55 protein-coding genes, 2 tRNA genes and 1 pseudogene (1 of these 58 cut by a window edge) are annotated in these 55,441 nt (G+C 66.1%); 39 read left to right on the forward strand and 19 right to left on the reverse strand.

Features of this window, described 5'->3' with window-relative positions:
• The first annotated feature begins 197 nt into the window (after nt 1-197).
• Nucleotides 198-947 carry a 23S rRNA (guanosine(2251)-2'-O)-methyltransferase RlmB gene (gene rlmB / locus K6V06_RS17560; protein ID WP_222245418.1) on the forward strand — a complete coding sequence of 250 codons (750 nt, stop codon included), beginning with the start codon at nt 198-200 and terminating at the stop codon, nt 945-947.
• A 45-nt stretch (nt 948-992) separates the two neighbouring features.
• Complete coding sequence (locus K6V06_RS17565; protein WP_222245484.1) at nt 993-1,742, forward strand: NAD-dependent deacylase; 750 nt, start codon at nt 993-995, stop codon at nt 1,740-1,742.
• Here K6V06_RS17565 and tal read toward each other — a convergent pair.
• A complete protein-coding gene (tal, locus tag K6V06_RS17570) occupies nt 1,739-2,692 on the reverse strand; it encodes a transaldolase (RefSeq protein WP_222245419.1) in 954 nt (317 codons plus the stop codon). The genes K6V06_RS17565 and tal overlap by 4 nt on opposite strands.
• Before the next feature lie 240 nt (nt 2,693-2,932).
• On the opposite strand from tal, the gene rpiA reads away from it, so the two are divergent.
• Nucleotides 2,933-3,625 carry a ribose-5-phosphate isomerase RpiA gene (rpiA, locus tag K6V06_RS17575; RefSeq protein ID WP_222245420.1) on the forward strand — a complete coding sequence of 231 codons (693 nt, stop codon included), beginning with the start codon at nt 2,933-2,935 and terminating at the stop codon, nt 3,623-3,625.
• 202 nt (nt 3,626-3,827) lie between these two features.
• Here the strand turns inward: rpiA and K6V06_RS17580 are convergent, their stop codons facing one another.
• Together K6V06_RS17580 and argA are read right to left on the reverse strand one after the other, a co-directional pair.
• On the reverse strand, nt 3,828-4,100 hold the full coding sequence (locus K6V06_RS17580; protein WP_222245421.1) for an oxidative damage protection protein: 273 nt from the start codon (nt 4,098-4,100) through the stop codon (nt 3,828-3,830).
• A 146-nt stretch (nt 4,101-4,246) separates the two neighbouring features.
• Nucleotides 4,247-5,776, reverse strand: a complete 1,530-nt coding sequence (gene argA, locus K6V06_RS17585; RefSeq protein ID WP_255581924.1) for an amino-acid N-acetyltransferase — start codon at nt 5,774-5,776, stop codon at nt 4,247-4,249.
• Between the two features lie 23 nt (nt 5,777-5,799).
• On the opposite strand from argA, the gene hrpA reads away from it, so the two are divergent.
• The 6 genes from hrpA to K6V06_RS17615 all read left to right on the forward strand — a co-directional run bounded on the left by hrpA (nt 5,800) and on the right by K6V06_RS17615 (nt 14,942).
• Nucleotides 5,800-9,906, forward strand: coding sequence for an ATP-dependent RNA helicase HrpA (gene hrpA / locus K6V06_RS17590; protein WP_222245422.1), 4,107 nt, complete (start codon nt 5,800-5,802; stop codon nt 9,904-9,906).
• A 138-nt stretch (nt 9,907-10,044) separates the two neighbouring features.
• Nucleotides 10,045-11,103 (forward strand): beta-propeller fold lactonase family protein, encoded by a 1,059-nt coding sequence (locus tag K6V06_RS17595; protein WP_255581925.1) that lies wholly within the window; start codon nt 10,045-10,047, stop codon nt 11,101-11,103.
• Nucleotides 11,104-11,124: 21 nt separating this feature from the next.
• Entirely contained in the window at nt 11,125-12,072 is a 948-nt protein-coding gene (locus K6V06_RS17600; protein WP_222245423.1) for a polysaccharide deacetylase family protein, read from the forward strand.
• Complete coding sequence (locus K6V06_RS17605) at nt 12,069-13,046, forward strand: sterol desaturase family protein (RefSeq protein WP_222245424.1); 978 nt, start codon at nt 12,069-12,071, stop codon at nt 13,044-13,046. The genes K6V06_RS17600 and K6V06_RS17605 overlap by 4 nt, the downstream gene beginning before the upstream one ends.
• A 116-nt stretch (nt 13,047-13,162) precedes the next feature.
• Nucleotides 13,163-14,047 carry an EI24 domain-containing protein gene (locus tag K6V06_RS17610; RefSeq protein WP_222245425.1) on the forward strand — a complete coding sequence of 295 codons (885 nt, stop codon included), beginning with the start codon at nt 13,163-13,165 and terminating at the stop codon, nt 14,045-14,047.
• A 73-nt stretch (nt 14,048-14,120) separates the two neighbouring features.
• On the forward strand, nt 14,121-14,942 hold the full coding sequence (locus tag K6V06_RS17615) for a molybdopterin-binding protein (RefSeq protein ID WP_222245426.1): 822 nt from the start codon (nt 14,121-14,123) through the stop codon (nt 14,940-14,942).
• A 241-nt stretch (nt 14,943-15,183) separates the two neighbouring features.
• Here the strand turns inward: K6V06_RS17615 and K6V06_RS17620 are convergent, their stop codons facing one another.
• On the reverse strand, nt 15,184-15,729 hold the full coding sequence (locus K6V06_RS17620; protein WP_222245427.1) for a PAS and helix-turn-helix domain-containing protein: 546 nt from the start codon (nt 15,727-15,729) through the stop codon (nt 15,184-15,186).
• A gap of 228 nt (nt 15,730-15,957) precedes the next feature.
• On the opposite strand from K6V06_RS17620, the gene K6V06_RS17625 reads away from it, so the two are divergent.
• The 8 genes from K6V06_RS17625 to K6V06_RS17655 all read left to right on the forward strand — a co-directional run bounded on the left by K6V06_RS17625 (nt 15,958) and on the right by K6V06_RS17655 (nt 24,833).
• Nucleotides 15,958-16,662 carry a CoA transferase subunit A gene (locus tag K6V06_RS17625; RefSeq protein WP_222245428.1) on the forward strand — a complete coding sequence of 235 codons (705 nt, stop codon included), beginning with the start codon at nt 15,958-15,960 and terminating at the stop codon, nt 16,660-16,662.
• A gap of 13 nt (nt 16,663-16,675) precedes the next feature.
• Nucleotides 16,676-17,314, forward strand: coding sequence for a CoA transferase subunit B (locus tag K6V06_RS17630; protein WP_222245429.1), 639 nt, complete (start codon nt 16,676-16,678; stop codon nt 17,312-17,314).
• A 597-nt stretch (nt 17,315-17,911) separates the two neighbouring features.
• Nucleotides 17,912-18,928, forward strand: a complete 1,017-nt coding sequence (locus K6V06_RS17635) for a tripartite tricarboxylate transporter substrate-binding protein (protein ID WP_222245430.1) — start codon at nt 17,912-17,914, stop codon at nt 18,926-18,928.
• Between the two features lie 35 nt (nt 18,929-18,963).
• A complete protein-coding gene (locus K6V06_RS17640) occupies nt 18,964-20,079 on the forward strand; it encodes a TauD/TfdA family dioxygenase (protein ID WP_222245431.1) in 1,116 nt (371 codons plus the stop codon).
• Nucleotides 20,076-20,963, forward strand: coding sequence for an isocitrate lyase/PEP mutase family protein (locus K6V06_RS17645; RefSeq protein WP_222245432.1), 888 nt, complete (start codon nt 20,076-20,078; stop codon nt 20,961-20,963). Before K6V06_RS17640 ends, K6V06_RS17645 begins: the two co-directional genes overlap by 4 nt.
• A complete protein-coding gene (locus K6V06_RS20790) occupies nt 20,933-22,270 on the forward strand; it encodes an MFS transporter (protein WP_370637497.1) in 1,338 nt (445 codons plus the stop codon). Before K6V06_RS17645 ends, K6V06_RS20790 begins: the two co-directional genes overlap by 31 nt.
• Complete coding sequence (locus K6V06_RS17650; protein ID WP_255581926.1) at nt 22,267-23,946, forward strand: acyl-CoA synthetase; 1,680 nt, start codon at nt 22,267-22,269, stop codon at nt 23,944-23,946. The genes K6V06_RS20790 and K6V06_RS17650 overlap by 4 nt, the downstream gene beginning before the upstream one ends.
• Before the next feature lie 83 nt (nt 23,947-24,029).
• Nucleotides 24,030-24,833: a GntR family transcriptional regulator gene (locus K6V06_RS17655; RefSeq protein ID WP_222245434.1), complete on the forward strand. Its 804-nt coding sequence runs from the start codon at nt 24,030-24,032 to the stop codon at nt 24,831-24,833.
• 44 nt (nt 24,834-24,877) lie between these two features.
• Here the strand turns inward: K6V06_RS17655 and K6V06_RS17660 are convergent, their stop codons facing one another.
• Both K6V06_RS17660 and K6V06_RS17665 read right to left on the reverse strand, forming a co-directional pair.
• Nucleotides 24,878-25,336 carry a DUF411 domain-containing protein gene (locus K6V06_RS17660; protein WP_222245487.1) on the reverse strand — a complete coding sequence of 153 codons (459 nt, stop codon included), beginning with the start codon at nt 25,334-25,336 and terminating at the stop codon, nt 24,878-24,880.
• A gap of 89 nt (nt 25,337-25,425) precedes the next feature.
• Nucleotides 25,426-26,202, reverse strand: coding sequence for a 3-hydroxybutyrate dehydrogenase (locus K6V06_RS17665; RefSeq protein WP_222245435.1), 777 nt, complete (start codon nt 26,200-26,202; stop codon nt 25,426-25,428).
• Between the two features lie 250 nt (nt 26,203-26,452).
• On the opposite strand from K6V06_RS17665, the gene K6V06_RS17670 reads away from it, so the two are divergent.
• From K6V06_RS17670 to K6V06_RS17745, 16 genes are all read left to right on the forward strand, one after another.
• Entirely contained in the window at nt 26,453-27,337 is an 885-nt protein-coding gene (locus tag K6V06_RS17670; RefSeq protein ID WP_222245436.1) for an alpha/beta fold hydrolase, read from the forward strand.
• Nucleotides 27,338-27,407: 70 nt separating this feature from the next.
• Nucleotides 27,408-27,770, forward strand: coding sequence for a RidA family protein (locus K6V06_RS17675; RefSeq protein WP_222245437.1), 363 nt, complete (start codon nt 27,408-27,410; stop codon nt 27,768-27,770).
• Nucleotides 27,771-27,898: 128 nt separating this feature from the next.
• Nucleotides 27,899-30,121 (forward strand): bifunctional (p)ppGpp synthetase/guanosine-3',5'-bis(diphosphate) 3'-pyrophosphohydrolase, encoded by a 2,223-nt coding sequence (locus K6V06_RS17680; RefSeq protein WP_222245438.1) that lies wholly within the window; start codon nt 27,899-27,901, stop codon nt 30,119-30,121.
• A 21-nt stretch (nt 30,122-30,142) separates the two neighbouring features.
• Nucleotides 30,143-30,219, forward strand: a tRNA-Val gene (locus tag K6V06_RS17685).
• Nucleotides 30,220-30,614: 395 nt separating this feature from the next.
• On the forward strand, nt 30,615-32,522 hold the full coding sequence (thrS, locus tag K6V06_RS17690) for a threonine--tRNA ligase (protein WP_222245439.1): 1,908 nt from the start codon (nt 30,615-30,617) through the stop codon (nt 32,520-32,522).
• A gap of 45 nt (nt 32,523-32,567) precedes the next feature.
• On the forward strand, nt 32,568-33,089 hold the full coding sequence (gene infC / locus K6V06_RS17695; RefSeq protein WP_222245488.1) for a translation initiation factor IF-3: 522 nt from the start codon (nt 32,568-32,570) through the stop codon (nt 33,087-33,089).
• 156 nt (nt 33,090-33,245) lie between these two features.
• Complete coding sequence (gene rpmI, locus K6V06_RS17700; RefSeq protein ID WP_006575466.1) at nt 33,246-33,443, forward strand: 50S ribosomal protein L35; 198 nt, start codon at nt 33,246-33,248, stop codon at nt 33,441-33,443.
• Nucleotides 33,444-33,471: 28 nt separating this feature from the next.
• A complete protein-coding gene (rplT, locus tag K6V06_RS17705; protein ID WP_006575465.1) occupies nt 33,472-33,828 on the forward strand; it encodes a 50S ribosomal protein L20 in 357 nt (118 codons plus the stop codon).
• A 164-nt stretch (nt 33,829-33,992) separates the two neighbouring features.
• Entirely contained in the window at nt 33,993-35,027 is a 1,035-nt protein-coding gene (gene pheS, locus K6V06_RS17710) for a phenylalanine--tRNA ligase subunit alpha (protein ID WP_222245440.1), read from the forward strand.
• A 66-nt stretch (nt 35,028-35,093) separates the two neighbouring features.
• Nucleotides 35,094-37,538, forward strand: a complete 2,445-nt coding sequence (pheT, locus tag K6V06_RS17715) for a phenylalanine--tRNA ligase subunit beta (protein ID WP_222245441.1) — start codon at nt 35,094-35,096, stop codon at nt 37,536-37,538.
• Nucleotides 37,539-37,602: 64 nt separating this feature from the next.
• Nucleotides 37,603-38,019 (forward strand): integration host factor subunit alpha, encoded by a 417-nt coding sequence (locus K6V06_RS17720; protein WP_222245442.1) that lies wholly within the window; start codon nt 37,603-37,605, stop codon nt 38,017-38,019.
• Between the two features lie 150 nt (nt 38,020-38,169).
• Nucleotides 38,170-38,601 (forward strand): MerR family transcriptional regulator, encoded by a 432-nt coding sequence (locus tag K6V06_RS17725; protein WP_222245443.1) that lies wholly within the window; start codon nt 38,170-38,172, stop codon nt 38,599-38,601.
• 59 nt (nt 38,602-38,660) lie between these two features.
• Nucleotides 38,661-38,737: transfer RNA gene (locus tag K6V06_RS17730), tRNA-Pro, on the forward strand.
• Between the two features lie 147 nt (nt 38,738-38,884).
• Nucleotides 38,885-39,640 carry a TIGR04255 family protein gene (locus K6V06_RS17735; RefSeq protein WP_222245444.1) on the forward strand — a complete coding sequence of 252 codons (756 nt, stop codon included), beginning with the start codon at nt 38,885-38,887 and terminating at the stop codon, nt 39,638-39,640.
• On the forward strand, nt 39,633-40,181 hold the full coding sequence (locus K6V06_RS17740) for a hypothetical protein (protein ID WP_222245445.1): 549 nt from the start codon (nt 39,633-39,635) through the stop codon (nt 40,179-40,181). Before K6V06_RS17735 ends, K6V06_RS17740 begins: the two co-directional genes overlap by 8 nt.
• A 2-nt stretch (nt 40,182-40,183) precedes the next feature.
• Entirely contained in the window at nt 40,184-40,603 is a 420-nt protein-coding gene (locus K6V06_RS17745) for a hypothetical protein (protein ID WP_222245446.1), read from the forward strand.
• Between the two features lie 91 nt (nt 40,604-40,694).
• On the opposite strand, the gene K6V06_RS17750 is transcribed toward K6V06_RS17745, so the two are convergent.
• The 4 genes from K6V06_RS17750 to K6V06_RS17765 form a co-directional block, all read right to left on the reverse strand.
• Nucleotides 40,695-41,612: a tyrosine-type recombinase/integrase gene (locus K6V06_RS17750; protein WP_255581927.1), complete on the reverse strand. Its 918-nt coding sequence runs from the start codon at nt 41,610-41,612 to the stop codon at nt 40,695-40,697.
• Nucleotides 41,613-42,079: 467 nt separating this feature from the next.
• Nucleotides 42,080-43,081, reverse strand: a complete 1,002-nt coding sequence (locus tag K6V06_RS17755) for an acyltransferase (protein WP_222245447.1) — start codon at nt 43,079-43,081, stop codon at nt 42,080-42,082.
• 68 nt (nt 43,082-43,149) lie between these two features.
• Complete coding sequence (locus K6V06_RS17760; protein WP_222245448.1) at nt 43,150-44,259, reverse strand: acyltransferase; 1,110 nt, start codon at nt 44,257-44,259, stop codon at nt 43,150-43,152.
• A 270-nt stretch (nt 44,260-44,529) separates the two neighbouring features.
• On the reverse strand, nt 44,530-44,973 hold the full coding sequence (locus K6V06_RS17765; protein ID WP_222245449.1) for a helix-turn-helix domain-containing protein: 444 nt from the start codon (nt 44,971-44,973) through the stop codon (nt 44,530-44,532).
• An 82-nt stretch (nt 44,974-45,055) separates the two neighbouring features.
• Here K6V06_RS17765 and K6V06_RS17770 point away from each other — a divergent pair, with 82 nt between their 5' ends.
• From K6V06_RS17770 to K6V06_RS20795, 4 genes and pseudogenes are all read left to right on the forward strand, one after another.
• Nucleotides 45,056-45,925 (forward strand): class I SAM-dependent methyltransferase, encoded by an 870-nt coding sequence (locus tag K6V06_RS17770; protein WP_222245450.1) that lies wholly within the window; start codon nt 45,056-45,058, stop codon nt 45,923-45,925.
• A gap of 138 nt (nt 45,926-46,063) precedes the next feature.
• Nucleotides 46,064-46,348: a hypothetical protein gene (locus tag K6V06_RS17775; RefSeq protein WP_222245451.1), complete on the forward strand. Its 285-nt coding sequence runs from the start codon at nt 46,064-46,066 to the stop codon at nt 46,346-46,348.
• 428 nt (nt 46,349-46,776) lie between these two features.
• Entirely contained in the window at nt 46,777-47,313 is a 537-nt protein-coding gene (locus tag K6V06_RS17780) for a hypothetical protein (RefSeq protein WP_222245452.1), read from the forward strand.
• Between the two features lie 39 nt (nt 47,314-47,352).
• A pseudogene (locus K6V06_RS20795) lies at nt 47,353-47,503 on the forward strand (HD domain-containing protein); the annotation flags it as partial.
• 55 nt (nt 47,504-47,558) lie between these two features.
• Here K6V06_RS20795 and K6V06_RS20800 read toward each other — a convergent pair.
• From K6V06_RS20800 to K6V06_RS17815, 7 genes are all read right to left on the reverse strand, one after another.
• The gene (locus K6V06_RS20800) at nt 47,559-47,945 is read right to left on the reverse strand and encodes an STAS-like domain-containing protein (RefSeq protein WP_255581928.1); all 387 of its coding nucleotides are present in this window, start codon (nt 47,943-47,945) and stop codon (nt 47,559-47,561) included.
• Nucleotides 47,946-48,543: 598 nt separating this feature from the next.
• Entirely contained in the window at nt 48,544-49,122 is a 579-nt protein-coding gene (locus K6V06_RS17790; protein WP_255581929.1) for a sugar O-acetyltransferase, read from the reverse strand.
• Between the two features lie 164 nt (nt 49,123-49,286).
• Nucleotides 49,287-49,967 (reverse strand): SOS response-associated peptidase, encoded by a 681-nt coding sequence (locus K6V06_RS17795; protein WP_222245454.1) that lies wholly within the window; start codon nt 49,965-49,967, stop codon nt 49,287-49,289.
• A 51-nt stretch (nt 49,968-50,018) separates the two neighbouring features.
• Complete coding sequence (locus K6V06_RS17800) at nt 50,019-50,423, reverse strand: hypothetical protein (protein ID WP_222245455.1); 405 nt, start codon at nt 50,421-50,423, stop codon at nt 50,019-50,021.
• A 586-nt stretch (nt 50,424-51,009) separates the two neighbouring features.
• Complete coding sequence (locus K6V06_RS17805) at nt 51,010-51,219, reverse strand: DUF2188 domain-containing protein (protein WP_222245456.1); 210 nt, start codon at nt 51,217-51,219, stop codon at nt 51,010-51,012.
• A 64-nt stretch (nt 51,220-51,283) separates the two neighbouring features.
• On the reverse strand, nt 51,284-51,493 hold the full coding sequence (locus K6V06_RS17810; RefSeq protein WP_222245457.1) for a DUF2188 domain-containing protein: 210 nt from the start codon (nt 51,491-51,493) through the stop codon (nt 51,284-51,286).
• A gap of 106 nt (nt 51,494-51,599) precedes the next feature.
• A complete protein-coding gene (locus K6V06_RS17815) occupies nt 51,600-51,824 on the reverse strand; it encodes a DUF2188 domain-containing protein (protein ID WP_222245458.1) in 225 nt (74 codons plus the stop codon).
• A 136-nt stretch (nt 51,825-51,960) separates the two neighbouring features.
• Between K6V06_RS17815 and K6V06_RS17820 the strand changes: the two genes are divergently transcribed.
• Complete coding sequence (locus K6V06_RS17820; RefSeq protein WP_222245459.1) at nt 51,961-52,275, forward strand: hypothetical protein; 315 nt, start codon at nt 51,961-51,963, stop codon at nt 52,273-52,275.
• 33 nt (nt 52,276-52,308) lie between these two features.
• On the opposite strand, the gene K6V06_RS17825 is transcribed toward K6V06_RS17820, so the two are convergent.
• Complete coding sequence (locus K6V06_RS17825; protein ID WP_222245460.1) at nt 52,309-53,283, reverse strand: aldo/keto reductase; 975 nt, start codon at nt 53,281-53,283, stop codon at nt 52,309-52,311.
• A 23-nt stretch (nt 53,284-53,306) separates the two neighbouring features.
• Nucleotides 53,307-55,028, reverse strand: a complete 1,722-nt coding sequence (locus tag K6V06_RS17830) for an FAD-dependent oxidoreductase (protein ID WP_222245461.1) — start codon at nt 55,026-55,028, stop codon at nt 53,307-53,309.
• 253 nt (nt 55,029-55,281) lie between these two features.
• Between K6V06_RS17830 and K6V06_RS17835 the strand changes: the two genes are divergently transcribed.
• Nucleotides 55,282-55,441: the 5' portion of a DUF445 domain-containing protein gene (locus tag K6V06_RS17835; protein ID WP_222245462.1), read on the forward strand. Its footprint extends 1,145 nt past the window's final position; only the first 160 of its 1,305 coding nucleotides appear in the window; its start codon is at nt 55,282-55,284; its stop codon lies off the right edge, out of view.

A 55,441-nucleotide genomic window follows, 5' to 3' on the forward strand; every position in this document is an offset into this window, starting at 1 on the left:
TTAGGCTGAACGCTACCAAGAATGGACGCCCCGATCCTCGCTCTCCCTCGAACTTGAGCTCGCGCTCAGAGCATGGGGCCATCGATCTGGGGCGTCCAGGACGAATTGTGCGACATACAAGGGGCCGCGGGAGAGGGCAATGCCGGCGCGATGCTTCGGCCGCCAGAGCACGCCCCGCACGCGGGTACAATCCCGCCATGGCAAAACAAAAACTTCTGATCGGCTTTCACGCCGTCACGGCGCGACTGCGCCAGAATGCGGCCGGCGTCAGCGATGTCTACGTCGAGGCCTCGCGCCGCGACCGCCGCATGCAGGACTTCATCCGGATGGCCGAAGGTCTGGGCGTGCGCCTGCACCCCGTCGATGCCGACCGCCTGCGCGGGATGGCCGGCACCGATCGGCACCAGGGCGTGGTCGCCCGCGCCGAGGATGTGTCCCTTGCATTGAACCTGGACGAACTGCTGGACGGCATCGAAGGCAAGCCATTGCTGCTGGTGCTGGACGGCGTGACCGATCCGCATAACCTCGGCGCCTGCCTGCGCGTGGCCGACGGTGCCGGCGCGCATGCCGTGATCGCCCCCAAGGACCGCAGCGTCGGCCTGAACGCGACGGTGGCCAAGGTGGCCAGCGGCGCGGCCGAGACCGTTCCCTATCTGACCGTGACCAATCTGGCCCGCGCGCTGCGCACGCTGCAGGAGCGCGGCATCTGGGTGATCGGCACCGACGATGCCGCGGAACGCACCATCTACGATGTGGACCTGACCGGGCCGGTGGCGCTGGTGATGGGCGCGGAAGGCGAAGGCATGCGCCGGCTGACGCGCGACACCTGCGACGAACTGGTCAGCCTGCCGATGGCCGGCGGCGTCGAGAGCCTGAACGTGTCGGTCGCCAGCGGCGTGTCGCTGTATGAAGCGGTGCGCCAGCGCCGGGTGCCGGCGCGTGGCTGAGGCGCATGGGCAAGGGGCATGGATGAAGCGCATGCAGGTCCGCCGATGCTGATCGACGCCGCCCTGCTCGCCGACGCGCGGCAGCGCATCGAGGCCGCCCGTCATATCCTCGTGCTGACCGGCGCCGGCATCTCCGCCGAGTCCGGCGTGCCGACCTTTCGCGATGCGTTGACGGGCCTGTGGGCCCGCTTCGACCCCGAGGAGCTGGCTACCGAGGAGGCGTTCCGGCGGCAGCCGCAGCTGGTCTGGGACTGGTACGAGCATCGCCGTGAACTGGTTGCCGCCGTGCAACCCAACCCGGGGCACGTCGCGGTGGCCCGGCTGGCGGCGCTGCGGCAAGTCACGCTGGTCACGCAGAATGTCGACGGCTTGCACCAGCGCGCCGGCAGTTCCGACGTGATCGAGTTGCATGGCAATCTGTTCGCCAACAAATGGCTGGACGGATGCGGGCGCTGCGAGGCGGCGCCGGACGATGGCGGCCGTCCGCCCCGCTGCGTCCATTGCGGCGCGCTGATGCGCCCTGGGGTAGTGTGGTTCGGCGAAGAGCTGCCGCGCGTGGCGCGCTATCGCGCCGAGCATGCCGCCGAGCAGTGCGACTTGTGCCTGGTGGTCGGCACCTCGGGCATGGTCTATCCGGCAGCGGCGCTGCCGGGCGTCGCGCGCGACAACGGCGCCGGCGTGATCGTCATCAATCCTCAGCCGTCCGCGCTGGACGCCACCGCCGACCTGGTGCTGCAGGCGCCGGCAGGGCAGTGCCTGCCGATGCTGCTGCCGGTCGGGGCCGCTTCCGCCTAGCGATCCACCCGGGCGATCAGCGCTTCCAGCTTGATTGCGTCGGCGGCGAAGGCACGGATGCCTTCGGCGAGCTTCTCCGTCGCCATCGCGTCCTCGTTCAATTGCCAGCGGAACGACGCCTCGTCCACCGCCACGCGCGGCTGCGGATCGCGCCCGGCATTGTCCGGCGACAGCTGCCGCGCCACGTCGCCATTGCCGGCGGCCAGCTGCTCCAGCAATTCCGGACTGATGGTCAGCAGATCGCAGCCAGCCAGCGACAGGATCTGGTCCACATTGCGGAAGCTCGCACCCATCACCTCGGTGGCATAGCCGTACTGCTTGTAGTAGGCATAGATCTGCGACACCGAGCGCACGCCCGGGTCGGCCGCGCCGCGGTGCGCCTCGGCATCCCACTGGTCACCGGCCTGCTTGCGGTGCCAGTCCAGGATGCGGCCCACGAAAGGCGAGATCAGCTGCGCGCCCGCTTCCGCGCAGGCGGCAGCCTGCACCAGCGCGAACAGCAGCGTCATGTTGCAGCGGATGCCGTCGCGCTGCAGCACTTCGGCGGCGCGAATCCCTTCCCACGTCGATGCGATCTTGATCAGCACCCGCTCGCGGGCGATGCCGCGCTGCTCGTACAGCGCGATCAGATGGCGCGCCTTGGCCACCGTCGCGTCGGTATCGAACGAGAGCCGGGCGTCGACCTCGGTGGAGACGCGCCCCGGCACGATCTTCAGGATCTCGGCGCCGAAGGCGATCAGCAGCGCATCCATCACGGCGTCGGTGCCGTTGCCGTGCTGCTCGCGCACGGCCTGTTCCAGCAGCGGCCGGTACTCGGCCTTCTGCACCGCCTTCAGGATCAGCGAGGGGTTGGTGGTGGCGTCCTGCGGCGTGTACTGCTTCATCAGCTGGAAATCGCCGGTATCGGCCACCACGGTAGTGAACTGCTTCAGTTGCTCTAGCTGGTTCATGATGGATTGCACGTTGCCTTGTGACCTGTCCCTGCCTGGCGAGGACGGGCTCTGGATGTGCCGCCAACGGCGGTCGTTCGAGGAGCGCGCCCTGCCGTGTGCCACGGGCGCAAGGCCATTGTACCCGCCGCTTCGGGGCAGTCCCGTGCGGCGGCATACCATCTAGAAGCGGGTGCGCGGCCGGCAGAGGCGATCCGGTACACTCGCGGTTTGCTGAACGATCTTGATACAGGCATTGAAATGACCCAGGACGAACTGAAGGCGCTGGTGGCCCAGGCTGCCGCTGACTATGTCGAGAAGGAAGTGCCAGCCGGCGCGGTGCTCGGCGTGGGGACCGGCTCGACCGCCAACCTGTTCATCGACGCGGTGGCGGCCTTCAAGGACCGCTTCGCCGGCGCCGTGTCCAGCTCGGAGGCATCGACCCGGCGGCTGCAGCAGCACGGCTTCAAGGTGCTGGACCTGAACGAAGTCGACGACATTCCGGTGTATGTGGACGGCGCCGACGAGATCGACGCCAGCGGCGCGATGATCAAGGGCGGCGGCGGGGCGCTCACGCGCGAGAAGATCGTCGCCTCCGTGGCCAGCCGCTTTGTCTGCATCGCGGACGGCAGCAAGCTGGTCCAGACGATGGGCCAGTTTCCGCTGCCTGTGGAAGTCGTGCCGATGGCGCGCGCGGCAGTGGCGCGCCAGCTGGCGGCGCTGGGCGGGCAACCGCGGCTGCGCATGAACAAGGAAGGCGGGATCTACACCACCGACAACGGCAATGTGATTCTCGATGTGGCTGGCCTGCAGATCCGCGACCCCAAGGGACTGGAGCAGCAGGTCAATCAGATTCCGGGCGTAGTGACGGTGGGGCTGTTCGCGCTGCGGGGCGCGGATGTGCTGCTGCTGGGCAAGGCGGATGGGGTAGAGCGCAGGGACTTTACGCGGTAAGTCGGGCTGACAGCTGCACGGGGGGGACGGCAGTGGCACGTTGCGTGCCGTTGCCCTCTCCCCCGGCCCCTCTCCCGCAGGGCGGGAGAGGGGAGCAATCCGGCAGCGTATGAGGGCCACTGTTTTTCTCCCCTCGCCCGCTTGCGGGAGAGGGGCCGGGGAGAGGGCAACGCGCGCTTGCCACGCCCCCGGACAAGGCCTGTCAGGCCTGCGGCGGTACGTACCCTGCCGCCTGATCGGCGCCTTCGCCGAAGAAATACTTCTCGGTCTGCTTGAGCAGATACTGGCGCGCACGCGGGTCGGCCATGTTCAGCCGGTTCTCGTTGATCAGCATGGTCTGGTGCTTGAGCCAGCCAGCCCAGGCTTCCTTCGACACGTTCTGCCAGATCTTCTTGCCCAGTTCGCCGGGCAGCGGGGGAAAGTCGAGCCCTTCGGCTTCCTTGTTGAGCTTGACGCATTGGACCATGCGGGCCATGGGGGAACTCCTTGTAATCGTGGGCGAGCGGCAGCGCGGTGCAAGGGCGCTGCGCGCATCGGCCGCGGCGCCGTGCTGCGCGGGCCGCGGGACTGGCCGCTATTGTAGCGAAGCGCCCCGGCGCGAGGGCGGCACCCCCACAACCCTTACAGCTTCTTCATCAGTACCATCGACTTGCGCTGCCAGTTGTACAGCTTGCGCTTGTCCTCGGGCAGATCGTCCACGCCCGCGCGCACGAAGCCGCGCTTGAGGAACCAGTGCTCGGTGCGGGTCGTCAGCACGAACAGCCGGTCCAGCCCCAGCGCGCGGGCGCGGCGCTCGATCCGCTTGAGCAGCCGCTCGCCGTCGCCGGTGCCCTGCGCTTCGGGCGATACCGTAAGACACGCCATTTCCGCCATGCCTTCGCGCGGGTAGGGGTAGAGCGCGGCGCAGCCGAACAGCACGCCGTCGTGCTCGATTACCGAGAAGTTGCCGATGTCGCGCTCGATCAGATGGCGACCGCGCGGCACCAGCGTGCCGTCCTGCTCCAGCGGCGCGATCAGCTGCACGATGGCGCCGACGTCGTCCAGCGTGGCTTCGCGCAGGCTCTCCAGGTCGATGTCCGCCACCATGGTGCCGACGCCGTCGTGCAGGAACAGCTCCAGCAGCACCGAGCCGTCCAGCGCGAAGGGAATCAGGTGCGCGCGCGGCACGCCGCCCTTGAGCGCCTTGACCAGATGCTGCAGGTAGACCGCCACGTCCGGCGGCAGATGGTTGTTCTGCAGGCGCTCGACCGCCACGCGCATCGACATTTCCGGCAGCAGCTTGCCCACCGCGTCCATCACGCCTGGCACCTCGGTGATGAAGATCAGCTTGTCGGCCTTCAGCGCGATGGCGGTGGCGCTGGCGACGTCTTCCATCGACAGGTTGAACGCCTGTCCGGTGGGCGAGAAGCCCAGCGGCGACAGCAGCACGATCTTGCCGTGCTGCAGCGACATGCGTACCGATTCCGCATCGATCTTGCGCACCAGCCCGGTGTGCTGGTAGTCCGTGCCCTCGACGATGCCCACCGGCCGCGCGGTGACGAAGTTGCCCGACACCACCGACAGTTGCGCGCCGGCCATCGGCGTGTTCGGCAGCCCCTGGCTGAAGGCCGCTTCGATATCCAGCCGCAATTCGCCGGCGGCTTCCTTGGCGCATTCCAGCGCCGCGTTGTCGGTGATGCGCACGCCTTCGACGAAGCGCGATTCGACCTGCCGCAGCGCCAGTTGCTCCTCGACCTGCGGGCGCGAGCCGTGCACCAGCACGATCTGCATGCCCATCGCGTGCAGCAGCGCGACGTCGTTGACCAGTGCGTTCAGCATGCCGGCCTTGACGAGCTCGCCGGCGAAGGCGATGACGAAGGTCTTGCCGCGGAAGGCATGGATGTAGGGGGCGACCGCGCGCAGCCAGTCGACGAACTGTTGCTGGTCCGGGCCATTGGCCGCGCGCTCCGGCACCGCCACGTCCGCGACCTGCCGCGCGGCAACGGTGGCCGGCGGCAGCGCCGAGGTGTCCTCGGCCGGCAGGGCGGAATGGATCGGGCCGGCGGCAGTGGCGCCGCTGGCGGGGCCGCTTTCGGGGACGCCCTCGGGGCCGCTTCTGGGAATGGCGGCGGCGTCGGACGAGGGCAGGGATGAGGCGGTTCGGTCTTTCATGGCGCGGATTATAATCCCCGCCAATGTCAGAACACCGCTCCAACCGGCCCGCGCCGCGTGATGGCGCGCCGGGTCAACGGCGCCGGCCGCGCAGGCCGGGCCCGTCTTCCGCAAGCTCGTCCGCCGGCGCATCCGCGTCCGGCGATTCGCCGGCATCCGTACCACCCTCGGTGCGGCCGTCCACGACGTCCTCCCAGGCCGCTTCCAACGACCCCGGCAATGCCGGTACCGCGTCGGCATCGCGGCCGGCAGCCCCCGTGCGTCCGCCGGCCGGCGAAGGCCGCCGCCGCAATGCGCCGGCGCGGCCGCGCGTGGTCAATCCGCTGCCGCCGATTACCTTCCCCGAGGCGCTGCCGGTCTCCGCGCGCCGTGACGAGATCGCCCGAGCGCTGCTTGCCAACCAGGTGGTCATCGTGTCCGGCGAGACCGGCTCCGGCAAGACCACGCAACTGCCCAAGATCTGCCTGTCGATCGGGCGCGGGCCGGGCAGCGGCGAGCGAGCCGGGCAGGGCGGGCTGATCGGCCATACCCAGCCGCGGCGGATCGCCGCCACCTCGACGGCCAAGCGGATCGCCCAGGAACTGGGCTCGCCGGTTGGCGAGCATGTCGGCTACCAGGTGCGCTTCAATGACACCATGTCGCCGGGAGCCTCGGTCAAGCTGATGACCGACGGCATTCTGCTCGCCGAGACGCAGAACGATCCGCTGCTGCGCGCCTACGACACCATCATCATCGACGAGGCCCACGAGCGCAGCCTGAACATCGATTTCCTGCTGGGATACCTGAAGGAAATCCTGCCGCGCCGGCCGGACCTGAAGCTGATCGTGACCTCGGCCACCATCGATGCGCAGCGCTTCGCCGAGCATTTCGCCTCCGCCAGGGGGCCGGCGCCGGTGATCGAGGTCAGCGGGCGGCTGTACCCGGTGGAGATCCGCTACCGTCCGATCCAGGACGACCGCGCGCCACGGCAGGGCGCCGCGTCGGAAGGGCGCGGCGAGGGTCGCAAAGACGCGCGCAAGGACGAGCGCGACCTGTACGACGGCATTGTCGATGCGGTCGAGGAACAGTGCCGGCTCGGTCCCGGCGACGTGCTGGTGTTCCTGCCCGGCGAGCGCGAGATTCGCGAGGCTGCCGAGGCGCTGCGCAAGCACCATCCGCCGCACACCGAGATCCTGCCGCTGTTTGCGCGGCTGTCGGTGCAGGAGCAGGAGCGCGTGTTCCGCCCGGCCGGCGCGCGTCGCATCGTGCTGGCCACCAACGTCGCGGAAACCTCGCTGACGGTGCCGGGTATCCGCTATGTGGTCGATACCGGACTGGCGCGGGTCAAGCGCTATTCGTATCGGAACAAGGTCGAGCAGCTGCAGATCGAGCCGATCTCGCAGGCAGCGGCCAACCAGCGTGCGGGCCGCTGCGGCCGCGTGGCCGACGGTGTCTGCATCCGGCTCTACGACGAAGCGGACTTCGCCAGCCGGCCGCGCTTCACCGACCCGGAAATCCTGCGCTCGTCGCTGGCCGCGGTGATCCTGCGCATGAAGGCGCTGCGGCTGACCGCGATCGAGGCGTTCCCGTTCATCGAGCCGCCGCCGGGCCGGGCGATTGCGGACGGCTACCAGCTGCTGCAGGAGCTGGGGGGCGTGGATGATGCCAACGAGCTGACCGCGACCGGCCGGCAACTGGCGCGCCTGCCGCTCGATCCGCGCGTGGCGCGCATGATCCTGGCCGCGCGCGACCAGCATTGCCTGCGCGAAGTGCTGATCATCGCCAGCGCGCTGTCGGTGCAGGACCCGCGCGACCGGCCGCAGGAAGCGCAGGAAGCCGCCGACCAGGCGCATCGCAAGTTCATGGACGAACGTTCCGAGTTCCTCGGCTGGGTGAAGCTGTGGAAGTGGTTCGAGGAGGCGGTCGCGCACAAGAAGAGCAACCGCCAGCTGCAGGACCAGTGCCGCGCCAACTTCCTGTCGCACGTGCGGCTGCGCGAATGGCGCGACGTCCATTCGCAGCTGCTGACCACGGTTGCCGAGCAGGGCTGGAAGCTGAACGAGAGCGAACCGACCTACGAGCAGGTGCACAAGGCGCTGTTGACCGGGTTGCTGGGCAACATCGGCCAGAAGATCGACGACGGCGACAGTCGCGGCCGCGAGTACCTGGGCGCGCGCGGCATCAAGTTCCACCTGTGGCCGGGCTCGCTGGTGGCGCGCAAGATGGGCCGCTGGCTGATGGCGGCCGAGCTGGTGGAAACCAGCCGGCTGTTCGCCCGCACGCTTGCGCGGATCGAGCCCGAATGGATCGAGCAGATCGGCGGGCATCTGCTGCGCAAGAACTGGAGCGAGCCGCACTGGGAAAAGAAGGCCGGACAGGTCATCGCGCTGGAGCGCGGCACGGTGTACGGGCTGACGGTGTACCAGCACCGGCGCGTGCATTTCGGTCCGATGAATCCGCGGGAGGCGCGCGAGATCTTCATTCGCCGGGCACTGGTCGAGGGCGAGTTCGACACGAAGCTGCCGTTCTTCGCCCACAACCAGCGGCTGGTGCGCGAGATCGAGAACCTTGAACACAAGTCGCGCCGGCAGGACGTGCTGGTCGACGACGAGCTGATCTACGCCTTCTACGAACGGCAGATTCCGGCCGACATCCATCAGCAGGTCCATTTCGAGCAGTGGTACCAGCGCGAGAGCGCGCGCGAGCGCAAGCTGCTGTACCTGAGCCGCGAAGAGCTGATGCGGCACGAGGCGGCGGGCATCACCACCGACCTGTTCCCCAGGACGATGCAGGTGGCGGGGGTCGACATGGCGCTGGCCTACCACTTCGAGCCGGGCAGCCCGCGCGATGGCGTGACGCTCACCGTGCCGCTGTTCGCGCTGAACCAGGTGCGGCCCGAGCGCAGCGACTGGCTGGTGCCGGGCATGATCCGCGAGAAGGTGCACCTGCTGCTCAAGTCGCTGCCGCAGAAGCTGCGCCGCCATTGCGTGCCGCTGCCCGACTATGCGGCCGGGTTTGTCGAGCGGCACCCGTTCGGCGAAGGCGAGCTGATCGACGTGCTGATCGGCGACATCCGCGAGCAGACCGGCACCATGGTGCGGCGGGCGGACTTCAAGCTGGAGACGCTGCCGGCCCACCATGCGATGAACTTCAAGGTCGTCGACGAGCATGGCCGCCAGCTGGAAATGGGCCGCAACCTGGCGCAGCTTCGCGCCGAGCTGGGCGGGCAGGCGCAACAGTCGTTCCAGACGCTGGTCGCGCGCGAGGCGCCGGTCGCCGAGGCCGGCCAGTACGAGAACCTGACCGGCTGGAGCTTCGGCGAACTGCCCGAGCTGCTGGAAATCCGCAAGGGCAACCGGACGCTGTTCGGCTACCCCGCGCTGGTCGACCGCGACACGCATTGCGAGGTCGAGGTGTTCGACGACCCGCAGGAAGCCGAGCGGATCCACCATGCCGGCCTGCGGCGCCTGTTCGCGCTGCAGTTGCGCGAGCAGGTCAAGTTCGTGCAGAAGAACATCCCCGGCCTGTCGCAGATGGCGATGCAGTACATGACGCTGGGCACCCAGGAGATGCTGCGCGACCAGATCGTGACGCTGGCGCTGGAGCGCGCCTGCATGCAGGCGCCGCTGCCGCGCAACGACGCCGAGTTCGCCACGCGCAAGGAGGAGGGCCGGGCGCGGTTGAGCCTGCTGGCGCAGGAGATCGCCCGGCTGGCGGGTACCATCCTCGCCGAATACGCCGGGCTACCGCGCAAGCTGCTGCAGGCCAAGCCGTTCGCCGCCGCCCACGCCGACATGCAGGGGCAGCTGGGCGAGCTGATGGGCAAGCATTTCCTTGCCGAGACCCCCTATGACCGGCTGGTGCATTTCCCGCGCTATCTGAAGGGCATCGCGATGCGGATCGACAAGCTCAAGGGCGATCCGGGGCGCGACAGCCAGCGCATGCAGGAAATGGCGCCGCTGCTGCAGCAGTGGCAGCGCGCCGAGAAGCAGCGGCGCTCGCAGGGGCGCGGGGTCGAGGACGCCCGGCTGGAGGAATTCCGCTGGATGCTCGAGGAGCTGCGCATCGCCCTGTTTGCGCAGGAATTGCGAACGCCGGTTCCGATGTCTGTCAAGCGTCTGCAGAAGGTGTGGGAGTCAATGCAACGGTAGGCCCCCGGTTTCACCGTTTTGGCGCAGCCGGTCATCGGAAAGGGCAGGTGCGACGTTAGAATGCCTGACCCCGCGGCCGCCGTGCGGCAGGGGTGCCAGTTTCGGTTCCCGATCCCACTTTCTCGCCGGTTTTCCGCCATGCTTGCCCTGCGTCGCGCTATTGCGGCCGCTGTTGCCACCGCCTCTGCCACCGCCGCCGCCGCCGCCGTCGCCAGGCCCGCTGTCCTTGCCCGTCTGGCAACCGTCCTGCTCCTGGCGTTGCCCGGGCTGACGGGCGTATCCGCGGCGCACGCGGAAGTCGTCGTGGTGCTCAATTCAGGTGATGCATCGGTCACTCTAATTGACAAGGACAGCCACAAGGTGCTGGAGACCTTTCCGGTCGGCAAGGAGCCGCATCACCTGATCAATACGCCGGACGATCGTGCGCTGATCGTGGCCAACGCCGTCGGCAACGACCTGGTGTTCCTTGACCCGGTCACCGGCCAGGTCCAGCAGCGCGTGCCGGACATCGACGACCCGTATCACATCGGCTTCTCGCCCGACCAGAAGTGGTTCGTGGTCACCGGCAACCGGCTGGACCGGGTCGACCTGTACCGCTGGGACGGCAAGGCGCTGAAGATCGCGCGCCAGCTGCCGCTGGGCCGCACGCCGTCGCATATCGCCTTTACCGCCGACAGCCGCATCGCGTTCGTCACGCTGCAGGACTCCAACGAGATCGCCGCGATCGACCTGACCACGCAGTCGCTGCTGTGGCGCATGGAAGCGGGCGCCGCGCCCGCCGGCATCTGGGTGACCCCCGACCAGAAGCACCTGCTGGTTGGCATGACCGGGGCCGACTATGTCGCGGTGATCGACTGGCGCACCCGTGCCGTGGTCAAGCAGATCCCGACCGGCAAGGGCGCGCACAACTTCCGCGCGCTGGGGGACCGGCGCCATCTGCTGCTGACCAACCGGGTCGCCGGCACCATCAGCATCCTCGATCAGCAGAGCCTGTCCAAGGTCGGCGACATCACCGGGCTGCCGCCGGGTCCGGACGACATGGAACTGAGCGCCGACGGCAAGACGCTGTGGGTGACGTTTCGCTGGGCCCGCGCCGTCGGCGTGATCGACGTGCCGAGCCGGCGACTGATCAAGACCATCCGCGTGGGGCGTTCTCCCCACGGTATCTATTTCCGGACGCGGGCGCCGCTGTACTGATCCGCTCCGACGCAAGCATCGATGGCCGATCCTGCCCATTCCCGACCTGACTCGCCCCCTCGCCGTGGCCGGCACGCCGGTTCGGCGGCGCGGACGCTGTGCCGGCTTGCCATCGCCGCCGTCTGCCTGCTGCCCTTGCACCTTTCCTCCGCGCTGGCGCAGCCCGGTCCGCCGGCCTGCTCGGCGGGCACGCTGTTCCTGACCTTCGACACCGGCAGCATGAGCCAGGCCGAGCTGATCGCCGACGTGCTGCGACGCCAGCAGGTGCGCGCCACCTTCTTCCTGGCCAACGAGCGCACGGTGCGTGGCGATCATGCGCTGGATCCGTCGTGGGCGCCTTACTGGCGAGCGCTGGCGGCCGATGGTCACGACTTCGGCACGCACACCTTCCACCATTCCTATCTGCGCACCACGCGCGGCGGCAAGGTGGTGGTGCGGCCGCAATTCGGTCCGCGGGCCGGGCAGGACGTGACGATGGACCAGGCGGCCTTCTGCGAGGAGCTCGATCGCAGCGGCCAGGCACTGCGCCAGATGACGGGCGCGACCACGCTGCCGCTGTGGCGCGCGCCGGGCGGCCGTACCGCGGCGCAGACGCTGGCCTGGGCGAGGCATTGCGGCTACCGGCACGTGGGCTGGGCGCAGGCCGGTTTCCTCGGCGACGAGCTGGACTCGGAGCGCTATCCCAATTCGGCCCTGCTCGCGCGCGCGCTGCGCGACCTGCGCGATGGCGATATCGCGATGGCCCATCTGGGCATCTGGTCGCGCCAGGACCCGTGGGCGCCGGCCGTGCTGGAACCGCTGATCCAGGGCTTGCGGCGCAAGGGATTCTGCTTTGCCACCTTGCGCGAGCATCCGGCCTACCAGGCGTTCATCGCCGAATCGATGCAGCAGTCTGCAGCGCCGGCGGCCGGGCAGGGCGCTGCGGCGTCCGCCCCCGCCGCGCCGGCCATGCAGCGGAGGCAGCGATGATCTGGGAAACCGTCGACGGCTGGATCGCCGGTCTCGAGGGCTGGCTGTTCCAGCATGCCGTGCTGCCCGTGGTCTACGCCGCCGGCCTGGGCGGCTATGCCGAGGATGCCTTCACCGGCACCGAATGGCTGGTGGTCGGCCTCGTGCAGATGGCCGTGATGGCGCTGGTGCTGGCGCCGCTGGAGCGCTGGCGTCCGGTCGAACCCATCAGCGACCGCGCCGCGATCCGCACCGACATGCTCTATACCGCGATCCACCGGCTGGGGGTGTTTCGCCTGGCGATGTTCTTCACGCTGACGCCGCTCATCGATTCGATCGAGGGCGCCCTCCATCTGGCCGGCTGGCAGCGCGTCAATGTGGAGGACTGGTGGCCGGGCGTCACCAGCGTGCCGCTGGTCAGCTTCCTGATCTACCTGCTGCTGTTCGATCTGCTCGACTACTGGTATCACCGGCTCTCGCATACGGTGCGCTGGTGGTGGTGCCTGCATGCGCTGCATCACAGCCAGCGCCAGATGACGATCTGGAGCGACAGCCGCAACCATCTGCTGGACGGTATGCTGCGCAGTACCGTGTTTGCGCTGGTCGCGCTGGCAATCGGCGTCGAGCCGTCGCAATACCTGCTGCTGGTGGCGCTGTCGCAATTGATGGAAAGCCTGCAGCACGGCAATCTGCGGCTGCATTTCGGCTGGCTCGGCGAGCGTCTGCTGGTGTCGCCGCGCTTTCACCGTACCCATCATGCGATCGGGATCGGGCATGAGGCGGCGGGGCAGGTCGGGCGGCTGGGCGGCTGCAACTACGGGGTGCTGTTCCCGTGGTGGGACATGCTGTTCGGCACCGCCCGGTTCAGCAGCGGGTTTGCCGCCACTGGCATCCGCGACCAGCTGGCGCCGCCGCACGGCCGGGGCAGGGACTACGGGCGGGGGCTGCTGCGCCAGCAGTGGTACGGCATCAAGCGGCTGCTGCACCGGGCCTGAGAGGACTCGCTCCGATCGCCGCGTGGCGGCACCGGCACGGCCTGTGCTAGTCTGTCCGTCCCCGGACGGTGTTGCCCCTCCGGGTCCCCTTGCCAGGACCACTCCTTCGAATCCGCATGAACGACATCCTGCGCGCGTTGATCCGGGCACTGGTCAGCCAGCTGCATCCCCGCATGCTGGCACTGACAGTGCTTCCCTTCGTGCTTGCCACCCTGTTCTGGGGCGGCCTTCTGTATTTCACCTGGGACCCGGTGATGACCGCCGCCCGCCAGATGCTGCAGACCTCGGTCTTCACCGGCTGGATCTATGGCGCGCTGGACTGGCTCGGCCTGTCGTCGCTGCGGGCCGTGGTGGCGCCGCTGTTCGTGGTCGCGGTGACGATTCCGCTGGCGGTTGCCTCGCTGCTGCTGTTCATCGGCGTGTGGTCCGCGCCGGCCGCGGTGCGCTTTCTCGAGCGCGCCTATCCCGACCTGGCGAAGGCGAAGGGCGGCAGCCTGATGGGAAGCGTCTGGCACAGCGTGTCGAGCACGGTGGTGTTCCTGCTGCTGGTGTTGATCTCCCTGCCGCTATGGCTCGTGCCGCCGTTCTTCGCGCTGATTCCGCCGCTGCTGTGGGGCTGGCTGACCTACCGGGTCATGACCTATGACACCCTCGCCGAGCATGCCAGCCCGGACGAGCGCCGCATCATCATGCGCCGCCATCGCACCTCGCTGCTGACCATCGGGGTGGTGGTGGGGCTGCTCGGCTCCGCGCCGACGCTGCTGTGGGTCTCCTCGGCGGCGATCATCTTCCTGTTTCCGTTCGTGCTGGCCGGCGCGCTGTGGCTCTACGTGCTGATTTTCATCTTCTCGGCACTGTGGTTCGGGCACTATTGCCTGCTGGCGCTGGCGCGGCTGCGTGCCGAGCGAGGCGCGCCGTCGCCCGCCGCCGGTCCCGAAATCATCGAGCTGGCGCCGTCGGACGTGCGCCGCATCGAGGATGGCGGTGCCGGGCCGCGCTGATCCGGCCTTGCCTAGTTCGGCCCCTGCGCGATCGCACCCTGCGGATACGACCCTACACTGAAGCGAGGACACCATGGGATTTGGGCTGATCGTCATCGGCGACGAGATTCTGTCGGGACGACGCGAGGACAAGCACCTGCGCCGCTGCATCGCCCTGCTGGCCGAACGGGGCCTGGCGCTGGACTGGGCCGAGTATGTCGGCGACGACCGCGAGCGCATCACCGCCACCCTGCGCCGCACCTTCGCCAGCCAGGACGTGGTGTTCTGCACGGGCGGCATTGGCGCGACGCCCGACGACCATACCCGCCAGTGCGCCGCTGCCGCGCTTGGCGTCCCGCTGGCGCTGCATCCGGAAGCCGAGGCATTGATCGCCCAGCGTATCCGCGACACGGCCGGCGACGATCCGGCCAAGGCCGACCTGATGCTGCCGGAGAACCAGCACCGCTTCAAGATGGGCGAGTTTCCACGCGGCGCGCGCATCATCCCCAACAGCTACAACCGGATCCCCGGGTTCTCGGTGGCGGACCACCACTTCATGCCCGGCTTTCCGGTGATGGCCTGGCCGATGATGGAATGGGTGCTCGATACGCTGTACCCGCACCTGTTCCATCGCGATACCCAGGCCGAGCGCTCCTTCCTGGTGTTCGAGGCGCCGGAGTCGACGCTGACGCCGCTGATGGAGGCGGTCGAGGCCGCGTTCCCCGGCATCCGCGTCTTTAGCCTGCCTTCGGTGGGCGATGCCCAGCGCGGCGAGCTGTATGCGCGCCGGCATATCGACCTGGGCGTCAAGGGCCCGGCGGCGTCGGTCGACGCGGCGTATGCGATGCTGCGCGATGGGGTGGTGGGGATGCGGTTCGAGGTGGTGGAAGGAGCCGTGCAGGGCGGCGCTGCCTGAGGTTTCCAGTCGCTCTCCCGCCTGTGGAAGAGGGGAGCAAACCGGCGGCCTTTCCATTGCCTTCGGGTTTCCCCCTCTTTCCTTCAAGGGAAGAGGGTCGGGGAGAGGGGTTGGTCTTCAGGCAGCGTCGGGGGGGGGGCCAGCGCTCGCTTGCCCTCTCCCCCGACCCCTCTCCCGCAAACGGGCGAGGGGAGCAAGCCGTCAGCGCGTTTTTCCGCAAGCGCGCGAGGGCCGCAACACTTCAATGATTGATCAGCCGCTGCACCAGATCCACCGCGGTGTGCGCGCCATACTTGCGCATCAGCCGGGCCCGGTAGATGTCCACCGTTCGCGGGCTGATCGACAGCGACTTGCCGATCTGCTTGCTGGTCTTGCCCTCGACCAGCTGTGCCGCGATGTCCCGCTCGCGCGCCGTCAGCTCGGCGGTGACCTGCCGCTTCTGCGACAGATCCTCGAAAGTCCAGATCCCCGGCCCCAGCGGCTTGCTGCGGTCCAGCGCGCGGCCGGTGACATGGCACCAGAACAGCTCCCCATTGGCCCGCTTCATGATCCGCTCGTCCGAGTACAGCCCGCGCGCGTTCATGATGGGAATGATCCGCTCGCCGGTCCGCTCGAATTCGTCCGGGCTCGGATATAACACTTCGAAGGACTGGCCCAGCAGCCGCTGACGGGTGGTGCCGAAGATCCGGCACACCTCGTCGTTGCAGTCCTCGATGCGCCGCTCCCGGGACAGCACCAGTCCCACCGGGGCCAGCTGGAAAGCGGTCTGGTAATCGATGGCAGGCATTGTCCTTATGTATTTATACGTACTGGCATCCATTGCGGCGCTTGCGTATCCTTTGGAGCGCTGCGGTCCACTGGACCGGCCCGCCAACAAGAACTGGGCCGGCAGGGGCGCCACCACCGGATCGGTGTCCTTGCCAGCCCGATTGTAACGTTACCCCGACGGCACGCCGGTCTATGCGGCGGGCCTGCAGGGCAAGCGCACGATCCCTACCGAGGAAGGAGATAAACCATGAACAAGGTCTACGCCAGCGCCGCCGCGGCGCTCGATGGCGTTGTCCGCGACGGGCAAATCATCGCCGTCGGCGGCTTCGGCCTGTGCGGCATTCCCGAGGCGCTGATCGCGGCGCTGCGCGACACCGGCGTCAAGGGTCTGACCTGCATCTCGAACAATGCCGGTGTGGATGGCTTCGGCCTGGGCCAGCTGCTCGCCACGCGCCAGATCAGCAAGATGATCTCGTCGTACGTGGGCGAGAACAAGGAGTTCGAGCGCCAGTACCTGGCCGGCGAACTGGAGCTGGAATTCACCCCGCAAGGCACGCTGGCCGAGAAGCTGCGCGCCGGCGGCGCCGGCATTCCGGCCTTCTTTACCCGCACTGGCGTGGGCACCATCGTCGCCGAGGGCAAGGAGACCCGTGAGTTCGATGGCGAAACCTACGTGATGGAGCGCTCGCTGCGCGCCGACGTCGCGCTGGTCAAGGCCTTCAAGGCCGACAAATCGGGCAACCTGGTCTTCCGCCGCACCGCGCGCAACTTCAATCCGATGTGCGCGATGGCGGGAAAGGTAACCATCGCCGAAGTCGAGCAGATCGTCGAGACTGGCGAGCTGGACCCGGACGAGGTCCATACGCCGGGCATCTTCGTGCAGCGCATCGTGCTGAACGCCAATCCCGAAAAACGCATCGAACAGCGCACCGTGCGTGCCGCCACCGCCTGAGGAGACCGACATCATGGCCTGGACACGAGACGAAATGGCGGCACGCGCGGCGCGCGAGCTGCAGGACGGCTTCTACGTCAACCTGGGGATCGGCCTGCCGACCCTGGTCGCCAATCATGTGCCGCCCGGCGTGGAGGTGTGGCTGCAGTCCGAGAACGGGCTGCTGGGCATCGGTCCCTTCCCGACCGAGGAGGAAGTCGACGCCGACATGATCAATGCCGGCAAGCAGACCGTGACGACGCTGCCGGGTTCGTCGATCTTTTCGTCGGCGGACTCGTTCGCGATGATCCGCGGCGGGCATATCAACCTTGCCATCCTTGGCGCAATGCAGGTCAGCGAGAAGGGCGACCTGGCCAACTGGATGATCCCCGGCAAGATGGTCAAGGGCATGGGCGGCGCGATGGACCTGGTCGCCGGCGTGGGCCGCGTGGTGGTGCTGATGGAACATACCGCCAAGAAGAAGGACGGCACCGAGGACCTGAAGATCCTGCAGTCGTGCTCGCTGCCGCTGACCGGTGTCGGCGTGGTCGACCGCATCATCACCGACCTGGGCGTGATCGACGTTACCGAGGAAGGGCTGAAGCTGGTGGAAACCGCACCGGGCGTCAGCCGAGAGGAGATCCAGGCAAAGACCGGGGCGCCGCTGCGCTGATCCCGTCCGTCCTGGACAAACCAACGCGTCGTGCCCGCGAAAGCGGGAATCCAGCGTCGTCAAGAGCCACTGGGTCCCCGCGTGCGCGGGGACGACGGAATGCTGACCTGGCTCGAACGACCAACGCGTCGTTCCCGCGAAAGCGGGAACCCAGCGTCGTCAAGCGCCACTGGTTCCCTGCGTTTGCGAAGGACGACGGAATGCTGACCTGGCTCGAACGACCAACCCGTCGTTCCCGCGAAAGCGGGAACCCAGCGTCTTCAAGAGCCACTGGGTCCCCGCGTGCCCGGGGACGACGGAATGCTGACCTGGCTCGAACGACCAACGCGTCGTTCCCGCGAAAGCGGGAGTCCAGCGTCTTCAAGCGCCACTGGTTCCCCGCGTTCGCGGGACGTCAGCAGCCCCGCCGGTAGCACGGCGGGGTTTTTTCTTTCCGCCCGGCCGCAAGGGTAAACCACACGACGATGCGCCTTGCCTGCTTCCGCAGCCGCGCCTATGCTTGTTTCCATGATTTGTCCGTACAAATAAACGAATAGGACAAACAGTGGTTTCGTTCCGGTCCACCGGACTTCCCACCTCACCACAGAGGAGACAAGCATGCCCTTCCGTTCGCAGGGGAGCCGCGGCTCCCGCGCCCTCGCTTCGCCGATGTCCCCGCCACTGGCGCTTGCCGCTGCTGCCGTTGCCGCTGTCACTGCCGCAATGCCGCTGGCCGCCCATGCCGAGTTTCCCGACAAGACGGTCAAGATCGTCGTGCCGTATTCGGCCGGCGGCGGCACCGACATCGTGGCGCGCAAGCTCGCGGAGAAACTGACGCCGCGGTTGAAGCAGACGGTGCTGGTGGAGAACCGGCCCGGTGCCAACGGCATCATCGGCACCGACCATGTCGCCAAGTCGGCGCCGGACGGGCACACCTATGTGCTGGTGGTGAACACCCATCTGCTCAATCCGATCCTGTACAAGAAGATGCCGTATGACACCTTCAACGATCTGATCGGCGTCACGATGGTTGCCAAGTCGCCACTGGTCTTCGTCGCCAAGTCGGAGCTGCCGGTGACCAACGCGGTCGAGTTCGCCCGCCACGTGAAGGCCAGCCCCGGCAAGTACTCGTACGGCAGCTCGGAGAACATGACCCGGCTGGTCGGCGCGATGTACAACAAGTACCAGAACCTGGACATGGTCAACGTCGCCTACAAGGGCGGCGCGCCGCTGATGACCGACGTCGTCGGCGGCGTTACCACCGTGGGCGTGACCAGCGTGCTGACGGCGATGCCGTTCATCAGTTCCGGCAGGCTCCGGCCGCTCGCCGTCACTGGCGCCGAGCGCACGCCGGCGCTGCCCGATGTGCCGACCATGATCGAATCGGGCATGAAGGACTTCGAGGTCTACACCTCGTACAGCCTGTACGCCCCCGCGAAGACGCCCAAGGCCGCGCTCGATCGCATGCAGAAGGAAGTGCATGCGGTAGTGATGGCGCCCGAGATGAAGGCCATTCTCGCCGAGCAGGCCGCCACCCCGGTGGCGCAGCCGGTCGACCAGTTCAACGCAGAAGTGAAGAAGGACTTCCAGCTGTGGCAGCGCCTGGCCCAGGAAGTGAATCTGCAAGCGGAATGAAGCGCCAGATGAACCACCAGACCATGGAGAGCACCATGACGACCACCGATTCGATCCGTCCCGTTGCCGGCGGCTGGACCCGCCGCGATGTCGAACAGGACGACAGCTGGATTCATCCGCTCACCGAAGCGCAGATCGGCGCGCTCGAAGATGCGCTGCGGCACGCGCTGGGCACCGGCAAGGGCATGTTCGAGATGTCGGTCGAGGACTTTCCGCTCGATGCGGCGGTGCGCGACACGCTGGTCGGCATCGTCGACGAGACGCAGGGCGGGTTCGGTTTCAAGCTGCTGCGCGGCTTTCCGGTCGATCGCTGGAGCCGCGACGAGTTGCGCACGCTGTTCTGGGGCATCGGTCTCGTGCTTGGCGTACCCCGTCCTCAAGGCAAGGCCAGCCAGTTCATGTCGGACGTGCGCGATGCCGGTGGCACCTATCGCTCGGCCACCGGGCGCGGCTACAACACGCGCTCGGGCCTGGATTTCCACGCCGATGGCAGTGACATGGTCGGCCTCTTTTGCGTGCGCACGGCCAGGAGCGGCGGCTCCAGCCTGATCTCCAGTTCGATCGCCGCGCACAACGAGATGGTGCGGCTGCAGCCCGATCTCGCCGCGCAGCTGTATGCGCCGATGATCTTCAGCCGCCAGGGCGAGCAGGCGCCGGAGGAAGCGCCGTACTACAGCGCGCCGATCTTCGGTGTGCGCGACGGCCACTTTGCCTGCCGCCATATCCGCAACCATATCAAGGGCGCGCAGCAGACCTTCGCCGACATTCCGCGCCTGACGCCACAGCAGATCGAGGCACTCGACCTGTTCGACGAATTGCTGGCGCGCGACGACTTGTGCTACCACATGTGGCTGCAACCCGGTGACATTCAGCTGGTCAACAACCATATCGTGCTGCATTCGCGCACCGAATACGAGGACTATGACGAGCCGGACCGCAAGCGTCATCTGTTCCGGCTCTGGCTGTCGCTGCCGCAGGGCCAGCCGCTGCCGCACGGCTGGCAGGACGCGTACAAGGACGTGGAGACGCGTTGTGTGCGCGGGGGCTTTCGCGGCATGGGCATTACCCCGGAGATCCGTGCGTTCGAGGCGCGCATCGCGCGCGCGCACGGCATGCAGTTGCGCATCTATCCCGAGAAGGAGGCAGCATGAGCGCAGTCGAGAAGCCGCAGCAATCCACCCGTCCCGGCATGCGCGAGCTGCTGGCGCGCAAGCGCCTGATCGCCGCGCCGGGCGTGTTCGACATGATCTCGGTGCGCATCGCCGCGCGGATGGGGTTCGACTGCCTCTATATGACCGGCTACGGCACGGTGGCGTCCTATCTCGGGCTGCCTGACGCGGGTCTGGCCACCTACACCGACATGGTCAACCGGGTCGGCGCCTTCTGCTCGGCCGCGCCGATGCCGGTAATCTGCGACGGCGATACCGGCTACGGCGGGCTGCTCAACGTCGCGCATACCGTGCGCGGCTACGAGCGCGCGGGCGCCAGCGTCATCCAGCTGGAGGACCAGGAGTTTCCGAAGAAGTGCGGCCATACGCCCGGCCGGCGCGTCATCGCCACCGAGGACATGGTCAAGAAGATCCGCGTTGCGGTCGAAGCGCGGGAAAGCCGCGACTTCCTGATCCTGGCCCGCACCGATGCCCGCACCACGCTGGGCCTGGACGAAGCGCTGCGGCGCGCGGAAGCCTATGCGCGGGCAGGGGCGGACATCCTGTTCGTCGAGTCGCCCGAGTCCGAGCAGGAACTGGAGACGATCGGCAAGACCTTCGACCTGCCGTTGCTGGTCAACGTGGTGGAAACCGGCCGCACCCCCGTGCTGCCGGCCGAGACGCTGGAGCAGATGGGGTTTGCCATCGCGATCTACCCGGCCATCGGTTTCCTGGCCGCCGGCAAGGCGCTGGAGGACGCGTACTCCCACCTGCAGACGCACCGCACGTCGCTGGGGATCGGCGACAAGCTCTATGACTTTCCGCGCTTCAATACGCTGATGGACTTCGAATCGGTGTGGGAATTCGACAAGCGGCACGCTTCCTGACCATGGTGGCGCAGGCGGGGGCCAGCCGGCGGCGCGCCGCCGTCATGGTGGCCGGCACGCTTGCCTGCACGCTGGCCATCCAGATGATGGCCACGGCCGGCACGCTTGCCTTCGCGGTGCTGGCGCCGGCCATCCCGGGCGTGGCGCTGGCCAGCGTCGGCGTGTTTCTCGCGCTGGTGTATGTCGGCGGCATGATCGGCAGCATCTGCGGCGGCGCGCTGGTGGACCGGCTGGGGCCGGTACGGACGTCGCAACTGTCGCTGCTGATCCAGGCAGCCGCGCTGTGCATGCTGGCCAGCGCCGAGCCATGGCTGCGCCTGCCGGCCGCGCTGGCGCTCGGGTTGGGCTACGGTCCGGTGACGCCGGCCAGCTCGCAGATCCTTGCGCGCACCACCTCGCCGGAGCGAATGAGCCTGGTGTTCTCGCTCAAGCAGACCGGCGTGCCGCTGGGCGGCCTGCTCGGCGGCCTGGCGCTGCCGCCGCTGACGGCGCTGTGGTCTTGGCAGGCCGCGCTCTACATGCTCGCCGCCGCGGGCACGGCCGTGGCACTGCTGGCGCAGGCACTGCGGCGTCAGTTCGACGCCGTGCGCGCCGTTCCTTCCCTCTCCCGCTCGCCAGAGAGGGGCCGGGGGAGAGCGCAGCCGCAGCCCGGCATGGCCGCCCGAGCCGCCCGCCACCTGGCCGGCCCCATCGCCGACGCCCTCTCCAGTCCCAGCCTGCGCGCGCTGGTCACCGTCTCCGTGCTGTTCTCCGCCTGCCAGCTTTCGGTGAGCGGCTACCTGATGGTGTTCCTGACCGACGAGGTCGGTATCTCGCTGACCGAAGCCGGCATGGTCTACGCTGTCACGCAGGGCGCCGGCGTCGCGGGGCGGATCGCCTGGGGCCATCTGGCCGACCGGACCGGCTCGCCGCGCGGCGTGCTGGTCGCCCTGGGCATGCTGATGGCCGTCACCTTGCTGGCCGCGGCATGCTTCAGCGCGCAGTGGCCCGCCCTGGCGCTTGCCGTGGCGGCTGCCGCGCTGGGCGCCACGGCCATCGGCTGGAATGGCGTCTATCTGGGCGAGGTGGCGCGGCTCGCGCCGCCCGGGCGTGTCGCCACGGCCACCGGCGGCGCGTTGTTCTTCACCTATCTGGGCGTGGTAGCCGGTCCGCCCGCTTTCGGCTATCTGGCCCAGGGCACCGGCAGTCTTGGACTGGCGTATGGCGCGCTGGCCGCCATGCCGGCGCTGGCGATCGCGCTGTTACGCCGCGCCGGCAGGCAGGCCCTTGCCGCTGGCGACAACGCCGTACCAAAGGAGCGTCAATGACATCCCGCATCTCCGACAGCGGCGACCGCGCCGACAGTGCCCGCAACCCCTACGACAGCGGCCTGGACCGCAACGCCGCCAACCATGTCCCGCTCTCGCCGCTGAGCTTTCTGCCGCGCGCGGCGCTGGTCCACCCGCACGCCGTCGCGCTCGTCTACGGCGAGCGCCAATGGAGCTGGAGCGAGGTCTTCATCCGCTGCCGGCGCCTGGCCAGCGCACTGCGGGCCCGGGGGATCGGCCGGGGCGATACCGTCGCCGCGATGCTGCCCAATGTGCCGGCGATGTTCGAGGCCCACTATGGCGTACCGGCCACCGGCGCCGTGCTCAACACGCTCAACACCCGGCTCGATGCCCCTGCCATCGCATTCATGCTCGACCATGGCGAAGCGCGCGTACTGCTGGTCGATCCCGAATACGCCGCGGTCGTCAACGAGGCAATGGCGTTGCTGCGTGGACCCAGGCCCCTGCTGGTGCGCGTGGACGACGACGCGGCGCCGCCGGGTCCGCCGATCGGCGAGCTCGACTACGAAGCGCTGCTGGAGCAGGGCGATCCCGAGGCGCCATGGAGCGGACCGGCCGACGAGTGGGACGCGATTGCGTTGAACTACACCTCCGGCACGACCGGCGATCCGAAGGGGGTGGTCACCCACCATCGCGGCGCCTATCTGAATGCCGCCGACAATGCCATCAACTGGCCGCTGCCGCGGCACCCGGTCTACCTGTGGACGCTGCCGATGTTCCACTGCAATGGCTGGTGCTTCCCCTGGACGATGGCACTGGTCGCCGGTACCAGCATCTGCCTGCGGCGGGTCGATCCGGCCGTGATCTTCGACCTGGTGCGCCGCCACCGGATCACCCATCTGTGCGGTGCGCCGATCGTCTACAGCATGCTGGTCAATGCGCCGGCGCAGATGCGCGAAGGCATTGGCCATCGCATCCAGGGCCAGATTGCCGGCGCGGCGCCGCCGGCCGCGGTGATCGAGGCCTGCACGGCAATGGGCATCGACCTGACCCACGTCTATGGACTGACCGAGGTCTACGGTCCGGCCGGCATCTGCGAGCCGCAACCGCAGTGGGACGCGCTGCCGCCCGACGAGCGCGCCCGCATGATCGGGCGGCAGGGCGTGCCCGGCCCGCTGCAGGAGGCCATGACCGTGCTGGACCCGACGACGCTGCAGCCGGTCCCCTGGGATGGCGAGACCATCGGCGAAGTGGTGTTCCGCGGCAACATCGTGATGAAGGGGTACCTGAAGAACCCGTCCGCCACCGCCGCGGCGTTCGCGGGCGGCTGGTTTCATACCGGGGACCTGGCGGTCGTCCATGCCGACGGCTACGTCAAGATTCGCGACCGCAGCAAGGACGTGATCATTTCCGGCGGCGAGAACATCAGTTCGATCGAGGTCGAGGACATCTTGCATCGGCATCCCGCCGTCATGCTCGCCGCGGTGGTCGCCATGCCGGACCCGAAGTGGGGCGAGGTGCCGTGCGCCTTCGTCGAGCTCAAGCCCGACGCGCAGGCCAGCGAAACCGAACTGATCGAGTTCTGCCGCGCCAACCTGGCACGCTTCAAGGTCCCGAAGCAGGTCGTGTTCGGGCCCTTGCCCAGGACATCGACCGGCAAGATCCAGAAATTCGTGCTGCGCTCCCAGGTGAAATCGACCGACGCCCTGGCGTAGCGGGAGGACTGCCCCCGGCTTGCCGCGGGGGCGGCCCACCGCTATGCTGCACGCCACCTTTGCCGCATTGACGACTCGCCGATATGGAACGTGTTGCACCCTTCGATCACGACGCCGAGCCGGCCGCCGCCGAGACGCCGGGCGCCGGGGGCCCGCGCTATCACGCGCTCGCCCGCACCTTGCGCAGCGAGATCGAGAACGGCACCTATCCGGTCGGCGGCAAGCTGCCGACCGAGATGGAACTGTGCAAGCAATTCGGTGCCAGCCGGCATACCGTGCGAGCCGCCATCGACCGGCTGGCGCGCCTTGGCCTGATCAGCCGTACGCCGCGCATCGGTACGGTCGTCACCGCGTCGCGGGCGAGGCAGGGATATGAACTGGCGGTAGGGAAGGTGGGCGACCTGCTGCAGTACGCCGCGACCACGCGCATGCGCGTGGTATCCCGCCAGCTGCAGGAGATCGGCGAGGATGCCGACCCGACGCTGCAACCGTTCCTCGGCCAACGCTGGCTGGTCATTCGCGGCGTGCGCACCGGCGAGGCCGCGGCCGCGCCGATCTGCTACAACGAAGTGTGGGTGCACCCCGATTTTCGCGGCGTGCAGGGGGCCGAGCAGGACATCGAAGCGTCGGTGTTCCACCTGATCGAGCAGCAGTTCAACGTGGCGATTGCCCGCATCGAGCAGGTGATCCACGCCGCTGCCTTGCCCGCCGATATCGCCGCGCTCCTGCAGGTCGACCCCGGCACTGCCGGGCTGTGGATCAACCGGCAGTACCGCGATGCGAACGGACGCCTGATCGAGATGGCGCTGTCGGTGCATCCGGCCGAGCGCTTCTCGTACCGGATGGTGCTGGACCGGGCCTGGCGCGGCCCCTCCGAGGGCGGCTAGGAGCGCCGCCGCGGGGGCGCAGCGGCGCTGGCGTCAGCGACTTCTCAGCGGTTGCCAGGATAGTGCGTGAATCGGCTGGCCGTGCCATCGGCCCGCACCAGCAGCACGTCGTACGTGTCCCGGCGGTCTCCCTGCTCCATGCCGGGCGAGCCCACCGGCATGCCCGGCACCGCCAGTCCGGTTGCCTTCGGCCGCGCGGCCAGCAGCTTGCGGATATCGGCCGCCGGCACATGGCCTTCGAGCACATAGCCCTCGACCACGCCGGTGTGGCACGAACCGAACCGCTCCGGCATGCCCAGCCGCGCCCGGTGCTCGCCGGTGTCCTCGACATTGCGCACCGTGGCCGCGAAGCCGTTCTGCCGCAGGTGCGACACCCAGCCCTCGCAGCAGCCGCACAGCGGGCTCTTGAAGACTTCGATGGCGGGCGCCGCCGTGGAGGCGAGCGCCGCGCGCGGCACGACGGCAAGCGCCGCCGCGCTGGCGGCCCCGGCGGCGAGCAGCATCAGCGCCTGCCGGCGCGTGACAGGCGGCGAGAACGGCCGCGATGGGTCCAGCATCGCCACCCCGATCGATCGCGAAACGCTTCGCTTGCTCATTGCGCCACCCATCCTCCATCCATGTTCCACGCCGCCCCTCGCACCTGCGCGGCGGCATCGCTGGCCAGGAACACCGCCAGCGCGCCGAGCTCCTGCGGCGTGACGAACTGGCCCGAGGGCTGCTTCTCCATCACCAGTTCGCGCTTGGCCTGCTCGACCGGGATGCCCTCGCGCTCGGCGCGCGCATCGACCTGCTTCTGCACCAGCGGCGTCAGCACCCAGCCGGGGCAGATCGCGTTGGCCGTGATGCCGGTCTGCGCCGTCTCCAGCGCGGTGACCTTGGTCAGCCCGACGATGCCGTGCTTGGCCGCGACATAGGCCGACTTCTGGGCCGACGCCACCAGCCCGTGCGCCGACGCGATATTGATGATGCGGCCCCAGTTCTTCTGCTTCATGCCGGGCAGGGCCAGCCGCGTGGTGTGGAAGGCCGAGGTCAGGTTGATGGCGATCACCGCGTCCCAGCGCTCGACCGGGAAGTCCTCGATGTTGGCCACATGCTGGATGCCGGCGTTGTTGACGAGGATATCGACGCCACCGAACTCGCTGTCCGCGTAGCGCATCATCTCCTCGATCTCCGCGGGCCGGCTCATGTCGGCGCCGTGATAGCCGACGCGGATGCCGTTGCCAGCCTGCTCGGCCTCGCGGCGGGCGCCGTCGGCGTCGCCGAAGCCATTGAGGATCAGGTTCGCGCCCTGCGCGGCCAGTGCCTGTGCGATGCCCAGACCGATACCACTGGTCGAGCCGGTGACCAGCGCCGTCTTGCCCTTCAGCATGGTTGCCTCCGTCGAGTAGGGTGAATGGCGCGGCGAATCCCGCCAGCGCCGCCGCCTGGCACTGCGGCCTCATCGTGTTGCCTGCCCCGGCGCCGCGGGAGCGCAAGGACACGGATGCGCGGCCACGTCGGCCAGGTCGGCTTGTCGCATTGTAGCGCCGGGGGCGTACAATCCGGCTTTACCCATCCGCCCCGCCAGGGGCTGTCATCGACGCCGGCACCGGCGTCCGCCACAAGAGAGGGGAGTGAGAATGTCAGCCAGTCCGCGCCTCGGCTTTGTCCAGTGCTTCAGTCCCGCGGGCTTGCACCGCATGGCCTATCACGAGTGGGGGGACCCGGCCAACCCGAAGGTCCTGCTGTGCGTGCACGGGCTGACCCGCACCGGCCGCGATTTCGACGCCCTCGCGCGCGAGATGTGCGGCGAGTACCGGGTGGTCTGCCCCGATGTCGCCGGACGCGGCAACTCCGATCGCCTGGCCGATCCACGCCATTACATCGTGCCGCAGTACGTGTCCGACATGGTCACGCTGATCGCCCGGCTGCAGGTCGAGAAGGTCGACTGGTTCGGTACCTCGATGGGCGGCCTGATCGGCATGGGCCTTGCGGGCTTGCCCGGCAGTCCCGTGCGCAAGCTGCTGCTCAACGATGTCGGTCCACGCATCGCGCCGTCGGCGCTGGAGCGCATCGGCGCCTACCTCGGGTTGCCGGTGCGCTTTCGCACCTTCGAGGAAGGGCTTGCTTACCTCCAGACCATCAGCGCTTCCTTCGGCCGGCACACCCCGGAGCAGTGGCGCGAGCTGAATGCCGCTATCCTGAAGCCGGTGCAGGGCAACGAAGGGCTGGAATGGGGGCTGCATTACGACCCGGCGCTGGCCGAGCCCTTCCGCGGCATCACCCCGGAAATGGCGGCGGCCTCCGAGGCCGCGATGTGGCGATTCTTCGAGGCGATCCAGGCGCCCGTGCTGATCGTGCGCGGCGCGCAATCGGACCTGCTGACGCGCGAGACGACGGCCGAAATGGTGCAGCGCGGCCAGTCGGTGCGCTCGATCGAGATCGAGGATGTCGGCCACGCGCCGACCTTCGTCGATCCGGCGCAGATCGCCATCGCCAGGGACTTTTTTCTCGGCGCCGGCTGATTCGGTCGGCACCGCATCGAACCTGAAACACGCGCCCGACGCGAGGGCGCGACAGCATCGAATCCACACCATGAGCACTGAACTGAAGCGCGCCCACGTCGGCAAACGCCTCTCCGAATACGCCGTCTACAACGGTGTCGTCTATCTGGGCGGCCAGGTCCCCGAGGTCAATCCCGAGGCGGATTTCCGCGCGCAGACCCGCGAGGTGCTGGGTCATATCGACCGCCTGCTGGCCGAGGCCGGCAGCGACAAGACCCGCATCCTGACCTGCCAGATCTTCCTGGCCGACATCGCGCTGATCGGCCAGATGAACGAGGTCTGGGACGAGTGGGTGCCGCAGGGCAATACGCCGCCGCGCGCCACCGTGGAGGCGAAGCTGGCCGATCCGCGCTATCTGATCGAGGTGGTGGTCAGCGCGGCATTGAACGCATAGGCGACAGCGCCGCGCTGACCTCGGCCTGCCCCTCTCCCGTCCGCGGGAGAGGGGCAGGGGGAGAGGGCGCCGGAGAGAGAGGGAAAGCGCGGCAGCAGCATGGTTGAAGGCGGAGAGATCTTGTCGAGATGGTGACGTCGACCGATGTAACGGGGCAGACGGCGGGAACGCCGGACGTGGCCCTGGTCGAGCAGGCGCTGGCGTTCGCCCGCGAGCGGGGCAGCGAGACGACGCTGCCCACCGGCGAAGGCGTGGTGTCGCATGCGGAGGGGATGCTGCGCATCCTCGATGGCCTGCGCGTGGATGATGCCGCGCGGGCGGCGGCCTGCCTGTTTGCCGTCGCCGCCTTCGTGCCCGATACCGAGGGCGAGATCGCGACACGCTTCGGCGACGAAGTGGCACGGCTGGTCAACGGCGTGCGCGAACTGCTGCGCATCGGCGCCATCGCGGTCAATCGCGAAGAGGTCGCCGAGCCCTCCCGGGACCAGGTGCAGGCGCGCCACGAGCAGGTCGAGGCGCTGCGCAAGATGCTGCTGGCCTTCGCCCAGGATATCCGCGTCGTGCTGGTGCGGCTGGCGTCCCGCCTGCAGACGCTGCGCTGGCTCGCGCAGACCAAGACCCCGCCGCTGCCCGGCGTCGCGCGGGAAACGCTGGACATCTACGCGCCGCTGGCCAACCGGCTCGGCATCTGGCAGATGAAGTGGGAGCTGGAGGACCTGGCCTTCCGCTTCGAGCAGCCCGATACCTACAAGCGGATCGCGCGCCTGCTGGACGAAAAGCGCATCGAGCGCGAAGGCTATATCGCGCAGGCGATCGAGCGCCTGCAGCAGGAGCTCGCCGCGGCCGGCATTCGTGCCGAGGTCAGCGGCCGGCCCAAGCACATCTACAGCATCTGGAAGAAGATGCGCGGCAAGAACGTCGACTTCGCCGACCTCTATGACGTGCGCGCCTTCCGGGTGATCGTCGACGACATCAAGGACTGCTATGCGGTGCTCGGCATCGTGCACCACGTCTGGCAGCCGATCCCGCGCGAGTTCGACGACTACATCTCGCGCCCCAAGCCCAACGGCTACAAGTCGCTGCATACGGTGGTGATCGGCGACGACGGCCGCGCATTCGAAGTGCAGATCCGCACGCAGGAGATGCACCACTTCGCCGAGTACGGCATCGCAGCGCACTGGCGCTACAAGGAGGCCGGCGCCAAGGCCTATGCGGGGCAGGTGCTGGCCAACGAGAGCTACGACGAGAAGATCGCCTGGCTGCGGCAACTGCTCGCGTGGAAGGACGATGCCGACCACACCGTCGCCCACGACGAATCGCCCTGGGAGCAGCTCAAGCACGCGGCGATCGACGACCATATCTACACGCTGACGCCGCAGGCCCGCGTGGTGGCGCTGCCCCAGGGCGCGACCCCGGTCGACTTCGCCTACTACCTGCATACCGACCTCGGCCACCGCTGCCGCGGCGCCCGCGTGGACGGTGCGATGGTCCCGCTCAATACGCCGCTGAAGAACGGGCAGACGGTCGAGATCATTGCCGTCAAGCAGGGCGGGCCGTCGCGCGACTGGCTCAATCCGGATCTCGGTTACCTCGCCAGCCCCCGTGCGCGCGCCAAGGTGCGGGCCTGGTTCAACGCGCTGGACTCGCAGGAGACGCTGGCGCAGGGGCGCGCGCTGATCGACAAGACGCTGCAGCGCGAGGGCAAGACCGCCGTCAACCTGGATGCGCTGGCGGCGCGTTGCGGCTTCAAGGGGCCCGACGAACTCTATGCGGCGGTGGCCAAGGAAGAATACAGCCTGCGCCACGTCGAGCACGCGCTGCGCCACCCCGAGGGGGAGGAGCGTTCGCCCATCGACGAGGAAGCGGCGGTCACCAAGAAGAGCCGCGCGACCAGTGTCGCGCGCGGCGCCAAGAGCGGTGTGCTGGTGGTCGGCGTCGATTCGCTGATGACGCAGATGTCGCGCTGCTGCAAGCCGGCGCCGCCGGACGACATCGTGGGGTTCGTCACGCGCGGACGCGGCGTCTCGATCCATCGCCGGCAATGCACCACGTTCCAGCAGCTGTCCGCGCGTGCCCCCGAGCGGGTGATCCACACCGAGTGGGGCATCAAGAGCGACGCCGTCTATCCGGTCGGCATCCAGGTCGAGGCCATCGACCGCCAGGGCTTGCTGCGCGACATCTCGGAGGTGCTTTCGCGCGAGAAGATCAATGTGACTGGCGTGAAGACGCTGAGCAGCAAGGGCGTGGCGAAGATGCAGTTCACCGCCGAGGTGTCCGAGGCGACGCAGCTGCAACGCGCGATGCAGATCATCGAAGAGGTGGCAGGGGTATTGCAGGCAAAACGGAAGTGATGCTATACTTGCGTCTTCACTAGGCTCGTAGCTCAGCTGGTTAGAGCACCACCTTGACATGGTGGGGGTCGTTGGTTCGAGTCCAATCGAGCCTACCAACGAATTGCAGTACAGGCAGTACCCGGAAGTTGAAGTTCAACCCCGACAAACGGAACGAAGACGCCATGGTTATGACACCGCGAACTACTACCGCTGGCAAGCGACAGTAGTCGAGGTGCGCATTCGTCCCGAATTGTCCCGAGGGTTCTCGGGGTGAAATTCAGAAAAACGCGGCCTTGGCCGCGTTTTTTTTCGTCTGTCGCCTGCCAGCGTCCTGATAATCTGCCGGGCGCCCGTCTCGACGGGCAGCCCATCGAACGTCGTTGCGACGCTTCGGCCGACGCCGGCGATTGCTGGCGCAAGGTGCCGAGGCCGGCGCAACCGCTCCGTCGCAATTGCTGTACACCGCCCGTGCCACAGGCCGGCCGTGGCGGAACCCTGTTAGAGGTGCAAGATGATCGCAATCACGCTGCCGGATGGCTCCCGCCGCGAATACCCCGAACCGGTGACGGTCGCCCAGGTCGCCCAGAGCATTGGCGCCGGTCTGGCCAAGGCCGCGCTGGCCGGCAAGGTCGACGGCAAGCTGGTCGATACCAGCTACCTGATCGACCGCGACGCGCAGGTGTCCATCGTCACGGACAAGGACCCGGAAGGGGTTGACGTGATCCGCCATTCGACGGCGCACCTGCTGGCCTACGCCGTCAAGTCGCTGTATCCCGATGCCCAGGTCACGATCGGCCCGGTGATCGACAACGGCTTCTACTACGACTTCTCGTACAAGCGTCCCTTCACGCCCGAAGATCTGGCCGCGATCGAGAAGAAGATGGCCGAGCTGGCGAAGAAGGATGAGCCGGTGACGCGCGAGGTCTGGAGCCGCGACGAGGCCGTGCGTCTGTTCGAGTCGATGGGCGAGAAGTACAAGGCCGAGATCATCGCGTCGATTCCGCAGGACGAGCAGATCGGCCTGTATCGCGAGGGCGAGTTCGTCGACCTCTGCCGCGGCCCGCACGTTCCGTCGACGGGCAAGCTGAAGGTCTTCAAGCTGATGAAGGTCGCCGGTGCCTATTGGCGCGGCGATTCGAACAACGAGATGCTGCAGCGGATCTATGGCACGGCCTGGGCAAAGAAGGAAGACCAGGAAGCCTACCTGCACATGCTGGAAGAAGCCGAGAAGCGCGACCACCGCAAGCTCGGCAAGCAGCTGGACCTGTTCCACCTGCAGGAAGAGGCGCCGGGCATGGTGTTCTGGCACCCCAAGGGCTGGCAGGTCTGGCAGGCGGTCGAGCAATACATGCGGGGCCGGCTGACGGAGGCGGGCTACGACGAAGTGCGCACGCCGCAGGTGATGGACCGTACGCTGTGGGAAAAGTCGGGCCACTGGGCGAACTACAAGGAAAACATGTTCGTCACGGAGTCGGAAAAGCGCGACTACGCGATCAAGCCGATGAACTGCCCGGGCCATGTGCAGATCTTCAACCACGGCCTGCGCTCGTACCGCGACCTGCCGCTGCGCCTGGCCGAGTTCGGCTCCTGCCACCGCAACGAGCCGTCCGGCGCGCTGCATGGCCTGATGCGCGTGCGCGGCTTCGTGCAGGATGACGCCCATATCTTCTGCACGGAGGAGCAGATCGTCGCCGAGGCCAAGGCCTTCAATGAACTGGCCTTCGCCGTCTATGACGATTTCGGCTTCAAGGACGTCGCCGTCAAGCTGTCGCTGCGGCCGGCGCAGCGCGCGGGCTCGGACGAGATCTGGGATCACGCCGAGGAAGGCCTGCGCCTGGCGCTGCGTGCCTGCGGCGTCGAATGGGAGGAGCTGCCGGGCGAGGGCGCGTTCTATGGCCCGAAGGTCGAGTACCACATCAAGGACGCGATCGGCCGCTCGTGGCAATGTGGCACGCTGCAGCTGGATCTGGTGCTGCCCGAGCGTCTGGGTGCTGAATACGTCGCAGAGGACAACGGCCGCAAGCGGCCGGTCATGCTGCACCGGGCCATCCTGGGTTCCTTCGAGCGCTTCCTGGGCATCCTGCTGGAGAACCACGCGGGCGCGCTGCCGGCCTGGCTCGCTCCGGAGCAGGTCGTGGTGATGAACATCGCCGAGGCGCAGGCGGAATACGCAGCAAATGTCGTGGAACTGCTGCGAAAACAAGGGTTTAGGGCCAAGGCGGATTTGCGCAACGAGAAAATTACGTATAAAATCCGCGAGCACTCGCTCCAGAAGATTCCGTACCTGATCGTGGTCGGAGACAAGGAGCGGGACGCCAATCAAGTGGCCGTGCGTGCCCGTGGCAACGTGGATCTGGGGGTAATGCCCGTCTCCGCGTTTGTGGACCGTCTGCAGAACGACGTCGCCAACAAGGCCTGAAGGGAAGTGCACGGCTTGTTTTTTTTCTTCGTGAGGTAACGGAACATCGCTACGGACAAAGGACATCGCATCAACCGGGAGATCAGTGCGCCCGAAGTGCGGCTGGTCGGGGTTGACAACGAGCAGCTTGGCATCGTCAAGTTCATGGACGCATTGCGTCTGGCCGAGGACAAGGACCTGGATCTGGTGGAGATCGCTCCCAATGCGTCTCCCCCCGTCGTCCGCATCATGGACTACGGCAAGTTCAAGTACGAAGAGTCCAAGCGCGCCCACGAGGCCAAGCTCAAGCAGAAGATCATCCAGGTGAAGGAAGTCAAATTCCGTCCTGGCACGGATGATGGCGACTACAACGTCAAGCTGCGCAATCTGAAGCGATTCCTGGAAGACGGCGACAAGACCAAGATCACGCTGCGTTTTCGTGGTCGGGAAATGGCCCACCAGGAGATCGGTGCGCGCGTGCTGGAGCGTCTGAAGGCCGATCTGGAGGAAGTGGGTCAGGTCGAGCAGATGCCGAAGATGGAAGGGCGCCAGATGGTCATGGTGCTGTCCCCGAAGAAGAAAAAGTAAGGGTTTTGCGCGATGGAGCGCCGGTGCGAACCGGCGCCTCGTCGGGCTGAAACGGCGTGGCCCGCTCGCGGGCGCGCAACAACAAGTGGATGCGGGTCTTGCAAGCGTCGGCGCCAGCCGTCCACCTGCATGCATGTCAAAGAGCTGGAGTTTTTCATGCCGAAGATGAAGACGAAGAAAAGCGCTTCCAAGCGCTTTACTGCACGTCCGAACGGTTCGTTCAAGCGTGGCCAGGCCTTCAAGCGTCACATCCTGACCAAGAAGACCACCAAGAACAAGCGTCAACTGCGCGGCACCCAGGACGTCCATGAGACGAACCTGAAGTCCGTTCGCGCGATGATGCCCTACGCATAACCCCTGACGACAACGAAAGGAGAATTACATGCCTCGAGTAAAGCGTGGGGTCACTGCACGGGCCCGTCACAAGAAAGTCATCGACGCTGCCAAGGGTTACCGCGGCCGTCGCAATAATGTCTACCGTATCGCCAAGCAGGCGGTCATGCGTGCTGGCCAGTACGCATACCGCGATCGCCGCAACAAGAAGCGCGTGTTCCGCGCACTCTGGATTGCGCGTATCAATGCCGCGACGCGTGAGCATGGCATGACCTACAGCGTGTTCATGAACGGTCTGAAGAAGGCCTCGATTGAGCTGGACCGCAAGGTGCTGTCGGACATGGCAATTCACGACAAGCCTGCCTTTGCCGCCATCGTCAACCAGGTGAAAGCCGCCGTTGCCTGATGCCGGTTCCGGTCGCGCAAGCGACCGGGCGCAAGCATAGACCGCAAGGTCGACCGCGGCCACCGCAAGGGGCCGCCGAAACGGGGCTCCGCAATGAGCCCCGTTTTTTTTTGGTCCGGCGCCTGCCGGCCACTCGAACACCCAAACTAGCCGTCCACCCCGCCATGTCACTGGATCCGGATCAAATCGTCGCTGAAGCGCAGTCCGCCTTCGCCGCCGCCACCGACAACGCCACGCTGGAAAACGAGAAAGCCCGCTTTCTCGGCAAGACCGGTGCGTTGACCGAATTGCTCAAGACGCTGGGCAAGCTCGACCCGGAAACCCGCAAGGAGCAGGGCGCACGGATCAACCAGGCCAAGCAGCAGGTCGAGGGCGCATTGCAGGCGCGCCGCCAGGCGCTGGCCGACGCGCTGATGAACGAACGGCTGGCCGCCGAAGCGATCGACGTCACGCTGCCCGGACGCGCCGTTGCGCGCGGCAGCCTGCACCCGGTGATGCGCACCTGGGAACGCGTCGAGCAGATCTTCGGCTCGATCGGCTTCGATGTCGCCGACGGTCCGGAAATCGAGACGGACTGGATGAACTTCACCGCGCTGAACAACCCGGACAACCATCCGGCGCGTTCGATGCAGGACACCTTCTACGTCGACGGCCGCGACAGCGACGGCAAGCTGCTGCTGTTGCGCACGCATACCAGCCCGATGCAGGTCCGCTATGCGCGCATGCACGTCGAGAAGTATCGCGGCCAGGACCGGATGCCGCCGATCAAGGTCATCTGCCCGGGCCGTACCTACCGCGTCGACAGCGACGCCACCCATTCGCCGATGTTCAACCAGGTCGAAGGGCTGTGGATCGGCGAGACCGTCAGCTTCGCCGACCTGAAGGGCGTCTATACCGATTTCCTGCGCAAGTTCTTCGAGCGCGACGACATCCAGGTGCGCTTCCGCCCGTCGTACTTCCCGTTCACCGAGCCGTCGGCCGAAATCGACATGGCGTTTGGCAACGGCCGCTGGCTCGAAATCTCCGGCTCCGGCCAGGTGCACCCGAACGTGCTGCGCAACATGGGGCTGGACCCCGAGCGCTACATCGGCTTCGCCTTCGGCTCGGGCCTGGAGCGCCTGACCATGCTGCGCTACGGCATCAACGATCTGCGCCTGTTCTTCGAGGGCGACGTGCGCTTCCTCAAGCAATTCGCCTGACCTTGCCGCCCCCGCAGCCATCGGCTGCCGCGGCCCAATCTAGAACACCACCGGACCAGTAGCGTCATGCAATTCTCGGAATCCTGGCTTCGCAGCTTCGTAAATCCCGATCTCACCACCGACGAACTCTCGCACCGGCTCACCATGGCCGGACTCGAGGTCGAGGAGGTCAAGCCGGTCGCGCCCCCGTTCGACAAGATCGTGGTCGCTCGCGTGCTCGCCACCGAGCGCCATCCCAATGCCGACCGCCTCAACGTCTGCCAGGTCGATGCCGGCACCGGCGAAACCCTGCAGATCGTCTGCGGCGCGCCCAATGTCCGCCCCGGCATCCTCGTGCCCTGCGCGCTGGTCGGCGCCGTCCTGCCGCCGGCGGAAGAGGGCGGCAAGCCCTTCGAGATCAAGGTTGGCAAGCTGCGCGGCGTGGAGAGCTACGGCATGCTGTGCTCGGCGCGCGAACTGAAGCTGTCCGAAGATCACGAGGGCCTGATGGTCCTGCCCGAAGACGCGCCGGTGGGCAGCAACATCCGCGGCTATCTGGATCTGGACGACCAGGTCTTCGAGATCAAGCTCACGCCGAACAAGGCCGATTGCCTGTCGGTGCATGGCGTCGCCCGCGAAGTCGCCGCGCTGACCGGCGCAGCGCTGACGCTGCCCGACATGACGCCGGTGCCTGTCACCATCGACGACCGCCTGCCGGTGCGCGTGTCCGCGCCCGACCTGTGCGGCCGCTTCTCCGGCCGCGTCATCCGCGGCGTCAATGCACGCGCCGCCACGCCCGACTGGATGGTGCAGCGACTGGCGCGCGCCGGCCAGCGCAGCGTCTCGGTACTGGTCGACATCTCGAACTACGTCATGTTCGAGCTCGGCCGGCCGTCGCACGTGTTCGACCTCGACAAGATCGAAGGCGGACTGGAGGTGCGCTGGGGTCGCGCCGGCGAACAGATCAAGCTGCTGAACGGCAACACCATTACCGTCGATGACACCGTTGGCGTCATCGCCGCCGACAGCGGCCTGGAAAGCCTGGCCGGCATCATGGGCGGCGACAGCACCGCCGTCTCCGACGACACCACCAATATCTACCTGGAGGCCGCCTTCTGGTGGCCCGAAGCGATCCAGGGCCGCGCGCGCCGCTACAACTTCTCGACCGATGCTGGCCATCGCTTCGAGCGCGGCGTCGACTACGCCACCACCGTCGAGCACATCGAGCGCATCACCGCGCTGATCCTGCAGATCTGCGGCGGACAGGCGGGTCCGATCGACGACCATATCGTCAACCTGCCACAGCGCCAGCCGGTGCGCATGCGCGTCGCGCGCGCCGAGCGCGTGCTCGGCATCCCGCTGCAGTCCGACGAAATCGCCGCCGTATTCGAACGCCTCGGCCTGTCGTTCACCCGCGGCGAAGGCGCCGACGGTACCGTGTTCGAGGTCACGCCGCCCAGCTACCGCTTCGACATCGAGATCGAAGAGGACCTGATCGAGGAGGTCGCCCGCATCTACGGCTTCGAGCGCATTCCCGCCCGTCCCCCGGTCGCCATCAGCGAAATGCGGCCGACCGACGAAGCGCGCCGCTCCGCCCATGCCGTGCGCCACGCCGTTGCCGCCCGCGACTACCAGGAAGTCATCAACTTCGCCTTCGTCGAAGAGAAGTGGGAGCGCGATTTCGCCGCCAACGACAACCCCATCCGGCTGCTCAATCCCATCGCCAGCCAGCTCGCCGTGATGCGCTCCACGTTGATCGGTGGACTGGTCGACAAGGTGCGCTACAACCTGAACCGCAAGGCCTCCCGCGTGCGTCTGTTCGAGGTCGGCCGCGTCTTCCTGCGCGACGCCGCGACGGTCAATGGCGGCCTCACCGTAGCGGGCTACGATCAGCCGATGCGCGTAGCCGGCATCGCCTACGGCCCGGCATTCGAAGAGCAGTGGGGCCTGCCCACCCGGCAGGTCGACTTCTTCGACGTCAAGGGCGATGTGGAGAGCCTGCTGGCGCCCCATCAGGCCCGCTTCGAACCGGTCGACCATCCGGCCCTGCACCCGGGGCGCGCTGCCCGCGTGCTGCTGGACGGCAAGGCGATCGGCATCCTCGGCGAATTGCACCCGCGCTGGCTGCAGGCGTACGAGCTGACGCATGCGCCCGTCGTCTTCGAACTGGACCTCGCCGCGCTACGCCAGCGCGGCCTGCCGGCCTACACCGAGATCTCGCGCTTCCCTGCGGCGGTGCGCGATCTGGCGCTGGTGGTCAAGCAGTCCACCCGGGTCCAGGACCTGCTCGACAGCATGCGCGACGCGCTGCAGAAGCAGGGGTACGGGGGCTATCTGCAGGGCCTCGTGCTGTTCGACGAGTTCCGTCCCAAGGCCGCTTCCACCGCCATCGGGGCCGACGAGAAAAGCCTTGCCTTCCGTCTGACCTTGCAAGATACTGGGGCGACCCTCCAGGACGAGACCGTCGACAGCGCCGTGCGCTGCATGGTCGAAGCCGCGACCGCCAGCTTCGGCGCTCGCCTGCGCGGCTAGCCACCCGCCTTGCACCATCGACCGCCCGGACATCCGTATCCGGGCGGCTGGCAGCCTGAACGACATGAACGACCGACACGCGATTCTGATGACCGACGCAGCATTTGGCGAGACTGGCGACCGGCACGCGGCTCCCCTGACAGACGAACTGCCGGAGGCCCGCGTGACAGAAGTCCCGACGCTCACCAAGGCTGAACTGGCCGAGATGCTGTTCGATCAGGTCGGCCTGAACAAGCGCGAATCGAAGGACATGGTCGAAGCGTTCTTCGACGTGATTCGCGAAGCCCTGGAGCAGGGGGACTGCGTCAAGCTGTCCGGCTTCGGCAACTTCCAGTTGCGCGACAAGCCGCAGCGTCCCGGGCGCAACCCGAAGACGGGCGAGATCATCCCGATCACTGCACGCCGGGTCGTCACCTTCCACGCCAGCCAGAAGCTCAAGAGCCTGGTCGAGGAACGCGCCGGTATCGCCGCCAACGGCTGATTACGCCGTGGCTGGTCCAGCGTCCCGAGGTCATCCTTTGGACGATTGCCCGCCACGCCGCTGCTCGGTATCCTGCTGTTCCCGCGCCGACACAAGCGCGCCCATTCACCCGGCCGCGCCCCGGCCTGAACCCCGTCGTCCGTCCACCGCATGTCGGATAAATCGAGCGAGCGCGTCACCTTGCCGCCCATTCCAGCCAAGCGCTACTTCACCATCGGGGAAGTCAGCGAGCTTTGCGCCGTCAAGCCCCATGTGCTGCGGTATTGGGAGCAGGAATTCACGCAACTGAAGCCCGTCAAGCGCCGCGGCAACCGCCGGTATTACCAGCACCACGAAGTCCTGCTGATCCGGCGCATCCGCGAACTGCTCTACGAGCAGGGCTTCACCATCAATGGCGCCCGCAACCGGCTTGACGACGCGCGCCAGCACGCTACGTCGGCCTCCATGGATGCTGCGGAGCCGGCAGCGGAAGCGCTGCCCGTGGTCGCCTCGCCGACGGTGGATGTGGGCTCGCTGCGCCGCGACCTGGAGCAGGTGCAGCTCGTGCTGGCCCAGCTGAAGCAGATCGCGGCAAAGGGCTAAAAAAGTGGCCCTTCGGTTCTAGCCAAGGCGATGATGCTTCTGTTATACTTTTGTGCTTTCGGGGCGTAGCGCAGCCTGGTAGCGTACCTGCATGGGGTGCAGGTGGTCGGAGGTTCAAATCCTCTCGCCCCGACCAGTAAAATCAAGGCCTAGCGGGTTTTCTCGCTAGGCCTTTTGTCTAACTTGGATGCAGTTGTCTAACTTGATATAAAATCGTGTTAGGCGAAGTGGCACCCGGCGCACATGGGTGCACCGTCATGAAGTTCTGTCATCGGAATCTTCCATGCTCAAGCGCATTCCCACTAGGCTCGGCAAAGAGCCCCTCGTAGACGCGCTCTTTCAGATCCGGTTTCTGTCTGTCTCCTCTTCGCTTGCGACCCTACTTCCTGGCTTCCTATTCGCTAGGAACGTTGGCGTCTTACCCGGCATTCAGCGACTACCACTTGCGGATATACCGCAGCATGTAAGAGACAACACTCCCGAGTTGCAGTATCACCCGTTGTTGCGAATTGAGTTCGAGCACTTTTTTGCTACAGTTGGCGATAAGGTTGTCGTTATTGGTTGTAAGCTGCCATATCCCGGTTGGACAAGCTTCAAGGCTAAGATCTTAGAAGTGCTAGATGGCTTAGGCCCCCTTGACATCTTGAGTGAAGTAGAGCTCGTATCCCTCAAATACGTTGATGTACTTGAGAAGGCTGCTGCGGGGGACGGTATCAGTCAGCTTGAGGCTAAAGTGGAAGTCGCAGGGAGAGTCGTTTCTTCAGGCAAGACGATGTTAAGAACATCATTCTTGGCCGATGGACTTTCAAACGATCTTCAGCTGTTTACCCCCTTTGATGGGGAAGTTGCCGGGCGCGGTGCATTGCAAGGCATCGCGATAGAGGTCGAGACCACTATGGCGCGCGAGATTTTGACGGCCCCACCCGGTTTGGAGGCAATGCCGCAACATCTAGATCGCCTTCATGGGGTAAATAAGTCCGTTTTCTTCGATGTGCTGACAGAAGAAGTCGTCGGAAAGCTGGACCCGATATATGAATAGCTCAAATATCGAAACAAAGGCCAATGGACTCAACTCGGCTCTCTTTGCCACCATGCTGTTGGCAGGAAGCATGAACGCAATTGCCATTCCGTCTCATCACGGGCCGGATGCTCTTCGCTATTCGATTGGTCAGAACTTGCATTATTTTAAGGGCGCGAGCCGCCCGCTATGGCGCTCGACTTGGTCCGACGCTGGTGACGCTGAAAATCGTTCAGGAAAGGGGACTGAACCTATTGCCACACGTGATGCGTGGGCTCAGCTTCGTCACACAGTGGAATTGGCAGGTATCGATGTCGACAGATCGGAGTTGATCTATAGGATAGCTCGCCAGTTTATTGACGCTCGCGAGATTCAGCTAGTAGATGTACAGGCTCGCCTTTCGGTAGATCCGGAGGAAGGCGTTTCTTATGCTGCTATCCGTTTCCTTGCGGATATGGAGTTCGAGGCCGCAATGGAAGCTGATTGGGAGATGGCTTCAGAGATCCTCGAACATAACGAATTTCCAGAGGGCCTAACGGTCTCACTCCGATCGATCGCATAACGATGATCTCTATCGAAGAGTTAGGCGCATACGGTCGTGGCTTGGTGGCGTCAGATGCCCCGGAGGTCCAGCTAAGAACCGCGGCGGGACGGATGTATTATGCTGCATTTCACCGCTGCCGCGCTGCGAGTGAAGTTCACTGCAATGAGCTTCCCAAAGAGGATTCCGATAATAAGGGATCGCACCAAAAGGTATATGCTCGTCTTGAGCGGCATTGCCGGAACACCGCCATATCGGACCGCCGTTTGCGCTTAATTTGTCAAAGAGCGAGGGACATGCTCGAATTGCGAGTACGAGCCGACTACCATATCAACGACACCTTCGACTACAAGGCTGCTCGAGAAATGCAGTCCTTGCTATTTCAGCTTAATCGAGAATTTGCGGAAGTCGATAGAGAGATCCAGATGGGCGCGGCGTGCTGATGCGGATACCAAGTCCTTTCCCACGATTGATAAAATCAAAGCCCGGCGGATTAGACCGTACGGGCTTTTTTCCTAATATGGCCGCAATCGTCTAAGTTGACTGCCTCATGCGCACGGGACTGACACGTTCGACCTCCCGCGCTTTGATGTACTGCGCAGTCATGTCGGCGGTCGTATGGCCACCCAGCGCCTGCGCGGCCTCCTCCCCATCCTGCCGCCTCTTGTCGGTCAGAGCCTTGGCTCGGATGTCGTGGAAGTGCATGCCCATCAGGAACCGCTTATCGGGTTCCTGCCCTGCCTTCTGGCAATCAACCTCGTAAGACTTCCTCGCCCTCTGGCAGGCACGCTTCCAAGCCGTCTGCGCGCCGCTGTAGGTGAACCGGCCCCCTGACTGGGTGCATATCACCGGGCCGATTGCCTTTACCTTGCCTGACTTAGCGGACTCCAACGTTGCCTGTAGGTCCGGCGTCAGCTCAACCAGCATCCTCACGCCAGAGCTATTCACCGTCTTCGACGGGTGAAATAGGATCCCTTCGTGCGTTACGTCCGACCAGTTCAGCGCCAGCAGGTCCCCGATGCGCTGCCCTGTCTGGTACGCCAGATCGATCAGGGCGACGATAGTTCGGCCAGACGGGGTTGGCTTGCCGTCGGCCCCAAGCATCGCCGCGGCGCGAACGGCAGCAAGCTCCTCGTCGGAAATGTACCGGTCCCGCTTGCCTTCGCTGGCCCCGGCAACTTCGCTCACCGGGTTGTTGTTCCTCAGCCCCTTCCGCACGGCGAAGGTGAACATCACCGACATGAGCGCCCGGTACTTGTTGCTCGCGTTCGGCTTGCTCTCAAAGTGCTTGTCGAGAAAGCGCGCCACGTCCTTAGGCTCTACGTCCTCCACCCGCCAGTCCTCATCGAACTCGGATCGGATGAAGGTCGCCATCCGGCGGTATTCCTCTTGGGTCTTGGGCGAGTATTTCTGCAGCTTCGTCCTCAGCCATGAGTCGATCAGCGCCGGCATGGTGTCCTGAGCCCGATCGTCTGCTTCCCGGTTGAAGGCCGCAAGCTGTTTGTGCCGGACGATATCGGTGGTCCCAGTCACCGCGCGAACGTTTCAGGCAAGGTTGAGTCCGGGAAGGTCACGCCAGCGCACGCAAGGGTAGAAGTCCTCTGATCAACCGGCCGTACTGCATGGATCCACGGTATAGCAGTCGATTGCCAGCGCGGAATGCGCCCTTACGGCAGGGGAAAATGTGCCGAACGGTCTGAGACCAAGCGGGCCTTTTTACTTCCGGGTCGACCTATCTGACGAACACTAAGGCCCCGGATTCCCAATTCTGCAGGCTAGGCCACTCGATTCCTCCTCTCCACAAAGCTGGTGAGGCACAGGGGGCTATCGGCTCGATTCGCGGGTATCACCAGACTATCGGCACTTTGTCGTTCTTGAGAGCGGGCGGGACCGGTGGACTGGAAGAACGTCAGTGAACGCTAGCCGAGCAGAGCCCTGTTGAGGGTGGGGCGGGCCACCAGCGCTATGGCGGCATAGCTTCCGAGAATAGTCGCGATGCCAAGCAGTGCGGGGCTGCCAATCTTGGGCAAAAGCCACAGCACCAGGAACGGGTGAACGCAATACAGCGCCAACGAGTTGCGGGCCATGAACCGGACGACAGGGCCTGCGGGGCGCTTCAGACAAAGAAGCAAAATCAGCGCCGCAGCGGAGGTGCCGACCAGCGAAAGCCGCGTGTAGGGCGGCACAATGAGACTTTCGCCCGGTACGGGATTAGGAATTGGCTGCGTCCACCACTCAAGGCAGATGCATGCGACGGAGAGCAGGAGCAGCGCGGTAGCGCAGGCCAAGGATTGAGACGAGCGCTCGGGACGATGGCGTACCAATAGTATGGCCGCTCCCGCATAGGGGAAGAAGTTGACCGGGTTCCAGTAGGCGGTGGCCCACTCGACGGCGTGCTCGGCCGTAAGCCATTGCATGACGGGGATCCCTGCGCAGAGCAACAGGAAGACGATCCAGGTGACGACTCCTCTTGTTCGCAACAAAAGGGCGGTCAGGACCAGCGCTGCACCGAGGGCAAAGAAGAAGTAAAAGACCGTACCGAAGGCGTAGATCACCGATTTGAAAGGCGTTTTGCTCAAGGCCTCCCATATTGTGTCTATCCCGCCGTAACCGGAGGCAAAGATGATGTAGGCGACAGGCCAGAACAGGCCCAATACTGCCAAGCGTCTGAGGCGTTTGGTGAGCGTCCCGCTTCCTCCGCCCTTCAGTGCATAGAGGTAACAGGAGGTCAGTACGAAGAACGGCACTGCAACCAGGAGCACAGAGAAGTTCAGCAGGTCCAGACCGCTAGGGCGGTAATGTACGGTTGCGCTCTTCCATACATCCGGCGAGCCGGGCGCGTGCGTATGCCATAGAACCACGAACAAGGAAAAAAGGGCTCGCCCATAGTCCAGCCCGTTGATACGCCCACTCTCTTGCATGCGGTTGATTTCAATTGATACGAGCCCGCATTCTAGCGGCCACGTTGAAAACGGCGGACTGAACCAGCCTACGAGGCTACGGGAGTGTCGCCCATTGGCGACCGCCGATATCCCGCTCGTCGCGCCTCTATCGCACGCGCAAGCGCTCCCCCGAGACGCTGGGTCGGGCGCTCCACCGCATGAAATGCCAGAAAGGCACTAGCCAGGGTTGCGACAATAATGCCGACAGGGTAGGCGCCCAACGGAATAAGTTCAGCCTGCAGTTCCGGAGAAGCCGACTTGGCAATCGCCTCCGCGGTGTAGATCACCGGCAGATGAAGCAGATAGATCGAATACGTGTAGTCGCCCAGTGCGCCCGCGCGCCTGGAGATGCGGTCCTCGAACAGGACGACGGAGAGGGCGAACAGCGCTGCCGGAATACCCCAGCCAATGAAGCGCGGGAGTTCCGTGTCGATGGCGAACAGCAGCACCTCCATGCGGGGGACGCTCATGCCCCAGTTATGCGGCCAGTCCGTGCCGTGGGCGGCGAAAACCAGCAGGGCGGTGCTGCAGATCAGGATTGGCATGCGCCAGCGGCGCAGGCTCTCCCAAAGGTCCTTGCGCAACCACAGCAGGCCAAGGGCGATGCCGAACGCAAACTCGACGATGATGGACGCGGTGAAATAGATGGTGTTGTCGATCAGAAGCGAAGCGCATCCGAGCAGCGTGACTGCCACTGCCGCGGCCTTGGTTTTCCATGGCAGAAGCATGCAGACCGCCGTCAGCGCATAGAAGTACATCTCGAAATGCAGGGTCCAACCGGCGTGCAAGGGAGGATCCCAGAATCCGGTCGGGCTCAGGTAGGGCGCGAAAACGAGCCATTTCCAGTACGACTGCAGCTCCACGCCGCGTGTCGCCATGTATGCCATCGTGACGAGGGCATAGAGCGGCCAGATGCGGAAGATCCGGCGCACTGCGAAGGCAAGGGCATTGCGGATTCCCGGGGCACGGTTGGCCGTGGTCACGACCATCAGGAAACCGCTGATGCAGAAGAACAGGTCAACACCGATGGACCCGCATATTTGCATGCCGCCGCCGCAATTGAGCACATTCCCAACCGGCAGGGCCCAATTCGGGATGTGCGCGAATAACACCGACAAGGCGGCGATGAGCCGCAGCAGCTGAATGCTGTTTAGCATCTTTTTATTCGGAATTAAGCCAGATTGTTCTGCGGGGGAGTAAAGGGAATTATGGGATCCCGACCTGGTTCAGGACCAAATTCCGCACGGTGCTTGAATGTAGCACATGCAATTGCGCGGGCTCGGGCTCACGCACCAGGCTGGCAATTCGAGGGCTGTTTCGAGGGAATAACGCATATGAAATGCGTTGATTCTGGCAGCAAGGCGGGGACGCAGATGGGAGTGGCAAGCATGCCGCACCATGCGGACGTCGCGCGCAAAGTGGTCCGCTTAAGACGCCCCGGCGGAGCGCTGTCGTCCCTTTGAGACAACCGTCTCCCCGCCGCCCAGAACGCCTACGGCCGCAGCCCGCAGCAACCGCCTGAAGGTCGGGCACTCGAGATGACTCGGTGCGGGACAGGCGGCCGCGTGCCGGAGCCCGTCCCGTATCGCCGTGAGCCGGGCGATGGTCCTGTCCAGTTCGTCCGCCTTCGCATAAAGCCGCTTCCGGTCGATTCGCGGGGTGCCGTCGGCGGCGAACATGCGAGCGATGTCGTCCAGCGAGAACCCCGCCGCTCGCCCGAGGGCGATCAGCGCGAGCCTGTCCAGTACGCCCGGCTCGAAGACGCGCCGCAGCCCGCGTCTGCCGACGGAGGCGATCAGCCCCTTTTCCTCGTAAAACCGCAAGGTGGAGGCGGGAACGCCGGAGCGTTGTGCAACCTCGGCAATGTCCATGGACTGGTCCTTGACTTCAAGTTGACTTGAAGTGCCATGATGTCTTTCATGAAGTGCGGACGCAAGTCGCAGGGAGGTGGTGATGGACGATCGGCAGCAGGGGTACGACGAACAGGCGGCGCTCTGGAACGGGGTCGCCGGACAGGGATGGGTGAGGGCACAGCGCGTGCTCGATCGCCTATTCGAGCCAATGGAGGCGGCGCTGGTGCAGGCCGTGGTGCAGCGCGGCCCGGGGCAGGTGCTGGACGTCGGTTGCGGCACGGGCGCAACGACGCTGGCGGTGGCGCGTGAGATGGGCGAGCGGGGCCGCTGCATTGGCATCGATGTGTCCGGACCGATGATCGATGCCGCGCGCCGGCGTGCCGAGAACGAGGGTTCGCTCGCGCAGTTCGTCTGTGACGATGCGCAGCGCTACCGCTTCGCGGCGGGCAGCTTCGATACGGTGATCTCGCGCCTTGGCGTGATGTTTTTCGACGACCCGGTAACGGCTTTCCGAAACCTGCGTACCGCGATGCGCGAGGGCGGGGTGGTGAGAGCGATCGTGTGGCGCAGCGCCGCCGAGAATCCCTTCATGACCGTGGCGGAGCAGGCGGCCGCGCCGCTGATCCCGTCGCTGCCGGCGCGGCAACCGGGTGCCCCCGGACAATTCGCGTTTGCCGATGCGGGCCGGGTGAGCGATATCCTCGAACGCAGCGGATGGGCGGATATCGCCGTGCGGCGGGTGGATTTTGCCTGTGGGTTCCCGGCCGCGGAACTGGCCGGCTACGTGACCAATGTGGGGCCGGTGGGGCGGGTGTTCGGGGATCTGGACCGGGACACGCGGGAGCGCGTTGTCAGGACGGTGCTGCCTGCCTTCGATCGCTTCCTGGATGCGGGCGAGGTGCGTTTCACCGCTGCCTGCTGGCTGGTGGAAGCGACGGCTCCCTCAGGGGAGGGCCTGCACCATAGGTGAGCAGGTCGCCCGGTCGTTTTCCCTCACCGCGAGAGGCGCGCAGGTGCAAGCGGGGACAGCGGCACGCGAGATTATTTATTCAATTGGAGGCGCCGAGAGGGAGTACAGTGGAGTGTCACCCATCCGCTGGAGATCGTCATGGACAGCAGTCCGAGTTCCACCTACAAGGGATACGATTTATATCCCCTGGTCTACAAGTACGAGCCTCCCCGGGAGTGGCACGAGCGCCGGCCCGATCGCGAATACAGCGCGTCGGTGGTGATATGCGAGGAGGGGCGTGAGCCTACCCAGGGCGTCGCCCGTGTCTTCGGGATTCGGGACGAGCACTGGGAGTCGCTCGGTGCCGCGAAAAGTGCGGCGCTGAAGGAAGGCGTGCGGATCATCGACGGTTTTGCCGGCGCTGCATCGATGCCCAGCTCGTAGGAGCGCGCCGCCGCTGGTGTCAAGCGGACCATAAACGCGGCGAGCGAGGCCGGTCCCGGCCGTTCCCACGTCTCGAAGGCCCGTGTAACCGGACGGTTATGCGGGCCTTTTCTTTTTCAAGGTCCAGCCAGAGCGAAGTGCTACCAGTCCACGTCCGACGAGGCTCAAATCGGGACCAGTCCCGGTTTTTGGAGGCAGTAGTAGGCACGGAACGTAAGCTGCAGCCGAATTCCTGAAGTCATTCGAGGTGTAGGAGGCAATCTGCCGTTGGGTACCCGGAACGTTAGTCCCGATGGCGTAGGTCGGACGTCATTGCGTGGCAGTTGGGACGGTCGTCCGGGTATCCACCTGAACAAGGAAGCGGTGGCACGACAAGCGTTGTGCCACGGCTCTGTTGGGACCTGGATGAGGGACGAGATATGTCAATGGTGGTCGATGGCGACAGCCGCAAGCCAGACGCGGACAGCGATGTATGCATGACGGAGTCCGAGACGTGCCCGGCTGACTGCAAGGGCGGTGTGCGGGCTCGGCGGTGGCTGACCGTATCGGCGGTGACCGCGCGGCGGCTGTCGCCGGCCATCATCCGCGGCCAGAAGGCGTCGATTCAGCGGGAGCTGGTGAGAACCGCCAGGCAGTTGATGCGCGAGTTCGGTCGCCCGCTGATCTTGCGCCGCGTGCTGTTGTCCGGCGAGGATATCGCGGACCCTTGGCGGCAGGCGGGCACCGAGTTCAAGTTTACCGGCACGCTGTTCGACTTTCCGGTGACCAATGGCGACACCGCCTTCGCCAGCGAGAGGCTGATCTTGCTGGGCGACAAGCAGTGCTTTCTGGTGGCCAATGGGTTGCCGGCGCCGGTGCCTGGCGACCAGGTGGTCTCGGGGCGCGAGATCTGGAAGGTGATCTGGGTAAAGGCATTCAGTCCGGCCGGCAGGCCGGTGCTGTTCGAATTGCACGTTCGCCGCTGAATCGCGCACTGTTCCGGCGCTCCCTCGAACGAGGCGCGGCGCGCGGGCATTCTGGCGTTGTGGCAGGAATACGAAGACGCCGCCTCACCGGAGGCGAAGACGGTCAAGGCGCTGGACAAGCTGGACAATCCTTCAGCATAACCAGGGCATCAATCCTGCCGATTTCGATTACGGGTTCATCGATTACGGGTTCGGTCTGAACTGCGGGAAGCAGCGCGAACGAGAATACGCTCGCGGGATCGCGCCTAGCCTTCGCCCCGACACCCGGACCCCCGCGGCCTGCCTCCCGATGGGCGATCCTGTTCCAGGAACGCCCACAGTGCGGTGTCCCGGGCAAGGCCGCTGCGAACGTCCCCGATCGCCTTCTGGACCGCCGGGCCCGCATTGATCGCGCTGATATCGATATGCGGATTTGCGTCGGCAAAGACCCGGAAAATCTCGTCGGCGAACGGCCGGCCAATCGCATCGACATGTCTGAAGTCAAGTACGACCGACTGGAATCGCCGCAGCGGTGCGAGCAGGCGCCTGGCTGAGGAGCGGGAGGCGAGGCTGTCCGCGCCGGATCGCAGGAAGCGGACAGGGATCATTGCGATACCGAATCCGGTGTCCTCGCCATTGCGGTCCGTGTCCATCGCAACTCCGGGTTGGTCCATGCAGCCGGGGCGAAAAAAGCCCGATGTGGCGCCAGGACAGGATGCGAGTGTCCTGGTAGCGACATCGGGCAAACGACAACATCAGGAAATCGGTGTGGCGAGCGGCCGATCCGATCGTCGAGGCGGCGACAGGACCGGCACCCATCCGCGATTGCCACACCGAGAGCAAGCTTAATTGGGTAGTTGGGCGGCGCTAGCGGAAAACGCCATTGGCTGTAGCTAAGCGGAATGCGGCGTGCGGGCAAGGGCCGCGGAAGCCGTCAATCCTTGCCGCCGTAGGTTTCATCCTCGCGCTTGCCGGCGATGACCATGACAGTTGCGAGCGCGCCGACGCAGGCGCCCAGCATGAAGATCGCGATCCCGAGCAGGAAGGTCATGGTTTCCTTTGTTTTTTCGCTGGCCAGAGTGGTGGATGCAGAAGGCAACCGGGAGTGTATCCGGGACGCCCGCACGGTCGGGATGCGGGGCGCTACCTATTGCTTGTCGTCGATGAAACAACGTTGAACGGACTTTGCCCGACTGTGGCAAGGGCTGTGCACGCTGCCGGCGTGGATCTTTAGTTCGCGAACATCGCCGGTCACCCGGCGCTCTGGACGGTTTGCGTCTCGGCGGCGCCAGGGGCGTCGAGCCTGCGCATGACTCGGGCGGGATTGCCCACGGCGATGACGTTGGGCGGAATGTCGCGGGTGACCACGGCGCCGGCACCGATGACGCTGTTCGCGCCGATGGTGACGCCGGGCAGCACGATGACGCCCCCGCCCAGCCAGACGTTGTCGCCGATGACGATCGGCTCGGCGGCCTCCCACTTCTGCTGGCGCGGAGCCGGGTCGACGGGATGCGTGGGTGTCAGCAACTGGACGTTCGGGCCGATCTGCACGTCCGCGCCGATGGTGATGGGGGCGACGTCCAGCGCTACCAATCCATAGTTGATGAAGGTGCGGGCACCGACGCGGATGTACTTGCCGTAGTCCACATAGATCGGGGGCTTGATATGGGCATCCGGCGCGATGGCGCCGAGGAGACGTTCGATGGTTTGCCGCGCGGCATCGTCGTCACTGCCGTACTGGGCGGCGTAGTCGCGCGCCAGTCGATAGGCTTCGCGCGCCTCGGCATGCAATTGCGGATCGTCGGCGATATACAGGTCGCCGGACTGCATTCTCTCTTTCTGGGTGCGGGTGTCCGCCGCGCCTGGCGGCGGACTGCCTGGATCCTGCATGGGTACGTGTCCATCGCGGCTGGATGCCGCACTGAACTGTGCGACTGCCGGAGCGGTAGCCCGGTTCCCGCTTCCCGGTTTCTGCTCCCTGCTTCCCGCGTCCGTCAGCCCAGGTCCAGCTCGCAGCTGGCGATCGGCCGCGGCGATCCACTGCCGCGTGGGGGCAGGGGGTCCGGGGCGCTGTCCATCGCTTCGGCAGGGTAGTTGCGCAGGAAGGTGCGGGCGCGTTCGGGGTCGCGGCAGCTCAGCCAGTCATCCCACTCGTCGCGCGGTATCACGACGATGCTGCGCTTTTCCTTGCCCGGTGCATGCATGCGCCCCATCAGGGGATGCTTGTCGGCGTTGACGGTGAGCATGGTGAACGAGACCAGTCCGTCGGGCCAGTCCCGCCACAGGCCGGCCACCGCGAGCACCGGCTCGTCGCGAAGCCAGATGCGGTGGCGCACCGGTTTTGGTCCCAGTTCGTAGTTCGGTTCATAGAAGCAGAGCATCGGCACCAGGCATCGCTGGCCGCGCTTCCACGGTCCGCTGAAGGTGGGCCGCTCGCCTATGCTCTCGGCACGCGCATTGGTCGAATCGAATTTCCTTGCGCCCGCCGGAATCCGGTCCCTGGGCACCATGCCGAAGCTGGCAAGCACCGCGTCCCGGTGAGCCGGCGTATTGGCGCGGATGATGGGAGCGAGATAGCCCGGCCACGTTTCCGCCTTCCACTCGAGAGGGGGCGGCTCGATGCCGAAAATGTCGCGCAGGACTTGCCGGTGTATCGGTGCGTAGTTGGTGCACATGGCGATCGCTGTTCAGTGCTGTCTGGATGAGGGAGCCGGGAGCGCGCGCCGCTAGCGCCGTCTGCTGCCTCCGCGCCGCGCCGCACGCAGATCGACGGAGACGACTTCGCTGCCGCGATCGTCGGTGCCCTCCGTGCAATCTTCGATACACAGTTCCCCGGCCAGTTCTCGTCGCAGGGCGTTGAGGATGATGTGAAAGGCCGAGGTGTTCGATTCTCTGTCATAGAGCGGGAAACACGCGGCGAGCTGATGCGCGCGGCGCACGATGGCATGCAGGCGGGCGATTTCCCACAGCAGGGCGCGGACTTCGGGCGTGCGGTTGCGCTGGTACATGGCCTTCATGTCGCCCCGCGTCAGAGGCGGGCGAAACCGACGCTGCTCGGGCTCGCTGGCGGTATCGACTTCGCCGGAGGCCACTGCCGTGGCCCAAAGATGCTCGTTGCCGCGCGAATGCATTTGCCAGGATGCGCCGAGGTCACATGAATACTGTATGGATATACAGTATATCCGACCTGTGGCGGCCCTGGCCCAGGAGAGCGGCAACGCGAGCCCTCCCTGGCGCGCGGGATGGCCCGGCGATGCAGAGCAGAGACAGGGATCAGGACTGCTGCAGAGCCAGCGCCGACACCGAGGTAAGCCACCCGGTAACGAGGCACACGCCGATCCAGCCGCTCGCGATGAGGACGATGTCTCGCCAGTTCAACATGTCAATCTCCCGCCTGTGCGTGTCGCTTGCAGAACGAGAAGACAAAAGGCCTTCGCCGGTCCGATTTCAGGGACCGGAGAGCGGGGTTGCTTCTCGCATGACGCTAAGCCTAGTCAAGCCGGCAAGGGATGAGCGGGGCGAGTTGTAAGGGAGTTTTTCAATGCTGCGTACTGCCGTCTCGGGCAGCGCAATCTGTAAGGGCGCTGTATCAGGCAGCCCGAAGGGCCAGGGCGGAAGACAAGCGCGAGAAGGAAGGAGGGAAGGGACGAGGGAAGGGAGGCAGAAGCGAAAAGAGGATGGCAGGCGGCCATCCTCCTGGGCGGATCGGCGGGAGGGTCAGGGCGTGCCGCCGAAATGGCGGCGCGATTCGATGCGCCCGTCGTCGCCATGAACGATCAGGTCCACCTTGTCCAGGCGGGCTTTCTCGCCGCCGGCGGCGACGGCTTCTTCGCGCGAGGGATAGTGCGAGGTGGCGCCGTCGGTTCCCTCGACTTCGACGGCCCAGCCATTGCGCGTGGTGGGAATGACGTGGACATTCCGGTTCATCGGCGTGTTCTCCTCTTGCAGCGGAGCAGGGGCCCCGAAAGCGGGCAGGACGATACGCCGCGCGTCAGGCCACCAGCATTTCGTGCTCGGCGAGCCGGCGGATCTCGCCGTCGCGTTCCTGCACCAGCAGCCCGACACCGCGACGCCGCGCCGCGGCCATCGCGAGCTGCAATGCGTCGTCGCGCGCGTCGTACTTGAGGATGGAAGTGGCTTGTCCTTCCACCGTCAGTTCCCACCCGCTGAGGGTGGCTTTCAGGACGAAATTGCGTGGCATGGTAGTCGGTCCGGAGCACACAGAGAGATTGCATCGTAGTCCACCGGTGCGGTCGGCAAAATGGGTGTCCGTCCTACGCGGCGGCCGCCTCCCGCACTGGCTCGCATCAGCCGCGCACGTTGGCCGGATCGTTGCCAAAGCTGTTGCGCATGCGGATCTGACCGTCGCGGCCATGGACGAGCAGCTCGACCTGCTCGCGACGGGCGATGTCGGTGGCCGCTTCGATCGCTTCTTCCTGGGTCGGGTGATGGGAACTCGGTGCCGCGTCGCCTTCGCGGCTGACATTCCAGCCGGTGCCGTGCGGTACGACATGGATGTTCTTCGATCGCATGGTCTGCTCCTTGTAGTGGTCCCTTATTTCTAAGGCCGGACGACTGGCGGGGGTATCCGCTCGTCCGACAGGAGCCGCATCCGGCGCCCTTGTCGCGTGCTAGCATCGATTGCATGAGGACCACGGGAGAATTGCCATGCCCAAGCGCGAACGGACCGGCCGCGCGTTGCAGGACGAAGTCAGCCGCCGCATTCAGCGGCTGGACGAAATCGTGGAGGACGGGGTGCGCGTCAGAGTGCCGCAGCCGCAGCCGCATCCTCGCGATGTCCGCGGTCGCAACTGGGATATGCAGGGCTTCAGCCACGTGCGCGGATACGAACGAGCGATCCGCGCGGTGGTGGACAAGGTGCGGGACGAGTACGACCTGGCGCCAGAGTTGACGCGCGGCGATCCGTTTGCGCCGGTGCAGCAGGCCGACCAGGAACGGGCAGCGCAGAACCCGTTCGGCTGACCCCGGCGCTGCGCCGGGACGTGCCCGGCCGGATCAATCCGATGTGGGCAGCGCGCCGGCCGGCGGCTGGGTTTGCGGTGCCTGGGGGACACCGGCCGCAACGTAGCGGAGAATGGTCTTCGCCAGGGCCTTGCCCTGTTCGCCCAGCTGCAGGTATTCGGCAGCAAGTGCCGCATTCTGCCGGATATGGTGGTCGGAGAACATCGAGGCGATCACGATGCCGCGGTCGCCCGCCATGCTCAGCGCGAAGTACATCGCGAGCTGGTTGTCGTCCAGCCGCGGCAATCCCAGCTCGGCGAGCGCCGCCCGCACGGCGGGCTGCGCCGCGCTCTCGGCGAGGCCAGCCGGCCCGCCAGCGTACGGCCGGGACACGAACCAGGTCTTGCCCTCTCCCTCCGGCACGGGCAGCCGGTCCAGCAGGTTCAGATTGGCCTCGAACAGCACCGCCTGCGCCCGGCTGGCAGTGGGGGAGTACACCATGTCGGCGGACTCGGCTGTCAAGCCCCAATGCCGGATCTTGCCGTCGCGCTGCGCGTCTTCGAGAAAGCGCAGCAGTTCATCGGTCACGACTTCGGACGAGGGCGGGTCGTGGATCATGTAGTAATCGATGTAGCCGGTACGGAGCTGCCGCAGCGATTCCTCCAGGCAGTCGCGTGCATAGTCCACCGCGTAGTTCCGGTTGGCCAGGGCGACGCGGGACGCGGCGCTGACCATCTTCTGGCCGCCCGGCAGCCGCTTGAGCCAGCCGCGTGCAAAGCTCTTGGCCAGGCCAAGCGCGCGCGTATTGCGCGGCGGCACCACGCCGAACTTGGTGGTGACGGTCAGGTCCTGGCGCTTGTCGGCGATGAATTCGCCCAGCAGGCCCTCGGCTTCTCCAAAGCCGTACGAACGGGCGACATCGAAATGGCGGATGCCATTGTCGTAAGCCGTATGGAGGGCTCGCAAGGCATCCTTCTTTCCCACCCGGCCCAGGATGGGGGCACAGCCAAATCCCAATCGGGTCGACATTCAACACTCCAGCAGGACAGATCTCACTGCGCGGTCTCGACAACGCGATCGGCAATGGTCTGGGCATTCGCACGGGCGACAGCTTGCGAACTGCTCTGCGCTGTCTGCGTGGCAAGGCCGTCGGCAATATGGTCTGCCAGACGGGCAGAGAGCGCCAGAATGGTCAGCGTCGGGTTGGCCTGACCGGAGGACGGAAATACGGCGCTGCTGGCTACGTAGAGATTCTCGGTGCCGAACACGCGGCAGTTGGGATCGACCACGCCATCGCGCCAGTGCGACGCCATGCGCGCGGTGCCGATCTGATGGAAACCATCGGCGGCCTGTGCCAGCGCGGCCTCGATACGTTGTTCGTCCTTGTACCAGTATTCGAGCTGGCCCACGCCGGTCCGGCGCAGATGGCTGTCGAGCAGGGCATGGCAACGGATGACCGACTCGGCGTCGGCGTGCTGGTAGCGCAGGTCGATCTTGAGCCGCCGCATGCCGTGGCAGTCGGTGCTGTCGGCGAGGCTGACGCGGCTGTCCCACGAGGGCAGTTGCTCGGCATGATAATGCAGCGCATAGACGTTGCGCGGGCTGCGCAGGAAGAAGCCCGGCAGGCGCGGGCGCGCGAAATAGCGCCGGTAGACGAAGGGCGGCACGAAGGCGGCAATGCGCGGCAGATCGCGGCTGACATTGCGCAGATGCGCGAGCTGGTCGCGCCGTTCGCTGGCGCTGGTGACCAGTTTGGCGATCGCGGGCGGCGCGAGGAAGCGGCTGATGACCGGCGTGCGAAGCGCCAGGTAGGCGAAGGACAGGATGCCGTTGCCATGCGCGGGATCCGCGGGAGGATGGTTGTCCAGCCACATCGCGGTATTGAGCAACCGCTGCTCGCGCTGCACGCGAGCGGGCACGGTGAAGCGGCGGCGAGCATAGAATCCGTCGCGATCGCGCTCGAAGTGGTAGACCGTTTTCGCGGCGTCCGAGTGGAAGCGTACGCTGGCGATCTTGCCGGAGATATGTCCCATGTAGTGCCGGCCCAGCATGCCGCTGCGATTGCCGAGCCGGTCGCCGTGCCGCGCATTCGCGTTGAGCAGCAGGCGCGTGACTTCCAGCCCGCCGCAGGCCAGCACGAAGCGGTCGGCCTGGATGCGCGTGCGGGTGCTGCCGCTGGCCACCACGATGCTGGCGATGCGATCGCTGCCGGGCATCGGCTCGATCTCGACGCAGGTGGCGTTCAGCAGCAGGCCGGCCGAGGGGTCCTGCTCGAACCACTTGCGGTAGCGGCGCGCGAAGTTCGGCTCGCCGCTCCAGCGTTCGAGTTCAGAGGCCATGACATCGCCATCCTGGAAGCCGGCGGCGATGGCCATCCGCGCAGTCTTCGCGTCGAGGCGATCGAGCGTGAAGGCCGGTTGTCCGCAGTTGGCGTACTCGCAGGCCTTGGCATACCAGGGGGCGAGGGTGTCGATGGAGAACGGCCAAAATGCGCCGGGCGCGTAGTCGCGTTCCTCGAAGTCGATCGGGTCGAAGGGGATGCAGCGGCCGCCCCACAGCCACGAGGTGCCGCCGAACGCGCGGCGCACGGCGTCCTGCATGGGCGCGTGACGTTTGCCGTCGACAATCTCGGCGTCGCACATCGCCTGGGCGTCGGCGTGGAAATTCTCGATGCCGCTTTCCACCAGGATCACGGGAATGCGGCGCTTGCTCAATTCCATGGCGCAGGTGATACCAGCCGGCCCGGAGCCGACGATGCAGACACCAGTCGTCAAGGTTGTTGCGTGCGTAGATGGGCGCAGTACCATTTGGGCTTCTCTCCGGCAGCCTCGTAGCGGGATGCCGGCGCGCACATCCCTGCCGCGCTCTCGTGGGGCGCCTGGCATTGTGGCTCGTCGGCAGGTGCCAATCTAGATTCGGCCCCGGGCATCGTCCGTGCGGTCGCGCACGTTATGTTGCGGTACGGAAGGCGACTGTGCCAGGGGTATCACCGCCGCCACTCGTGGGCGCGATCATGATGGAGATCGAATGCAGGAAAGCGGACGCGACCAGGTCGCGGAACTGAAACGAAGCAAGGCGCAGGCGCGCAATCTGCTGCTCGGCGCGGTGCTGGTGTTTTTCGTCACGCTGGCGTTTCCGCCGGGCTTCGCGGTCGGCCTGATCCGGGCCATTGCGGAGGCGGCCATGG

This window comes from Cupriavidus sp. AU9028 (assembly GCF_019795295.1).
GTDB lineage: Bacteria > Pseudomonadota > Gammaproteobacteria > Burkholderiales > Burkholderiaceae > Cupriavidus.

Coding starts and splice junctions, on each gene's coding strand:
- rlmB (WP_222245418.1), top strand. CDS start 198: ATGGCAAAACAAAAACTTCTGATCGGCTTTCACGCCGTCACGGCGCGA.
- K6V06_RS17565 (WP_222245484.1), top strand. CDS start 993: ATGCTGATCGACGCCGCCCTGCTCGCCGACGCGCGGCAGCGCATCGAG.
- tal (WP_222245419.1), bottom strand. CDS start 2,692: ATGAACCAGCTAGAGCAACTGAAGCAGTTCACTACCGTGGTGGCCGAT.
- rpiA (WP_222245420.1), top strand. CDS start 2,933: ATGACCCAGGACGAACTGAAGGCGCTGGTGGCCCAGGCTGCCGCTGAC.
- K6V06_RS17580 (WP_222245421.1), bottom strand. CDS start 4,100: ATGGCCCGCATGGTCCAATGCGTCAAGCTCAACAAGGAAGCCGAAGGG.
- argA (WP_255581924.1), bottom strand. CDS start 5,776: ATGAAAGACCGAACCGCCTCATCCCTGCCCTCGTCCGACGCCGCCGCC.
- hrpA (WP_222245422.1), top strand. CDS start 5,800: ATGTCAGAACACCGCTCCAACCGGCCCGCGCCGCGTGATGGCGCGCCG.
- K6V06_RS17595 (WP_255581925.1), top strand. CDS start 10,045: ATGCTTGCCCTGCGTCGCGCTATTGCGGCCGCTGTTGCCACCGCCTCT.
- K6V06_RS17600 (WP_222245423.1), top strand. CDS start 11,125: ATGGCCGATCCTGCCCATTCCCGACCTGACTCGCCCCCTCGCCGTGGC.
- K6V06_RS17605 (WP_222245424.1), top strand. CDS start 12,069: ATGATCTGGGAAACCGTCGACGGCTGGATCGCCGGTCTCGAGGGCTGG.
- K6V06_RS17610 (WP_222245425.1), top strand. CDS start 13,163: ATGAACGACATCCTGCGCGCGTTGATCCGGGCACTGGTCAGCCAGCTG.
- K6V06_RS17615 (WP_222245426.1), top strand. CDS start 14,121: ATGGGATTTGGGCTGATCGTCATCGGCGACGAGATTCTGTCGGGACGA.
- K6V06_RS17620 (WP_222245427.1), bottom strand. CDS start 15,729: ATGCCTGCCATCGATTACCAGACCGCTTTCCAGCTGGCCCCGGTGGGA.
- K6V06_RS17625 (WP_222245428.1), top strand. CDS start 15,958: ATGAACAAGGTCTACGCCAGCGCCGCCGCGGCGCTCGATGGCGTTGTC.
- K6V06_RS17630 (WP_222245429.1), top strand. CDS start 16,676: ATGGCCTGGACACGAGACGAAATGGCGGCACGCGCGGCGCGCGAGCTG.
- K6V06_RS17635 (WP_222245430.1), top strand. CDS start 17,912: ATGCCCTTCCGTTCGCAGGGGAGCCGCGGCTCCCGCGCCCTCGCTTCG.
- K6V06_RS17640 (WP_222245431.1), top strand. CDS start 18,964: ATGACGACCACCGATTCGATCCGTCCCGTTGCCGGCGGCTGGACCCGC.
- K6V06_RS17645 (WP_222245432.1), top strand. CDS start 20,076: ATGAGCGCAGTCGAGAAGCCGCAGCAATCCACCCGTCCCGGCATGCGC.
- K6V06_RS17650 (WP_255581926.1), top strand. CDS start 22,267: ATGACATCCCGCATCTCCGACAGCGGCGACCGCGCCGACAGTGCCCGC.
- K6V06_RS17655 (WP_222245434.1), top strand. CDS start 24,030: ATGGAACGTGTTGCACCCTTCGATCACGACGCCGAGCCGGCCGCCGCC.
- K6V06_RS17660 (WP_222245487.1), bottom strand. CDS start 25,336: ATGCTGCTCGCCGCCGGGGCCGCCAGCGCGGCGGCGCTTGCCGTCGTG.
- K6V06_RS17665 (WP_222245435.1), bottom strand. CDS start 26,202: ATGCTGAAGGGCAAGACGGCGCTGGTCACCGGCTCGACCAGTGGTATC.
- K6V06_RS17670 (WP_222245436.1), top strand. CDS start 26,453: ATGTCAGCCAGTCCGCGCCTCGGCTTTGTCCAGTGCTTCAGTCCCGCG.
- K6V06_RS17675 (WP_222245437.1), top strand. CDS start 27,408: ATGAGCACTGAACTGAAGCGCGCCCACGTCGGCAAACGCCTCTCCGAA.
- K6V06_RS17680 (WP_222245438.1), top strand. CDS start 27,899: ATGGTGACGTCGACCGATGTAACGGGGCAGACGGCGGGAACGCCGGAC.
- thrS (WP_222245439.1), top strand. CDS start 30,615: ATGATCGCAATCACGCTGCCGGATGGCTCCCGCCGCGAATACCCCGAA.
- rpmI (WP_006575466.1), top strand. CDS start 33,246: ATGCCGAAGATGAAGACGAAGAAAAGCGCTTCCAAGCGCTTTACTGCA.
- rplT (WP_006575465.1), top strand. CDS start 33,472: ATGCCTCGAGTAAAGCGTGGGGTCACTGCACGGGCCCGTCACAAGAAA.
- pheS (WP_222245440.1), top strand. CDS start 33,993: ATGTCACTGGATCCGGATCAAATCGTCGCTGAAGCGCAGTCCGCCTTC.
- pheT (WP_222245441.1), top strand. CDS start 35,094: ATGCAATTCTCGGAATCCTGGCTTCGCAGCTTCGTAAATCCCGATCTC.
- K6V06_RS17720 (WP_222245442.1), top strand. CDS start 37,603: ATGAACGACCGACACGCGATTCTGATGACCGACGCAGCATTTGGCGAG.
- K6V06_RS17725 (WP_222245443.1), top strand. CDS start 38,170: ATGTCGGATAAATCGAGCGAGCGCGTCACCTTGCCGCCCATTCCAGCC.
- K6V06_RS17735 (WP_222245444.1), top strand. CDS start 38,885: ATGCTCAAGCGCATTCCCACTAGGCTCGGCAAAGAGCCCCTCGTAGAC.
- K6V06_RS17740 (WP_222245445.1), top strand. CDS start 39,633: ATGAATAGCTCAAATATCGAAACAAAGGCCAATGGACTCAACTCGGCT.
- K6V06_RS17745 (WP_222245446.1), top strand. CDS start 40,184: ATGATCTCTATCGAAGAGTTAGGCGCATACGGTCGTGGCTTGGTGGCG.
- K6V06_RS17750 (WP_255581927.1), bottom strand. CDS start 41,612: ATGCCGGCGCTGATCGACTCATGGCTGAGGACGAAGCTGCAGAAATAC.
- K6V06_RS17755 (WP_222245447.1), bottom strand. CDS start 43,081: ATGCAAGAGAGTGGGCGTATCAACGGGCTGGACTATGGGCGAGCCCTT.
- K6V06_RS17760 (WP_222245448.1), bottom strand. CDS start 44,259: ATGCTAAACAGCATTCAGCTGCTGCGGCTCATCGCCGCCTTGTCGGTG.
- K6V06_RS17765 (WP_222245449.1), bottom strand. CDS start 44,973: ATGGACATTGCCGAGGTTGCACAACGCTCCGGCGTTCCCGCCTCCACC.
- K6V06_RS17770 (WP_222245450.1), top strand. CDS start 45,056: ATGGACGATCGGCAGCAGGGGTACGACGAACAGGCGGCGCTCTGGAAC.
- K6V06_RS17775 (WP_222245451.1), top strand. CDS start 46,064: ATGGACAGCAGTCCGAGTTCCACCTACAAGGGATACGATTTATATCCC.
- K6V06_RS20800 (WP_255581928.1), bottom strand. CDS start 47,945: ATGGACACGGACCGCAATGGCGAGGACACCGGATTCGGTATCGCAATG.
- K6V06_RS17790 (WP_255581929.1), bottom strand. CDS start 49,122: ATGCAGTCCGGCGACCTGTATATCGCCGACGATCCGCAATTGCATGCC.
- K6V06_RS17795 (WP_222245454.1), bottom strand. CDS start 49,967: ATGTGCACCAACTACGCACCGATACACCGGCAAGTCCTGCGCGACATT.
- K6V06_RS17800 (WP_222245455.1), bottom strand. CDS start 50,423: ATGCATTCGCGCGGCAACGAGCATCTTTGGGCCACGGCAGTGGCCTCC.
- K6V06_RS17805 (WP_222245456.1), bottom strand. CDS start 51,219: ATGAACCGGAATGTCCACGTCATTCCCACCACGCGCAATGGCTGGGCC.
- K6V06_RS17810 (WP_222245457.1), bottom strand. CDS start 51,493: ATGCCACGCAATTTCGTCCTGAAAGCCACCCTCAGCGGGTGGGAACTG.
- K6V06_RS17815 (WP_222245458.1), bottom strand. CDS start 51,824: ATGCGATCGAAGAACATCCATGTCGTACCGCACGGCACCGGCTGGAAT.
- K6V06_RS17820 (WP_222245459.1), top strand. CDS start 51,961: ATGCCCAAGCGCGAACGGACCGGCCGCGCGTTGCAGGACGAAGTCAGC.
- K6V06_RS17825 (WP_222245460.1), bottom strand. CDS start 53,283: ATGTCGACCCGATTGGGATTTGGCTGTGCCCCCATCCTGGGCCGGGTG.